Source organism: Streptomyces sp. CNX435 (assembly GCF_059570575.1).
In genome coordinates, this window is sequence record NZ_JCANTA010000031.1 from 1 (window position 1) to 57,671 (window position 57,671).

A 57,671-nucleotide genomic window follows, 5' to 3' on the forward strand; every position below is an offset into this window, starting at 1 on the left:
CTCCCGTTCGGCTCCCGGGTGGCCCCGGCGGACTGGTTCAGCGGGTCGCCGCCTCCCGAACTGCCCAGCACTATCAGCGGTATGAGGATGACGGCCGCCACCGCGACACCCGCCGCCCCCACGAACGCGGGCCGCTTGAGCAGCCCGGGCGCCCGGTACTCGTCGTCGGACTGGCTCTGCTTCCCCCGGCGGCCGAACCCCCCACCGGATCCCCGGCCGATTCCCCGGCCGATTCCCCGGCCGAATCCCCGGCCGACGTCCTCGTCGGGGTCCGGGCCGGGAGCGGGAGGGGACGCAAGTGCCGGTACGGGCTGCGGCTGCAGGCCCGGCTCGTCGCCTACGTCGTCTATGTCGCCCACGTCGGAGAGGTCGGGGAGGCCGGGGAAGTCGGGGACCTCGGCGTCGAGGCCGGGGGGAGCGGAGTACCCGCCGGATCCGGCGGACCCGGGCACCCCGTCCTCGCCCGCCTCCTGCCCGTGCTGCTCCAGCAGCCTGCTGGAACCGTCCGGCGCCACCTCGACGACCGCGACGTAACCCGCGGCCGGATCCGAGATCGTCGCGGTCACCGCGGAGTCCCGGGCATGGGCGTAGCCGTGCAGGGTGTCGAGGATCGCGACGTCGACCGGCTCCTCTCCCACCACCGGGACCGGCACCCCGTCGATCTCGACGGACCCGTCACCGGAAATGATCACAGCGATCGGAGACGACGCCTCACCCGGCTCCCCACCGGACACCGCCTTGCCCAGATCCACCGGCTCCCCGGGCCCTACCTCCCCACCCGGCTCTTCACCCACGCTCATGACCACCCCTTTTCTCGCGCCTCTCCTGGCGTTGCCGACCGCACAACCACGGTCCTCGCACACCGCAACGGGCCCCACCGGCAAACAGTTCAGCTCTTCCGGCGAGCAAGTGGCGGCGGGAGGCGGTGTCCCCTGCGGAAGCCGTACGACGGGTAAGTGCTTCAGGGGCGCTTCGCCAGCGTGGCCGCACGCAGCAGCCACTCGGCAGGGCCGTACCGGAAGCGGCGCAACAGCCATCGGCCGGCGGCGAGTTGCGCCGCGTACAGGGCGATGCAGCCCGGCAGGACGGCCACGGTGCCGTAGCGGCCGTACCAGCCCAGTCCGTATCCGGTGAAGACCAGCGCCATCACCAGGGACTGGGTGAGGTAGTGGGTCAGGGCCAGGCGGCCTGCCCCGGCCAGGACGGCGGCGAACCGACGGCAGGGCCGGGTGGACAGCAGGAGAAGCAGGGCGCTGGCGTAGGCCGCGGTCAGCGCGGGGGCGGTGAGCACGCCGACGGCCGAGCCGACGTCGTACCAGCGGGCGTCCAGCGGCCCGTTGCGGCAGAAGGCCATGAACACGCTTCCGGCCAGGCCGACCGGCAGACCGCTGACGATGATCTGCACCATCCACGCGCGGTACGGGCCGCCGGTCCCGGCGAGCAGCTCGCGGCGGCCGGCGGCGAGGCCCACCAGGAAGGCGGCCAGCATGTCGGCTCCGTAGACGATGTTCCAGCCGAGCGCGTCGCGCAGCCGGCGCGCGTTGGTGCCGACGACGGACGTAGGGTCGCCCCGGTGGGCGGCAACCGCCTCGTGCACCGCGGCCGCGGTGTTCTGCCCCCGCGGGGGTTCCGCGAGGGCGAGTGTGAGCACGCCCCAGGCCAGCAGCACTCCCGCGGTGGCGACGACGAGCCAGGCCGCCGCCCGCAGCGCGGTGCGCGGTGCGATGTCGCGGAGCGCGAACAGCACGAGGCTGAGCACCCCGTAGACCGCCAGTACGTCACCGGCGAACAGCAGGAAGCCGTGCGCGAGGCCGAGGAGGAACAGGCAGCCCGACCGGCGCAGGTGCCGTGGCGCGAAGGGAGCCCCCGCACGCGCGGCCGAGAGCCGCTGCAGCGTGAAGCTGTACCCGAACAGGAACGAGAAGAGCAGGTAGAACTTGGCGCTGACCAGCGCCGTGACCAGCCATGCGGCCACCTCGTCCGGCCGCGACACGACCGGCCCGCCCGCCGCGTCCACGTGCGGCCCGGCCATCGCCCGGGCGTTGACCAGGAGAATGCCCAGCAGCGCGAACCCGCGCAGGACGTCGACGTCCCGGATACGGCCCTCGGGCCGCGGCGCCGGCTCGGCGCCGGAGTGTGTCCGTACACGGGGTGGGAGGCGCAAGGCGGGTCTCCGGGGCCGGGGCGACGCCGACAGGCGGCTGCGGGGCACGGCGGCAGGACAAGGGGACAACGGGCAAAAGGGGGAGCCGCGACCGTCTGGCCCGCACAGCCGACGGTCGCGGCTCAGGAGGCCACTACGGGACACCGCTCCAAGCGGTTCACCCGGCGCTGGCACGCCGTCCGGTCGTACGCCGGGATGCGCCGGTCAGTTGGCCGAGTTCCGAGCACGCCGGCCAGGGGCCACCGCGCCGGTACGGAGACGTGGAAGAGGTACGGCGCCGCCCGGGCCCGCCCCGATGGCGGCATCACCGGGTGCCAGCGCAACGGCGCCACGGGCGGTTCAACACGCGATAGGAGGTCGGCAGATCGATCACGGGAGAGCACGTGTTGCCCGGCGATGCCTACTGCGGGAGCCGCGGGCCGCCCCGTCAGCCTCGCCCTGCCCGTCGCCTTGGCCCTGGCCCATGCCCCTGCGGCTGCTGGTCATGCCGGGACGACGACGAGCCGGCCGCCGGCGGCGACGGCGTGCGACGGTACGAGGGTGGACGTGGAGACGTCTCCCAGAGGGTCGCGGCGACTCGCTGCTGGTCAGGGGACACCTGCGCGTGATCCGTAACGACCGCCCGCTCCGCCTCCGGGACATAAGCCGGCTGGCTGAGGGCCACGCCATACGGTGGCGCGGGGGGAGCGGCGCGCGCCTCCGCCGCCTGGGCCATCTGCCCCATCCGCTCCGCCCGCCGCTCCTCCACCCTCCTCCACTCCGCCATCAAAGGTCGCAGCCGTTCTTCACGCTGTTCCCGCGGCAGCCCCCTCACCTCTAGCCGCTGACGGCCCCACTCGGCATCCCAGGCATCCTCCAGCTGCGACACCTGCTCGCTCGCGCTCGACTTCCTCTGCTGCCACTCTTGCGACCAACTGCGCGCCTGAAGCGCGTCCTGGCTGGGCATCTGTTCGTCCAGCACCTGATCCTGCCGAGTCCACGCCTCCTCCACTCGATCCCACATCTCCTGCAACGACATGCGCCCTCCCAGCGAGCCTGCGCCATCTTGAAGTTCGTGATCACAAGGACTATGGACCAGCCCCGAGGGTCAGGACGATCTCCGCTGCCCGTCGGGCAGGCCGCCCGGCTCATTCGCAGAACACCCGGTCGGCTTGCGGCGTGGTGCACCGGCGCCGGAGCCGGGGCGGTCAATCGCCTCGGGCAAGCCGGCCCGCGTCGGGGGTCGCGGGCCGTGCCGTTTCCGGTGCGACGGTACGGCTGCGGAGTCGCACTTCTCCGTCACTTCGCCGGGCCACCCGGCGACGCAGGACGGGCACTCCCGAAGCCGCCGTGGAGCTGCTGGCCCGGCGCTACGTACGCGGTCTGGCTGTGGTACCTGGGAGATGGCGCGGGTTCATGGGTATGCGGCGCCGGGGGGCTGTACGAACCCGCACCGCCGGGGAACTGCTGCTGGCCCGGCACGACATACCCGACGGTCGGGCCTCCGCTGCCGGAAGGTCCCGCGGGTCCGTAGGCATACGGCGTCTGGGGGTTGAACGGTCCCGCGCTGCCCGGGAGCTGCCGGCCCGGCGGCCAGGGGGTGCCTTGGCCGTGGGCCACTTGCTGGTGTCCGGGCGGGAGGGCGTCGTGCGCGCTGACGGCCGTGGGTGGCACTGGGGCTGTGATGGTCAGTTTGTCCATTGCCTGGGACATTGCGTCGTCCCAGGAAGACGGGGTGCCCTCCCCGACGCCAGGCAGGTGGCCGTACGCGGAGGACTCGAAGGGATTCATCACGGGAGGGACGGGAGGCCACTGCCCGGTGTCGAAGACTTGGTCGTGCACCTCGCCCGCGTACGGGGCGCCGAACATCCCCGGCGCCGCTTCCTGCGCGGAATCCAGACCGGCATCGAGGTGGCCGAACAGCTGCGGGGGTCCGGGAATGCCAGAACCGAACATCGCCTTCCCCAGCTCGTCCTGCCACGCTTTCGCCTCATCAAGGGCTTTCGTCGCATCGAGGCCAGTCTCATTCGTCCTCGCGGTAATGACACGCTTCACCTCAGAATCGTCCAGGTCGAGCGTCGCATCGGCGAGCACTGACGGCACGAGCGCCGCCAACCGATCTTCCGGCGGCTCCATCTGCCGCGCGTACGGCCGGACCAGCACAGCTGCCGGCGTACGCACGCTCCTCTTCTTCCGGGCCGACCCGGGATGCAACGCCACCGTCAACCCGGGGGGCGGCACCTCCGGCCACCCTGGCTCCAGCCCGCGATACTGCTTATACACCGCCGACGCCGCCAGCCGCTCCCGCCGGCTCCTGTCCCGCTCTGTTCCCCGACGTTTGTCCCGCTCAACATCCTCAAACTCCTTCCGCTCCTCCTCCGGCATCCCCGCGAGCCGCGCCTGACGCCGTTCCCGCCACCGCCGCCGGGATTGCTCCGGATTCTGCCAATAACGAGCGCGCATCGCGCCCAGAAGCCGCTCCCGGTGCTCCGGATCCTGATATTCCCTCTTCTTCTGCTCCAGAAGCCGCCGCCGGTACTCCGGATCATCCCGATACACATTCCTCGGCGGCTGCTGCTCCGGCTGGTTGTCATGATCCATCACGTGTCACGTCCCCTCAGTCTTCGCGCCTCCCCCGCTGCTACGCGCTGCACCGCCCACCGGTTCACCAGCCGCCCGTGAAGCTGTGCAGCGGGACGCGAACGCCCTCGTCCCCCCGGGTGATGACGAAGGGCACGTCAGCCGTGCACCCGACGCGCGACCCGCTTTGCCTCGGTGCTGACGCTTTCGGCTCGGGCCGGTGCCGGGATGGCGGCGTGGACGCGGTGATCACGGCGTCGAGGTCTCGCGAGTTGGTGCGCATCAGCTGTTCACGGGGATCTCGCGGCGTCATCTCACATGCCCGGTGGAGGAATTCGCGGTGCCGTGGCAAGCCGGCCCCGAGGACGGCCGTCATGCCGTGCGAGGTGAGGCCGGAGCCCGCCACCGGCTGGCGTTCGTCGACCAGAGACACATCGGGCTCTCGGCCGAGCGGGCGTGCGCGATCCCCGACCGCCCCCACCTGCGGTTACGGACTCTGGCCGACGTGTTCGCCTGTGCCCGAGCCGAAGGCGTCGAGCTGCGCTCGGACATCACCGAGATCCAGGTCCGCAGGCCACCAGCCGACCGCGGCGGACGGCACGCGTTCGTCTCCGGGAAGAAGAGACAGAACACGATGAACGCCACCGTCATCGCGGCCCGGCCGCCCGCAACGAGGGCCTCGCCATCTTCTTCCAGCACTTCCCCGACGTCGAGGCCCTCATGGACGAACGGTTAATTCATCGTCTTTTGCCTTTTCGACAGCGGCTCATTCTGCCCTGCCGCGTGGTGGTACTGGGGGCGTTGTGGATCGGAGCCAGCCGCCTGCCGGTACCCACCCGCGGCAGGCGCCAGGGACGCCGCGTCGGGCGCGAGCGGCTGAGGCTGCCCGGCGAAACCAGCAGACGGGAAGCCATGACCAGGCGGCTGCTGCCCGGCGAAACCAGCAGACGGGAAGCCATGACCAGGCGGCTGCTGCCCGGCGAAACCAGCAGACGGGAAGCCATGACCAGGCGGCTGCGGTTGCGCCACACGCGCTGCCTGAGCGACCTCCCAGGGAACCCGTTGCTTCCACCTGTTGAGGGCCTCCTCGACTAGCCCGGCCTGCTGAGGTGCAGGGGCCTGCTCGGGCCACTGGGGCATGCTGGCCATCGAGGACTGTTGCCAGCGCTCCTCGGGCTTGCTGGGCATCGAGGCCCCTTGGCGCTTGAGCCAGTTAGCCGTGGCGGGACACAGGACCGGCTGAGGTGCAGGGGCCTGCTCGGGCTGCTGAGGCGCCCCGGCCATCAAGGCCCATTGGGGCTGGCGGGCATCCTCCGCATACGGCACCTGATGCGCCAAGGTCTGCCCGACTGGCTGGACCTGCTGGATCGGGCCCGGTGCAGGGGCCTGCTCGGGCTGCTGGGGCCTCCTGGCCAGTGCCTCTTGGACTTCTCGGGCCACATCGGCTCGGGCCTCATCGGGTCGAGAGGGCATGTTGCCTCCGTGTGCGAGGGCGGGGATCGATCTGGTCACCAGCCCCAACGTCAGAAACGGAGAAACGGTTCACTTACGGCTGCACCACGCCCGCGGGGGGGGTGACGCCGAGTGGGACTCCAACGGCACAAGCGCGTACAACTGCGGCAACAGGGCCTCCTGGAACAGCTCGTGACTTCAACAACCTTGAGCCACCAAGAGGCCCTAATCCCTGCCTTCATGCACGATCCCAGCGGAATCACCCGCCCAGCCTGCCGCTTTCGATCACACCACGCTATTCGACCTGGCCTTCGACGACCAGCTCTCAGCAGCCCGCATCTGACCGACAGACCAGTTCATTCACGCCGAAAAGTTAAGAATTGACATACCCGCGAGCCAACGGTTGGTGTGGGGAGACAGTTCACTGCTGTTCGCCGTAGGCGCTGAACTGTTTGTCGGTGGGGTCCGTTGCGGTGTGCGAGGACCGTTGTGACGTCGTGCTCGTGAGCGGGCCGCTTGAGGAAGGGCTACAGGTCGTCGCATACCTGAGAAGGCGTCGCTCACGCTGATCGAGGTGCCGGGTTGATCGGCGGACGGACCGAAGCGAACACCGAGAACGCAAGGTGCATATATGCGTAAGCGACTGAAAAATGCGGCAGCCGCCGGGACCGCTCTGGTGCTGACGGCGGCCGGGTTGGCGGTAGCAATCAGGAGCAACGGCAGTGCCCCAGATGCGGAACAAGCGACCAGGGAACGGCCGAACATCGTCTACATCCAGGTCGACGACATGTCAGCCGACCTGCTCGGCTATATGACCGAGGCGGCGAAGCTGGAGCGGCAGGGCACCACAATGGCCAATTACATCTTCGCCGACTCCCTGTGCTGTTCTTCCCGGGCCTCCGGCCTGACGGGCAGGCTGCCGCACAACACCGGGGTTCTGACGAACACTTCGCAGTTCGGGGACGGTGGTCTTGGCGCTTTCCTCGACGACGAGGGCCGCACGTACGCCACCGCGCTACGCAAGTCCGGCTACCGCACCGGCAAGATGGGGAAGTACCTCAACGAGTATCGGCCCGGGGGCGCTGAACCCGCCTGGGACTACGATTACCCTGCCGACTATGTGCCGCCGGGCTGGGACGAATGGCATGTCGCCGGCATAGGTGGCTATGGCCAGATGAACTACTCCATGACGGAGTCCGTCGACGGGAACAAGAAGCGGCGGCACTACCAGAACAAATACCTCACCGATCTGCTGTCCGACAAGGCCGTGGACTTCCTGAACCGGTCGGTGAAGCACCACGCGGACCAGCCGTTCTTCCTGGAGGTCTCCCCCTTCGCACCGCACTCGGCGGTGGCGCAGAAAGCGCAGCTGCCGTACGTGCCCGCGCCCCGCGACCGGGCGAATCCGGACGCCGGCTTCGCCGGCGACTGCGGCCCTGCGGCCTGCAACGACGTCCGAGCGCCGCGCGACGGCTCCGCCGACCGCGCTGTCGCCGACGGGCCGCAATGGCTGCGCGAACGCGCGCTGACCACGGACGAGACGAGGGCGATCGACCGCAGCTATCGGCTGCGGGTGCAGATGATGCAGTCGCTCAACGACATGATCAAGCAGCTCCGGGCGCACCTGACCAAGCTGGGTGTGGCGGACGACACCTACGTCGTCTTCGGCTCCGACAACGGCTTTCACCTCGGCGAGCACCGGCTGTTGCGGGGCAAGGGCACCCCGTACGACCACGACGCCAGGGTGCCGATCCTGGTGGCCGGTCCCGGGGTGCAGGAAGGGGCGACCCGCCGCGAACTGGTGCAGAACACCGACATGTACGCCACCTTTCTATCGCTGGCAGGGGTGACACCGGGTGCGAGCGACGGCCGGTCGATGGCCGGGCTATGGCACGGCGATACGGACGGCTGGGCCCGGGACGCGGCGTTCCTTGAGCACACCTCGCACGCCACCACCGCGCCCCGTGACCCGGATGCCGCGGCCGGGACGGGCAATGCTCAGCCGGGCTCGTACAAGGCGATCCGCACGGCTGACGAGTTGTACGTGGAGTACGCGACGGGCGAAGTGGAGTACCACGACCTGGCTGCCGGTCCGCACCAGTTGACCAACACGGCGGCCGAGTTGCCCGAGGATCGGCGAGCTGTGCTGCACCGTACGCTGGCCGCCCTCTCCACGTGCGGCCAGCCGGGCAAGCCGGACTGCTGGACCGCGGGGCAGATGGATTGACCCACGGTCCACCCGTGCGGCGAAGCCGGTGAGGAGCGGTGCGGATACCACGGGCTTCGCAACCAGGCAGCCGCCGCCATCGCGGCTCGACCGCGTCGAAGAAGACCGATGAACCGAACGCAGGCAGGATCCGTGTCTGTCAGTAACGTTGCACGTTTACGACACGGGAGTGGACTCCATGCCTCCGCAGCAGATGGACTTCGAGGCCCGCCGCCAGGAGGCCCGACGCCTGGCCCGGGAAATAATCCTCGCCGAACTGGGCGCCCGTGGACAGAGGGGGACAGAGACCCGTGAACAGGGGGGTGCGGCGGCAAATACAACAAATGCAGATTGGCTGCTGGCAAAATTCGAGAAGCAGCTGCGCAAAGACCTGGGCGGGATGCAGCGCCCGGCAGCACAGCAGGACTGGAACACCCAATACGGCAACCCGAACGACTCGGTGAACGGACAGCTCGATAGTGTGGCGAAGTGGGCGGTCCGATCACTGCGCTGGTTGTTCCGGGAGCAGGAGCAGCAGGCCGGTCCGAGCGCCTTTCAGGCCGGCTCGAGCGCCTTTAATGAGTACAACAAACTCAGCAAAGAAGACAAAATGCTGGTCGCGAACGAACTGGCGAGTTTGCTCGGCCACGGCGACGGGCTTGGCGTGAGGGCCCATCTGCCCATAGCCGCGGCAGTCGCTGAGGGTAACTCGCGGAATGTCCTTCAATTCAATGGGCCTCCGCCGCCCGACCAGATCCAACTGCCAGGGGGCCGCACCGCTCCCCAGCACCCGCAGCGGCCGGCACGCCTCCGGACGACTTGGGAGGTGCCCATGACCGCCGTCGGCCCCGCCCCCACCCTCTACGCCATGGATCTCCTGCCCTCTGGCCTCAACTCCCGCAACGCCTCGTCAAGGGCGCCAGGGCCAGGGTCAGCCCCCGCCGTGGCAGGAGAAGTACGCGGGCTCCCCAAGCCCATGGCCAAGCCCAACGCGCGAAGGTGATAGCGGCGGGGTGCGTACGGAGGATGACATGGTTCAGCGGGTTCCCCTTCATGGGACCGCCTTGTGGATTGCGCGGCTGTACGGCCTGACGGACGAGCCGGACTACCCCGCCCAGGTCCCCAAGGGCCAGCTCGCCACGAGAGACGATACCGCGCCCGTGGGGGAGAATCAGGCTCGGCAGCGGCTCCATGAACTTCTCAGGCCTCTTGCGAAGGCCACCGCCGATGAGGAGATGGTGCTGAAGGCTGCGGAAATCCCCTTGAAGCCGCGGCGTCAAGGGGGTAACCATATCGACCCCGCGGTCGACCGGCACATTGGCCGCAGGGCGGATAGAAATGTCCGCAACGCTATGTTGATCTCGCGACTGTACGGCCTGACGAACGAGCCGGACTACCCCGCAGTGGTCACCCCCGGCGTTCTCGCCGGAACAAAGTATCACGCAACCGGGTGGGAGAAGCACGCCCGGGAGCGGCTCTATGATCTCTTCCGTAGTCCTGACAGGGTGATCAGTAACGCGGAGGAGGAGGTGCTGAGGAGAGCGGAAATTCCCTTGATACTACGGCCGGATGGAAAAGGTTACTATATCGACCCGAAGGTAGACCAGGAGGGGAAGTCCCGTAGGGTCGCCGCTGCGAAGCCCAGGCCCAGGCGGACCCGTGCTTCGCGTGTGCAGCCTCGGAGCGCCGCCGACATGCAGCCGATGCCGGCAGTCCCGTACGCCTCGCACGATGCGCAGAATCCGGTGGGAGAGTATCTGATGCCCACGGCCGGTTCCGGTCAGTTCTCCAGCCCTCAGGCCGGTTACGGGCCGGGCTGGCCGCACGACGCGCCGGACCCGCAGTTCCAGGGCAGCGCGAGTCCGTTCAACCCCCAGACGTATCCCTACGGACCCGCGGGACCTTCCGGCTACGGAGACCCGACCGTCGGGTATGTCGTGCCGGGCCAGCAGCAGTTCATCGGCGACGCGGGTTCGTACAGCCCTCCGGCGCCGCATGCCCATGAACCCGCGGCATCTCCCAGCTACCACAGCCATGCCTGGTATGTCGCGCCGAGCCAGCAGTTCCACGGCGGCTTCGGGAGTTCCGGGTCCTCGTCGCCGGGGCATGGCCCGGCGAAGTGACGGAGTCCGGGTGGTGCGGGTGCTGAGGGCACCGTGCTGTTCGTGACGGGCGTCGATGTTCCGGACGGGCGGCACTGCCCGCGCCGTAGTGCCGCACGAGCACTTCGTCGGCCGACTCTGCCTCGTCCAGCCCACGGCATACGGCGGCCTCAACGGAAGGGTGTTCCGCACGGAACGCGGGAGACGCCGAAGCCCCAGGGCAGCGGCCCTGGGGCTCGACGCGCGGGTGCGGCGGTGGATCAGCAGGTGAGAAGGTTGCCGTGCGTGACGCCGAGGATCTGGGTGAAGCGCTGGTAGTTGTCGATGCGGCTCTGGACCTGGGCCGGGTTGGCCCCGTTGCACTCCAGGGCGCCGTTGATCGAGCGGATGGACTCACCGAAGCCGGCGCCGGAGGTCATCGCCGTGTGCCCGGGCATGGTGCCGGGGCCGCTCTGGGTCATCCAGTACCACAGGCCGGTCTGCCAGGCCACGGCCGGCTCCCGCTCCACCCGCCAGGGGTCGTTGAGCAGGTCGAGGCCGAGCGCGTCGCCGGCGGCCTTGTAGTTGAAGTTCCAGCTGAGCTGGATGGGCCCGCGGCCGTAGTACGCGGCCTGGCCGGCCGGGCAGCCGTAGGGCTGGGTCGCGTCGCAGTAGTGGGGGTAGTTGGCCTGGTTCTGCTCCACGACGTGGACGAGGCCGCCGGTCTCGTGGCTGACGTTGGCGAGGAAGGCGGCTGCCTCCAGCCTCTTCATCCTGTCGGTACCGGTGTTGGCGAAGGCCGGGTACGACCGCATGGCCTCGGTCAGGCCCTGGTACGTATAGAGCGGGTTCCGGTTCGGGAACATCTCGTTGAACTGGGCCTCGCTCACCACGGACCCCGACGGGGCGTCGGACGCCGGGGCGTCGGACGGCGGCTCGTAGGGCGCCACGGCGTCGAACTCCTGGGCGCCTCCGCCGTCGCCGCAGGCGCCCTGGTCGGCCCAGACCCCCCACTGTCCGGTGGTGCCGGGCACCTCGCCCAGCGTCCACCACTTGGCCACCCAGTTGCGGCCCTCGTAGGAGACCACGTCGTCCCCCCAGTAGACCGCCGAGCTGTTCCACCCGGCCGCGCAGCCGGCGGCGCTGGCCGGGCCGGCCGACACCACGGGGATCGCGACGGCGAGCGTGGCCGCCGCCGCCAGGGATCCGGCCAGTGCCCTGACGCGTCCACGGCCCCTGCGGCGCGGACGCACGGGCGCGCGCTCGCGCAACACCTCGTCACGCCGCTCTGTGTGCACGCCGAGCACGCGGTTGGACGTGGTGCCGTTGGGCGTGGTGCCGTTGGACGTGGTGGCCCTGTACCACGCCGGGGGAACGGCGCCTAGATTCCCGTGCCGCACGGAGGAGTTCCCCGGTTCCCCGTCAAGCGCAACGCGGCCGGCCTCTCTTCGCGATGCCATCTGTCTGCTCCTGATCGTCGTCTGCCAACCATCTGCTGACTGCAACGGGGAGAGCGGCGCAAGGGTTCATGAAGATCCAGCCTGAACATTGCGTGACTTTGCCGCACGAAACCGGAATGAACTGACCGTCACCGCGCCCACGTAGTAGCCCACGTAGGAGAGGCGAATACAGAACGGGAAAACCCGTCCCGGACTCCGTGGACCACCGCGAGCGAATACCGTCCGGCGTCGGGATCATTCGATGCGCTCACCGACGCATCCGGCCTCGGCCGGGTGGCCGGGGTCTCCCGCGCACCCACGGTGTGTGTGCGCGGGGCGGACAGTTCACCGTGGGCTGTCCCCGACGGTGCCTCCGCACGCACCGGATTGAACCGTTCCGCAGCGGCTGCCGTGGTGGAGGCCGTCACGGGTCGGCCCACCACACCCTGCTCCGCAGGTCCGGGCCGGCTCGCCAGTCCGGGGCCGCCCCGCCCACCGGCCGGTGCCGGACTGACACCCAGGACCCGCCCTTCCCTGTCGCGTGGGGGCGGTACGGCGGCCCGCCCCGATGCGGGCGCCGAGCGCCGTCTCAGGTCGGCAGCCGAGTCCCTGCTGCCCGGCCCGGGGCGACGCGGTCAGCCTCGTACGCCGCCGGTGGATGCAGACCCCCGCGCTGAGCCTCCCGCCGACCAGAAGGCCCACGATGACCGACGCACCCAGCCCTATCCACACCGCACTTGACGACCCCGAGGCCCACGTCCGCCGGTGCCTGGCGCGGCTGCCGTTCGCCGATGTGGACGTGGAGCTGACCGCCGCCGCCTGCGCGCTGCCCGGCCGGACCGCGGGCGCGGCGCTGGCGGCGCTGGCCGACGCCGGGCTGCTGGAGCGGCACGGCAGGCACCCGGTCCGCGGCCCGGTCTACGGACTCCGCGACGCGATTCGTGCCCGTCCCCGTACACATGCCGGCCAACTCGACCGGCTCGACCGACTCGACCGACTCGATGACGAGGGGTCCGACCCCGCCGCCGGGGAGCCGCTGCGCCGGGCGCTGGACTGGCTCCTGGCCGCCACCACGGCCGCCGCGCACCTCCTGGACCGCGGCTACCGTGACCTGGACCGCGACTACCGCTATCCGCCCGCCGACGCACCGGCCTTCGCCACCGTCTCCGAGGCCCTGGCCTGGCTGGATGCCCAGCACACCAATCTCATGGCCGCGGTCCACGCCGCCCACGTCGCCGGGCTGCCCGGAAGTACCTGGCAGCTGGTGCACGCCATGAGGCCCTGCTGGACGACCTTCCACCACCGGCCCGGATGGCTCGGAGCACACGAGCTGGCGTACGACGCCGCCCAGGTGTGCGGCCACGCGCCGGCGGAGCGCGAGATCCTCGCCACCTGGGGCGTCGCCCTGCGCAACGCCGGCCGCCATGCGCAGGCCGTCGTCGCCTTCACCCGGGTCTTCGCCGCGGCCAGGACCGTCGGTGACGAACTCGGCGCCGCCCGGGCCCTGTACGAACTCGGCAGCACCCACCTGGACGCGAACCACCCCCGCCAGTCGGTGCCGTTCCTGCGCCGCGCCCGGCGGCTGCTCCGCACGCTCGGCGACGCACACGGAGCCGCGCTCTGCGGCATCTGCCTGGGGCGGGTGGCCCTCGTCCGCGGCCGGCCCACTGAGGCGATCACGCTCCTGGGCGAGGCCCGCGCCGCCCTCGCCGGGGAGCGCCACGCCTTCGACGCCGCCCGTGCCCTGGCCTGGCTCGGCCGGGCCCAAGCGCTCGACGGCGACTACGCGACCGCCCAGTACGATCTGCGCCTGGCCCACGACGAGTTCGCCGCCGTCGGCTCGTCGCGCTGGATCGCCCGCGTACGGGAGATGCTCGGCGACGTCGCCCGGGAGCAGCACCGCCTCGAAGACGCCGCCCGGTTCCACGCCCAGGCCCTGGAGATGTACGGCAGGAGCAGCCCGCACGATGCAGAGCGCCTGCGCCGGCACCTGGACGGCCTCACGGCGCCCACCGGCAGCCCGGACCGTGACCGTGACCGAGTCTGACAACGGCGAGGTGACCGGACGAACATCAAAGAGGCAATGGGACGACAGCGGAATGCATCACCATGATTCAGTTGATTCGGCACGCTCGATGGACGCTTGGCGCGACGCTTTCGTCGGTCTCCACGGCGCGAACGACATCACGGTGGCAGACGCCGCGCCGTGGACGGGACGCCTGGAGTGGCGGCAGTCGCAGGCGTACGGCATCGCGCTGTGCGATGGCGTACGAGTAGATCTGCGGCGGGAGAGACGGCACATCCGCTCCGACCCCCGGGGTACCTGCGAACTGCTGGTGCCGCTCGCCGGAGCGGCCCGGGTGGCACAGGGACCGTCCTCAGGGGAAATCAAGCCCGGATTCATGGCGTTGTGCGATATGGACCGTCCGGTGGCGTTCGCGCAGACGACGACTTCGTATCCATTGCGTTGATCGTTCCTCGGCAGGAAGTCGACCGCCGCAACATGGCCGCAGCCCGCACGCCACAGGTCTTCAGCGGTGTCAGCGGCTTGGGCCGGGTGATACGGCAGATGGCGACCACGCTGCAGGAAGAGTCCGGGCGACTCTCGGAAACGGCTTTCGACCTCGCCTGCGAGCAGCTGCTCGACCTTGTCTGTCTGGCGGAGGAAGGCGCCACGGACTCGGCACCGGCCGAGCAGCGGGCAACGGTCGAGGCGGAGATCCGGCGCCACGTCCGCCGGCATGCCAGCGACCCCGACCTCAACGTCGCTGGCATCGCGCGGGCTCTTGGCTGGTCGACCCGCTACATCCAAGAGGTGCTGAAGGCTGCCAACACCACGTCGCGGGATCTCATACGCCGGGAACGGCTGCATCTCGCCCGCACCCGGCTGGCCAGTGCGAGCTGGGCCGGGCATTCCATCTCCCAGATAACCTATTCCTGCGGTTTTGGCAGTCATGCGTCGTTCAGTACCGCGTTCCGGCAGGAGTTCGGCATGACGCCTCGTGACGCCAGGAGAGCTGTTCCACCGTTCTCAGTAAACCGAGACTGAGAGCTTGTCCCCTGTGGGGAGTTGGTCTGTCGCCGGGTCAGCAGCCGCCCTCTGTGACCGTGAAGCTAGGCGTACTCATGCAGAAGACGGCATCCACCTGGTAATCGCTGATCTCGTATTCGCTGTACGTGGGCGGAGTGGGCGGGTCGGCTTCGAAGTCCCAGGAGTCGTCGCCGATGGCCTCGACGTCGGGCCTGGCGGCCTCCTCCACGTCGGTAACAGCTCCGCTTATCACCGTGGAGTAGTCATGCAGGGATACGGGGTCGGGATCGTCGCGCAGCCGCTCCGCCGCCTGGTGGACGGCATCCCGGAACTCGTCTTCGGTCAGGGAGCCGCGATCCCGCTGTTTCGCGAACATGACCAGGAAGAACACCGACACACCCACCAGGATGATTACGATGAGCGCCAAGCCGACCGGATTCTGGGGATTGATAACGTATTGTCCCGGCTGCAGCCTCCGCCGAACGAAGAGGGGTTGCTCGTCATTTGCCACCGGTACAACGTACCGATTCCGTCAACTGCCGCTCTCTACCGGCTCCACGGGCGTCACCCCGTGGCCCGCGCCGGTGAAGGCGCGGGCGCAGGCGGCGTCCCAGGGACCCGGCAGGACGAGCGGGTGTCGCGGCGTTCCTATTCCGGGGTGATGTTGTGGTTGTTCACGCGGAAGAGGTTGCGCGGGTCGTACTGCCGCTTCAGCCGTCGCAGCCGGTCGAGGTCCGCGGTGGTGAACACCTTCTCGGCCCTGTCATCACGCCCGGCGAAGTTGGTGAGGGCGTATCCCGTGGCCCAGGGATCCAGGCGTTCGGCCATCTCACGCAGGGCGGCGATCCCGGCGTTGACCGCCTCCGGCGGTCCGGCGCTGAGTCCCCACACGTTGAACACGGCGTCCTGAGCGGCCATGGGGCTCGCCCCGGACGGCCGCTTCGCCAGCTCCCCGCCCAGGTGGCGGATCTCCAGGGCCATGACCGGGCTGCCCACCATCAGCTGGGCGTTCTCCACAAGCCGGTCGACGGCCTCGGCCGGCAGCTCGGTCAGGGCGGTGCCGTGCTCCTCGTACGGCATCGGCTCGGCCGGGTCGGCGTGCACGGCGGCGAACTCGCTGTAGGGGTGGCGGCCGACCGTGTCGGCAACCGCGGTGCCTATGGCCCGGAAGGGCGCGATCAGCTTCTCGGCCTCCTCGTCGGAACCGAGGTGGACCACTCGAACGTGCGCAAGGAACCGACCGCGCAGCAGTTCGGGGATGTCCGGGAGGGGCGGGAAGTTCAGCAGCATCACCGAGCAGGTGAACCCGTCGGGAGCGTCGCGGACGACTTCGGGGAAGGCTCGCAGTACGGCCTCTACGTTCTCGGCGGGATAGTAGATCCCACCGCCGTAGAAGGAGGTGACCGGGAAGAGCTTGACCTCCACCTCGGTCACGACACCGAAGTTGCTGCGCCCGCCGCGCAGGCCCCAGAACAGTTCCGGTTCCGTCTCTGCTGAGACGCGGCGCAGCACGCCGTCCGGGGTGACCACTTCGATGGACTGGACGTGATCGGCGGCCCAGCCGTGAGTCCGGCCCAGGAACGGACTGTGACCGCCGCCGAGGGTGAAGCCCACGGCTCCCACATTCGGGCACGACCCGTGCAGGGGCGCCAGCCCGGCCGTCTGGGCGGCCTCCACGACTTCCGATACGAGCGCGCCGGCTCCCACCCGGGCCACGGAACGGTCGGTGTCGATCTCGACCGCGTTCATTTCGCCGGTGGTGATGAGCAGGAAACCGTCCGCCAGCGGGAATGGCTGATGCCCGGTGGCCATGACGCCGACGGGCAGGTCATGCGCGGCGGCGAAAGCGATCGCTGCCTGGACATCGTGAGCCGTAGAAGCGGCGACAACGAGACTCGGTCGATGCTGCGAAAGCAGGTTGAACCCGACTGCCGCCGCCGGGTAGTCCGCGTCATCCGGAGTGAACACCGATCCGGTGATCCGGTCATCCAGTTCGGTGACGTCAGCCGCTGCGGGGACGGTCCGCCCCTGGTTCTCGGTCATCTTGCCATGCCTTTCGTTATGTACCAGTTGATGCCGCCGGCTTCCGGCTGGGGCCGGGACCCGGGTGATCAGGTTTCAGCGGCGGCCCGGGACGCGGACACCGCGGCGAGAGCCTTCAGAGCCGGCCAGTCCACACGCGGCGGCTGGAGACCACGCCCGCGCAGGTATGCCTTCGACGAGCGGCGAACGGTACGCAGCGTGCGTACCTGGCCGCGTGGGGTGCCGTCGCCGTTCGGCTCGATCACCCGGTGTGGCACCAGCAGCCAGTCGCCGTCATCGGACCGCCGCAGCTCACCCCGCACCAGTGCGTTGTAGATGCCGGCGAGGCGGTCATCGTGGCGGTGCACGAGGAGAGTGGCCGGGCCGGGTACGACGTCGCAGTCGGCGGCCGGTTCGACCAGGTACCCGTCGGGCCTCGCCACGGTCCGCGTCCGCATGAGCAGCGGGGCACCGTACGCGTCCCGGGCGCCGAGCACGGCGGTGGGGAAGCCGGCGAGAATACCTGCGCCGGGCAGGGAACTCGTCCGGCCTGCCGCGTCGCCCGGGTCACCGGGCGACGCGGTCAGAGGCGCGCGGGTGCGTACCTCGGTCGGGCTGATGGTGATCCTCAGCCGCAGGAAGTACCAGTCCATGAGCCAGCGAGCGAGCCGGTCCGCATAGCGTCGGCTGTCGGGCTGACGATCGAAGATCATCGACCAGTACGCCTCGTCGCCCGAGGGTGCGGCCACGATCTGCTCTGGACACACCGCCGTACCCGTGACGAACACCTCTTGAGGGGCATCCAGCCCACTGCCGGTGGGATCGGAGAAGAGCAGGGCCACCCGGCCGTCACGACGAACGTTCAGTGCCTTCTGGGCGAAGCCGAGCGACGTGGAGACAAGAAACGTGCCGTCGTCGTGGCGAAGGGTTGCCGTCGGCCAGGCGATCGGTGTGCCGTCCCGGGCAAGAGTGGCGAACTCACAGGTCCGGTGGGCGTCGACGGTCTCGCCCACCGCCGGTTCGAGAGATATCACGTGCGCAACCTCACTAGATTTCAGGTGTGCTGGGGACGAGAGCAGGCTCGGTGTGGTGTTTCCGCACCGCGAGACGATCACCACGGGCGATCGGCGCGATCCAGCGGCTCGGCTCGTGCTCGCGTCCGATCTCGGGAAGCTTGAAGGTGGCCAGAGCGCCGAGCACGCTCATGGCGGCCAGAGCGATGAAAAGCGCCTGATAGCCGCCCAGCAGGAGGAATGCGGGCGCGGCGAACGGCACGAACGACTGCGGCAGGGAGCTGGCGATGTTGATGATCGCAAGGTCCTTGGCCGCGTCGTCCTTGCTGGGCAGCAGCCTTACGCACACCGCCAGATCGACGGCGAGAAAGGTTCCCAGGGCGACTCCGATGGCAGCCACCCCCGCGTAGATGAACGCCATGTCCCGGGCCCCCGACATCAAGATGAGAGCTGCGGCGGCCACTATCCCGGCGAAGACCACAAACGGCTTCTGCCGCCGAAGCTTGTCGGAGAGATAGCCGGCGACCACACTGGCGACGGCAACGCATCCGATGGAGAGCGCGGCGAGTTTCAGCACGACGCCTCCGACCTCCTTCTCGCTTACGTCGAAGCGCTCCATGAGGAAGAAGGTGCTGAAGGTGCTGGATGCAAAAGCGCACATGATCAGGAAGCGGACGAGCCATGCCCATCCGAACGCCGGGTGGGTCCGCGGGTTGAACCAGAACGTCGAAGCAACGCCCCGCGGATTCATCGGCGGCTTCGGCGTGCTGCTTCGCGGATCACGCAGCAGGAGGACGGCAACGGTGCTCGCCCCGATGGCGAAAAGCGCGATGGCCCACCACTGACCGGCGCTTCCCTCCGGGAACGCGTTGGCAAGTGACAGGCCGATAAGCGGCCCCATGGCCGTGGCCAGGCCGACGAACCCGGATACGCCTCCTCTGCGGTGCTCGGCGACCTGGTCCGCGACGAGGGCGCTGTTCGCGGCCTCCTGGAAGCTCGCGACCGCCTGCACTCCGCACCACAGCAGCACGACCTGCCAGACCTGAGTCGTGAAAGTCACCCCGATCAAAGCGAGCGCGGCCAGCAGGGAGCCGGTGAAGATCCAGGGGCGGCGCCGGCCGAACCGGACGCGGGTACGGTCCGAAACCCGACCGGCGACGGGGTTGAACACGAGCGAGACAAACGCGCCGAAGCCCGTGACGATCCCGAACGCGGTGGTCGCCTCGCCACCCGTGATGTCCTTGAGGTGCAACGCGAGCAGCAGTTGGAGCGGTGTGGTGAGCGCGACGTGGAAGCCGAACTGGGACAGCATGATCGCGGGCACGAACCGGCGCAGCGGAGTGACACCGTCGCTTGGCCTGACGACCGGCGTCGTGATGAGCTGCTCCGTCGCCATGGCGCGCTTCCTTACTGCGGAGGTTTCCAGTGGGGGGACTTACGCCGGCCGTCATGGCCGGGTGAGGCCGCATCCGCCGGTCGCCGGGCACGCCGCAGCGGACAGCACGCTCCACTGCGGCGGCACTTCATCGACATCCGCACCACGTGTCGCGGCTCAGAGTGGTTCACCGCCGGCGTTCTGGTTGCGTGCGGTCGTTGCCCGGCCGCAGGCGTGATAGGTCATCAGGCCGGCTCGATCGAGCACGAGGTCGTACTCGACCCGCAGACGGCTGTCCCCGTCAGACCTGCACGGTGCCGCCGTCCACGAAGAGTTCGGTACCGGTGACGAAGCGGCTCTGGTCGGAAGCGAGGAAGAGGGCCACGTCCGCGACGTCCTCCGGGGTGCCGACCCGGCCGAGCGGGATCCGGGAGACCAGGAACTCCTTCACCTGTCGGCCCTGCTCCGTGTGGGCGCCGCCGATGGCCTCGTCGAGTCCGGGCGTGTCGATCGTCCCGGGGCTGATGGCGTTGACCCTGATACCCCGGTCCTTGAGCTCGTTGGCCCAGGTGCGGGCGAAGGACCGGGTCGCCGCTTTCGTGGCCGAGTACACGCCGAAGCCCTCGGGTCCCTCGACCGTCCAGATCGAGGCCGAGAGGATGACGGACGCGTGGTCGTTCAACAGCGGCAGCGCCTTCTGCACGGTGAAGACGGCGCCCCGCACGTTCACACCGAGAAGCAGGTCGAGGTGTTCCTCCGTGACCTGCGCGAGCGGGGCCGCCTCCCCCACTCCGGCGTTCGCGTACAGCACGTCCACCCGGCGGCCGTCCGCGGCGATCCGCTCGTACAGGCGGTCCAGGTCGGCCGGGTCGGCCACGTCGCCGCGGACACCGGTCGCCCCCCGCCCGATGGACGCGACCGCGGCGTCGAGCACCTCCTGCCGCCGGCCGGTGACGTAGACGTGGGCCCCCTCCGCGGCGAAACGACGGGCGCTGGCGAGCCCCATTCCCGTCGAGCCACCGGTCACCACGGCCGTCTTGCCGTCGAGCTGTCCCATCACGTTCTCCTCGTGTTCCGATCCCGCAGGCGCCCGTACACAACGCCGGGAACGGCACGCCTCACCCAGGCGAACGACATGCCGCACACCGTCGTGCAGGCAGACGTCGCTGGCGCTACTCTCACCGCCCCGTGCCCGGACGATCTTTCGCTCCGGCGCACAGTCCTTGCGCGCAGACGCACGCCTTCGGGTACTGGTGAGGGGCGGCCGGCCCCTTCCCGTACGTTCACCGACATGGGTACGGAACCGAAGAACGACGTCACCGCAGCGGCCAACGTGGAGGATTTCCCGAGCAATTGGGGCCGATGGGGTGCGGACGACGAGCTGGGCACGCTCAACCTGATAACCGCGACCGCGCGGGCCAGGGGCGCCGCGGAGGCCCGTACCGGACGAGCGGTCTCGCTGGCCCAGCCGATCCAGCCCGCGCCGCTCGTCAGCGGGCCCTTCGCGCCCACCACCCGTGATGTCTCGCCGGTGCAGCAGTTGATGCAGTACACCGGAGGTGCACCCGCGACGGCGGACATGATACTGGTGACCAACCATCACGTGCGCTCGACGCACCTCGACGCCCTGGGGCACCAGATCTGGGACGGCCAGGTCTACCCGGGGCGTCCTCTCGCGGAGAGCGTGACACCGGCCGGCGTACGGCACGGTTCCACGGCGGCGTTCGCCGCCGGGATCGCCACCCGGGGTGTGCTGCTCGACCTGGCCTACGACGGCCCGCTGCCCGCGGGGCACCCGATCACCTCGGAGGACCTGGAGGCGGCCGAGGCCCGCCAGGGCGTACGGCTGGAGTCCGGGGACGCGTTGGTGGTGCGCTGCGGGTGGGTCTACGCCATCGACCCGGAGAGGCCGATGCCAGGCATCAGCCTGGACGCGGTGCGGTGGATGCACCGGCGCGGCGTGTCCCTGTACGCCGGCGACCTCGGCGACGCCCACCCGCCGCTGGACCCCGCCGTTCCCGGGCCGCTGCACCGCGTCGCGCTGCCGCTGCTGGGCATGCCCCTGATCGACGTCGCGGAGCTGGAGGAACTGGCCGCCGTCTGCACGGAGTCGCACCGCTACGCCTTCCTGCTCACGGTGGCGCCCCCGCGCATCCACGGCCTGACCGGCGTCCCGGTCAATCCGCTGGCGATCTTCTGACCGCCACGCAGAGTGCCCGTCCCGGCCCCGCCGGCCCCGGCACCGTCGGGGCCGGGGCCGGGGACGTCGCTCACCCCGGTCCCGCGGGACGGGCCACGTGCTCGATGGCCATGTCCAGGGCGCGGGCGAGCGGACGGCTCGTGCGGTGGGTCTTGGTCAGCAGCAGCCCGCCCTGCAGGGCGGCCATCACGGCTTCGGCGAGGGCCTCCGGGTCGGCACCCGGCCGCAGCTCTCCGCGGTCCCGCATGGCGGTGAGACCGGCGCGCAGCGGGGCCTCCCAGGCGGCGAAGCACTCCTGCAGGACGCCGCGCGTCCGCGCGTCGCCGTCGGCCAGCTCGTTGGCGAGGGAGCCGAGCGGGCATCCGCCGACGTGACCCAGCTCGTCCTGGATGGCGACGATCTTGTCGCGCCAGCCCCGCAGGGCGGCCAGGGTGTCCAGCGCGTCCAGCTCCGGGCGCTGGGCACCCATGACCTGCTCCACCTGGTGCCGGGCGACCGCCCGGAGCAGGTCGCTCTTGTCGGCGAAGTAGTGGTAGAGCTGCGACTTGCTGGTGCCGCTGGCCGCCATCACGTCGTCCAGGCTCGTTCCGGCCGCCCCGCGCTCGCGCACCAGCTCGGCGGTGGCCGCCACGATGCGGCCCTTGGTCGCCGCACCCCGACGAGTCAGCCTCGGCTCCTGCCGCACACCTTTCATGATTCTTACGGTAGCGAAACTGGACTTGATAGTCCAGTTTGCTGCTGCCTACGGTCGAACGACCCAGTCCGGCAAGAGACATGAGAGCAGGGACACCATGACGCGGCTCCACAACGGCCAGCACTTCCCCGACCTCCAGGTTCCGGCGATCGGGGGCAGAGGGACCCTGTCCCTCCCGGACGACCTCGCCGGGCACTTCGGAGTCGTTCTCATCTACCGCGGGTCCTGGTGCCCGTACTGCAACGCCCAACTTGCCGCCTTCCGGCGCGCCGCCGACACCCTGCAATTCCTCAACGTGCGCGTCGCCGCGCTCTCCGTCGACGATGAGGAGACCACTCGCGAACTCGTCGAGAAGCACCGCCTGGGCTTCCCCGTGGGGTACGGCGCCGACGCCGACGAGGTGGCCAAGGCCACGGGTGCGTACGTCAACGACGCGCCCGGCGAGCAGCGGTTCCTGCAGTCCACCGGGTTCGTGCTGGCCCCGGACGGCACGGTGGTCACGGCGGTCTACTCCAGCGGCGCCATCGGACGCCTGGTCCCCGACGACGTCGCCGGCCTGGTCCGCTACCTCCGCGACCACGGCTGACACGGCGGACCCGGGCGCGAAGCGGCCCGCGGCGAGCGGGGGCGCCAGGGCGGCCAGCGGCAGAACCACGGCCGGCGGTTGCCCGGGCGTCGACGACAGCCACCGGTGAACCGCTCGTAGCGACCGCGCGTGGTGCCTGGAGAGGCGGACGCCTCGACAGGCGCACGATGAGGAGACACCGGATGCCCTCACCTCAGTCCGGCAGCGGCGGTGGCGACAACTCCCACACCAGCCAGCGGGGAGGCTACGCACCACCGGCCCATGACTACGGCGCGTACCGGGAGGTTCCCCTCACCGACGACCAACTGCTCGGCCACCAGTCACAGGGATCCACGACGGGGCCACCCACCTGCGCTTCAGGGGACGCCGGACAGGGATACACGGCGGGCCACCCGCCTACGCTACGCGGGACGCCGCCGGCCAGAGTTCCGCTCCCAAGGACTCCGCCCCGGCACGCCGGGGGTCCGCTCCCGACGGTCCGCCCCCCGGGTATCCCGCCCAGGTTCGCCACTGGACCCAGGGGGACAGCGCAGACCGCACTCGGCCGACCATCGCCACCACGCACGGCACGCTTGGCCGAGGATTCGTCGGCAGCCCTGAGTCGATGAGTCCCACCGAAGGCCAGGCACACAGCATCATCGGCGGACGCGCCGCGGAAACCCTGCCCAGCACCAGCTGCCATTCCGCCCGGAGTGGTAATAGCAGCAGCACCTATTACTCCGCAGTCTCCCGGTTCGATGCCCCCAGGACGAATTCCGCGCCGGGGCGAGGAAGCGGGAGTTCCCGATAAACCGCCGACGCCGCGGGCACCCGCCCGTACGGCACAATCGGATGCCACGCTGAGTCGTGGAACTCATCCCGACCTTCCCGCACCACCCGAGGAACCCACATGGCCACAATCGACCGAGACGAGCACCAGCCCCGCTTCGCCGACCTGCGCGCGCTGTTCGTCAATTGCACGCTCAAGCGCTCACCCGAGATCAGCAACACCGAAGGACTCATCGACAAGAGCCGCACCGTGATGGAGAAAAACGGCGTCACCACCGAGCTGATCCGCGCCGTCGACCACGACATCGCCTTCGGTGTCTGGCCCGACATGACCGAACACGGCTGGGAGACCGACGCCTGGCCGGCGCTGTACGAAAAGGTGATGGCCGCCGACATTCTCGTCCTCTGCGGACCGATCTGGCTCGGTGACAACAGCTCCGTGATGAAGCAGGTGATCGAGCGGCTCTACGCATGCTCCGGAATCCTCAACGAGCGGGGCCAGTATGCGTATTACGGCCGGGCCGGGGGTGCTCTGATCACCGGGAACGAGGATGGTGTGAAGCACTGCGCCATGAACATCCTCTACAGCCTGCAGCACCTCGGTTACACCATCCCGCCGCAGGCCGACGCCGGGTGGATCGGCGAGGCAGGCCCCGGCCCCTCGTATCTGGACCCCGGCTCCACCGCCCAGGAGAACGACTTCACCAACCGCAACACCACCTTCATGACCTGGAACCTCATGCACATGGCCGCGATGCTCAAGCGCGCGGGGGGCATCCCGGCGTACGGAAACCAGCGCACCGGCTGGGACGCGGGTGAACGCTTCGACTTCCCCAATCCCGAGTACCGCTGACCGTGTTCACCGGGCCGGACGTGCCCGGACCTCGAATCACACACGCACCAAAGGAAGGTTGCCCGCGATGGGAACGAGCGCCGAGATCGAGCCGAAATCGGTGATGGAAACGCGGCTCACGCATGAGACCCACCGGGTGGTCACCACGCTGCTGACGGAGGCCGCCGACCGCCCCTCGGTCCCCCCGGAGGCGCTTGCGCAGTTGAGGGACTTCGTCGTGGCGAACCTGCGACACCACCACGAGGTCGAAGACGACTTGCTCTGGCCGCTGATCGCGGCGACCGCGCCGGAAGCGGGGCACGCGCTCGACGGGCTCGGCGACGAACACAAGCGTCTGGACGCCGCGCTCGACCGGCTTGCCGCCGTCGACATGACCGGGCTGGACGCGGCCGGCCTCGACGCGGCCGGGCCGGACGCGGCCGGCATCGATGCGCGACCGGCCGCCGAGGTACGCCGCGCTCTGCGCGAGGCGGCCGTCGCGGTGCGTGACACCGTGCACGAGCACCTGGCCCACGAGGACCCGGTCCTGTTGCCCGCTCTGCGGGACCACGTCACGTCCGCGCAATGGGACGAGTTCGCCCAGCGGGTGATCGCCTCGGCGCCTTCCGTGGCCGGGCATCTGATGATCGGACTCCTCGACGAGGTGGGCACCGCCGCCGAAGTGGAGGCGATAATGATGAATCTGCCGCCATCGGCACGGGCCGTCCTTCCCGCCCTTCGCGACCAGGCGATCGCCGACCTTCGGGTCCTGCGAGGAGACACGCCGCCGAACGCTTCCCCGGAGCAGGGCGTTTCGTAGCGGAGGCCGTCCGCTCTTTCGAAGTCCCGCATGACGCGGCCTGAGTCCGGCCGCCGGTGACCCCTGCCGACGGCCGGTGAACCGTCTCGTGGGCGCGGCCGTGGAGCGGCCCCACCGCGCGAGAAACGCGCGATGGGGCCGCTCAGCCGTATCCTCCTCAGTTCCCGATCTCCGAAGCGCCCGGCGGCCTGGCACGACGCCGCTGTGCGGAGGCGCCGTGCCGGGCGGGGGCGGCGGTCCGCGTCGGCCACCGCCGTTCACGCGATCGAGACCGCCCTGTCCTCTACGACGGGATGCGTTCAGCGGCTCGCCTTCTTCGCGCCCGGAGCGGGTCGTCGAGTCGGCACCTGCCTCGCACGACTGACCATCTCGTTCGGTGAGAAACCGCCTCGTGCGGAACGGCTTTGTGCGTCACGGCTTGGTGCGGGCTGCCGGTTGAGCGCGCCCTGAGCCGCCACCGGGTCCCTGAATATCGAACCCGGCTGCCCGTGGGCCGACATCCCCCCCGAGCTGGTCGACATGGGGGAAACGGAACCCGGTCGGCCGGTCGGCACGCTGTGCAGAGTGGACGGAGTCTGTAGCTGTTCAGACGCCTGATTCGTCGACGAAAGGTCCGTCTGCAGCCTTGGCGCCACCGGCCGCTGGCTGAACGCCTGCTCAAACGCCGCTGCGTCCGGCATCGAATCCGGCCGCCAGCGGGCCGACACCGCCGAGGACGGAGTCTGTTCCGGGTTATACGCCCGATACGATGAGTCCGTCTGCACAGGAGGCGCTGCAGCGTATCGGGCCCCTCGCTGTTCGGTAGCGTAGAGCGCGCTGTTGTAGTCCGGGGACGCCACGGAATCCGCGATGGTCCTCGCTGTCGGTGCGATGGTTCGGCGGGCCTCGGTTCGTATCCTGCTCGCCGTTTCCGCATCCCGGAGGTGTGCGTCTCGCTCGGCGATGAAACCCAGCCTTACCGTTAGCGATTCCCTGAGCGCTGCGCTCTGAGTCGCCAGCCATTCTTCGAATTGCTGCTGCTGACTCCCGTTCCCCGTGCTGGACGCGCCCCCACGACCCCCACCTTGATTGCTCATCATCGTTCTCCGTTCGCTGCTGAGCCACGGTGATCTTCAATGCCACCGGCCTGGTTGTCTGAGCGACAGATCTATGCCTCCCTTTCGGCCGGGGAGCACACACGAGACACAACGTGCGCGACGGAGGAACGGTTCAACCGCCCGGTGAAGGAGTTGCCGTGCCGTACCCCGGCCGGGCCATGAACCCTTCCGGCTCGAATGCCGTGGTCCTTGACGACTCTTCACGCGAAGCCCGTCGACGACAGCAGAGCCGACCCCGGGCGCGGCGGTCGTGGTGTTCGTGACGGCGCCTCCTGCTGAACGGGCATCATCGGCCTGCCGCTCACGGTCAGCTGAGCGCGCCTGGTGAGCCGGGGCCGCATCTGAGACCAGGACTGAGACCACGGACACCCGCGCCGTCCGCGCGCGGCGCGGCCGACGCATCCGCTCACGGAAAACCCCAGCTCAGAGCACTTCTGAGCTGGGGCGTCGGAGCCTCCTGTCGGATTCGAACCGACGACCTACGCTTTACAAGAGCGTTGCTCTGGCCAGCTGAGCTAAGGAGGCGCGTCCTGCAGTGTAACCGGGGCGCCGGGTGGCGCGGTGATGCGTTTTCGGGACCTTCGGGGTGATGACAAGCGGGCTGACCGGCGGGTACGGTCAGCGCCAAGGTCCACAGCAGTGGACTACACCACCTTTACTCGGATCGTCCGGCACGTTCCTGCCGGTGAAGGGAAACACCATGGCAACCGTTTCGTTCGACAAGGCCACCCGGACCTACCCGGGCTCCGAGAAGCCCGCGGTCGACGGGCTGGAGATCTCCATCGAGGACGGCGAGTTCCTCGTCCTGGTCGGCCCGTCCGGCTGTGGCAAGTCGACCTCCCTGCGCATGCTCGCCGGGCTGGAGGACGTCAACTCCGGCACCATCCACATCGGTGACCGCGACGTCACCCACCTGCCGCCGAAGGACCGGGACATCGCCATGGTGTTCCAGAACTACGCGCTTTACCCGCACATGACCGTCGCCGACAACATGGGCTTCGCGCTCAAGATCGCTGGCGTGCCGAAGGCCGAGATCCGGCAGAAGGTCGAGGACGCCGCCAAGATCCTCGACCTCACCGAGTACCTGGGCCGCAAGCCGAAGGCGCTCTCCGGCGGTCAGCGGCAGCGTGTCGCGATGGGCCGCGCGATCGTCCGGGAGCCGCAGGTGTTCCTCATGGACGAGCCGCTGTCGAACCTCGACGCCAAGCTCCGCGTCCAGACCCGTACGCAGATCGCCGGCCTGCAGCGGCGCCTCGGCGTCACCACCGTGTACGTCACCCACGACCAGGTCGAGGCCATGACCATGGGTGACCGCGTCGCCGTCCTGAAGGACGGCCTGCTGCAGCAGGTCGCCACGCCGCGCGAGATGTACGACAAGCCCGAGAACCTGTTCGTCGCGGGCTTCATCGGCTCCCCGGCGATGAACCTCGTCGAGGTGCCCATCACCGACGGCGGCGTGAAGTTCGGCAACAGCGTCGTGCCCGTCAGCCGCGAGGCGCTGGCCGCCGCGTCCGACAAGGGCGACCGCACGGTCACGGTCGGCGTCCGCCCCGAGCACTTCGACCTGGCCAACGGCGACGCGCCCGCGGACAAGAAGCTGTCGAAAGAGGCGAGCGACGCCCCGGCCGGTCTGCCAGTCACCGTCAACGTCGTCGAGGAACTGGGCGCCGACGCCTACGTCTACGGTTCCGCGACCGTCGGCGGCGAGGACAAGGACCTGGTCGTCCGCGTCTCCGGCCGCTCCGTGCCGGACAAGGGCGCCACGCTGCACATCGTCCCGCGCTCCGGCGAGACGCACGTGTTCTCCACCTCCTCGGGCGCCCGGCTCAGCGACTGACGCGACCGACGCGACCGACCGGCGCCGTGCCCCTCCGGAGGTACGGCGCCGTCGCGCGTTTCCGGGCCGTACGGAAGACGACGCACGCGGCACGTAACGGCACGCGCGTCGGAAAGTCCGCCTCTTCGTTCGACGTGGACGTCAGCAACGTCAACACGGAATTCGAATTTCCCGGCCAACCGCGCTCGTTCGAGTGACTCAATGTCGCCAAGTCACTACCGCTCGCTACCATCGCCCTCGTGAAACAGGCAGCCCGCCGTATCGGCAGAACCATCGCATTCGTCCTCCCCGTCGTACTCGTTCTGGCGGGTACGCTCGCGGTCGCCACCGTCCCCTGGGCGTCGCCCTCGACCGACTCCCGGATGCTCAGCACCTCCGCGGAGAGCGCCGCGACCAAGGCCGGCGCCCGCGCCCCGCACGAGATGCTGCGGGACCGCCTCATCGCCGAGTTGCAGGAGAGCGACCCGGGCACCGCGCTCACGCAGCTGCAGCGCGAGGTGCACGCCCGGCCGTCGCTCGCGCGGCACTGCGTCGGCATCGCCCGCGCGCTCGGCGAGGTCGCGGTGGCCAAGTACGGGATCACGCGCGCGCAGTCGTACGCGCGCCCGGTGTGCGACACCGCCTTCGCCTCGGGAGTCGTCTCGGCCCAGTAGGCGCGTCAGGGGCGTCCGGTACCCCGTACCCGCGGCCGTGTGCTACCGGCCGGTTAGGGTGCGGGGTATGACGGGACCCGCAGCAGCACAACCCACTCAAGCCGTGGTCCTTGCCGGTGGGCAGGGGTCACGGCTTCGTCCGTACACGGACGACCGCCCCAAGCCGATGGTCGAGATCCCCGGCACCGGCGTGCCCATCATCGGGCACCAGCTGGCCTGGCTGGCGGCCGAGGGCGTCACGGACGCCGTGGTGTCCTGCGGGCACCTCGCCGAGGTGCTGCAGGAGTGGCTGGACGCCACGGAGCTGCCGCTGAAGGTGAGCTGCGTGATCGAGAAGGAGCCGCTGGGGCGGGGCGGCGGGCTGAAGTTCGCGGCGGCGTCGCTGCCGCGGCCCGACGAGCCGTGGTACGCGACGAATGGTGACATCTGGACGAGGTTCTCGCTGCGCGCGATGGCCGCATTCCACCAGGAGCGGGGCGCGGACGCCACGTTGGCGCTGGCGCGGCCGAACATGCCGTGGGGCGCGGTGGAGACGGACCAGTTCGGGCACGTCGTCGACTTCATCGAGGCGCCGCCGTCGCCGTATCTGATCAACGCGGGCGTCTACGTCTTCTCCGCCGCCTTCCGCGACCTGCTGCCGGAGCGCGGCGACCACGAGCGGGCGACGTTCCCGCGGCTGGCGCGGCAGCGGCGGCTGGCGGGCTTCCCGCTGCCGCAGGGGGCGTACTGGCGGGCCATCGACACGGCGAAGGACCTGACGGAGGCGGCGAAGGAGCTGCGCCGGGGGTGAGGGCCTGGGGGGCGGTTCGTACGGTACGGGCTGAGCCCTGCGGATACGGGCGGCCGAGGCGGTGCGGGCCGGGCCCTGCGGATGCGGCGGCCCGGCGGGTGCGGCGGCCGGGCCCCGCGCGTACGGCGGCACCGCGCGTACGGCCGGGCCCCGCGGGCACGGGGCCGAACCCCGCCCCCGCTGCCGCTACGCCTAACCCAGCAGCCCGCCCACCAGACCCGGCGGCTTCTCCTCGCCGCCCCCGCCCGTCGAGCCACCGCCCCCCGTGCTCCCCGCACCGCCCCCACCCGGCTCCGCCCCGCCCGTGCCCGGGTCCGTGCCGGACCCGGCGTCGGAGGGCGGCGGCGCCGGGTTCTCGGCGGACGGGGGCGGCGCCTGGGAGGCCGGGGGCGCGGCCGGCTGCTGCTCCGGGGCGACGCTGCCGGACTCCGTCGCCGGACCCGCGTCCGCCGCGCCCGGCTCGGGGCCGGCGCCGGGGGAGGGCGGCGCGCCACCGGGCAACCCGGAGCCGTCCCGCGACGGGGTCGCCGAGCCCGCGTCGCCGCCCCGGGCCTCGCCGCCGGGCGGGGTGGGCAGCGGGGTGCCCGGCAGGTGGTTGACGGGCGGCTCGTCGGGGCCGGGTACCCGTACCGTGCTCGACGACCGCACCGCCGCGCCCAGCGTCGACCCCACCAGCAGCGCCAGCCCCACGATCACCGTGGCCAGCACCGTCCCGCGGCGCAGCACCCGGCGGCGCAGCTCCCACAGCTCCGACCGCGGCCCCAGCGTCCGCCACGCCTCGCCGGCGAGCCGGGCGTCGAGGGAGTAGACGGGGGCGCCGGCGATCACGAGCGGGGACCAGGCGGCGAGGAACAGGGCGTCCGTCGCGTCGTACGCGGACGACGTCTGCCACGCCACCGTCACCAGCAGCCCGAGCGCGAGCAGCCCGCCCACGGCCGCCGCGAGCCGCTGCCACAGCCCGCAGATCGTCAGCACGCCGACGATGATCTGCAGGAACGCCACCGTCAGCCCGGCGCCCACGGGGTGCGCGAGCGCGATGTCGTACAGCGGCCGTGCGACCAGCCACGGGTCCATCCGGTCCAGCCAGCCGCGCATCGAGCCGTGCTCGCCGCCGTCGAAGAACAGCGGGTCGCTGAGCTTGCCCATGCCGGTGTAGAGCGAGACGAGGCCGAGGACGATGCGCAGGGGGAGCAGGACGACGCCGAGGTTCATCCGGCGGCCGGGGTAGTAGGCGTGCCGTACGGGGTCGGCGCCGTGGCGCTGGGTACGGCCGCGGGGGCGGTCGGCGTCGGCGTCCTCGTCGGCGTCCGCGTACGGGCCGGCGTAGGGCTCGGCATACGGGCCGGCGTAGGGGCCGCCGGGCTCGGCGTACGGGTCGTACGGCCCGTCGTAGCCGCCGTGCGCCCGCTCCCTCCCGTACGGACCGGCGGGCGCCGGGATCCGGGGGAGCATCTGCGTGGCGTCCCCGGCGCCGGGGGCGTCGATGCGCGGCAGCACGTACGTGGCGTCGTCGTCGACGTGCGGCAGCACCTGGGTTGCGTCGTCGAAGCGGGGGAGCAGCTGCGTCGAGGTGGCGTCGGCGCCGCCCGCGGGGTGCCGGTCCGCGGGGTGCCGGTCCGCGGCGTAGCCGCGGGGGATGGCCTGCAGCAGTCGGCCGGCGGCGGTGTCGTCGACGCGGCCGGTCCACACCACGGGCGCCCGCCGCCGCGCCGCCCTCGGGCCCACGGAACCTCCGGCGCCACCCACGGCCCCGGCCCCCACCAGGGCCGGCGCAAGCCCCCCGACTCCGGCTCCGTCCCCGTACAGCGGCGCAGGCGCCGCGGCGAGCGTCCGGTGGGACGAGGGCCCCAGCCGCACCCGGAAGCTCGGGCTGTCGACGTTGATCCGGGTGGGGTCGCTGGGGACCCGCACCATCGTCAGCCGGCCGGTGTCCTCGGGCTCCTGGGCGCGACCACCCGTGGGGGTGGGCGGTGTTCTGGTGTCCACACTCCACTAACCGAGTGACGCAGCATTAAGACACTGCCAGACAGTGCCAGACACCGCCTGACACAGCCCTTTTGTGTCGGAGGTCCGTCAAACACACCATTCGCTGGGGCTCGTTCCGATTCGCCGCGCGCCGTCCCGCACGGCGCTCACGCCCGCCTGCGCGCCGCCTCGTACAGCACCACCCCGGCCGCGACCCCCGCGTTCAGCGACTCCGAGCCGCCCGGCATCGGGATCCGTACGCGCACGTCACACGTCTCCCCCACCAGCCGCGACAGGCCCTTGCCCTCGCTGCCGACCACGATGCACACGGGCCCGTCCAGCAGGTCCAGCTCCGGCAGCTCGACCTCCCCGTCGGCCGCGAGCCCGACGACCATCACGCCGGCCTTCTGGTACGCCTCCAGCGCCCGCGTCAGGTTCGTAGCCCGGGCGACCGGCGTACGCGCCGCCGTACCCGCCGACGACTTCCACGCCCCCGCCGTCATCCCCGCCGCCCGCCGCTCCGGGATGACGACGCCGTGCCCGCCGAAGGCGGAGACGGAGCGGACGACGGCGCCCAGGTTCCGCGGGTCCGTGACCCCGTCGAGCGCGACGGCCAGCAGATCCGCGGCGTCCCCGGCGGCGGCGTCGAGCAGGTCGTCGGGGTGGGCGTACTCGTACGGCGGGACCTGCAGCACCAGCCCCTGGTGGTTCAGGCCGTCCGTCATCCGGTCCAGCTCGGGGCGCGGCGCCTCCATCAGGTGGATGTCGCCGCGGTCCGCGACGAGCTGCAGGGCGCCGCGCACCCGGTCGTCGCTGTCGAGGTACTGCTGGACGTACAGCGTCGTGGCCGGCACGCCGTCGCGCAGCGCCTCGTACACCGAGTTGCGGCCGACGACCAGCTCGCTGCTGCCCCGGCCGCCGCGGCGCGCGGCGGGGCGGGCCGCGGCGGCCTTCTTGGACCGCGCCTTGGCGGCGCGCTGCCTGGCGTGCCCGGGCCGCAGCTCGGCGGGCGGCGTGGGGCCCTTGCCCTGGAGCGAGCGGCGGCCCTTGCCGCCGGTGCCCTTGGTCGCGCCCTTCTTGCTCGCCGTTCTGCGGCCCCGGCGCTGACTGTTCCCGGCCATGGGGGTTCCACCTGCTTCTGCGATCGGTGTTTCGCTGCGTCATTCGCTACTTCATGAGTGTGCCGCCCGGTCGCCCGGGCGGCACACTCAGGTTCGGTTCCGTCGGTCAGCTCAGCGACCAGCGCGGCCCGTCGGGGGTGTCCTCGATGGCGAGGCCCGACTGCTGCAACTGGTCACGGATGGCGTCGGCCGCGGCGTAGTCTTTGCGCGCCCGCGCCGCCTCGCGCTGCTCCAGCACCAGCCGTACGAGCGTGTCGACGGCCCCGTGCAGGTCCGCCCCGCGGTCGGCGCCGCCCGCCCCCGTCCAGTGCGCGTCGAGCGGGTCGAGGCCGAGCACGCCGAGCATGGCCCGTACCTCGGCGAGGCGGGCGACGGCGGCTTCCTTGTCGTCGGCGGACAGGGCGGCGTTGCCCTGCCGGACGGTGGTGTGCACGACGGCGAGCGCCTGCGGCACCCCGAGGTCGTCGTCCATCGCCTCGGCGAACGCGGGCGGCACGTCCGCGGCCGGGGCAATGCCGGCTTTTCCTGCTTTTTCAACTACACGCTGCACGAAGCCCTCGATGCGCGCGAAGGCCGACACGGCCTCGCGCAGCGCCTCCTCGCTGTACTCGATGGTGGAGCGGTAGTGCGGGGTGCCCAGGTAGTAGCGCAGGACGATGGGGCGCCAGCGCTTGACCATCTCGGAGACGAGCACCGAGTTGCCCAGGGACTTGCTCATCTTCTCGCCGCTCATGGTCACCCAGGCGTTGTGCAGCCAGAAGTCCGCGAAGTCGTCGCCGAACGTCTTGGACTGCGCGATCTCGTTCTCGTGGTGCGGGAAGACGAGGTCGATGCCGCCACCGTGGATGTCGAAGCGGGAGCCCAGGTACTTGTGGGCCATCGCCGAGCACTCCAGATGCCAGCCGGGCCGGCCGCGGCCCCACGGGGTCTCCCAGGACGGCTCGCCGGGCTTGGCGGCCTTCCACATGGCGAAGTCCCGCTGGTCGCGCTTGCCGGTCTCGCCCTCGCCCTCGGGCTGGCGGAGGTTGTCCAGCTCCTGGTTGGACAGGGCGAGGTAGCCGGGGTACGAGCGGACGTCGAAGTAGACGTTGCCGTCGGCGGCGTAGGCGTGGCCGGAGTCGATGAGCGCGCGCATCATCTCGATCATCTCGGGCACGTGGCCGGTGGCGCGCGGCTCGTACGTCGGCGGGAGGCAGCCGAGCGCATCGTAACCGGCGGTGAAGGCCCGCTCGTTCTCGTTCCCGATGGCCCACCAAGGGCGGCCCTGTTCGGCGGACTTGGCGATGATCTTGTCGTCGATGTCGGTGACGTTGCGGATGAACGTCACGTCGTAGCCGCGGTGGAGCAGCCAGCGGCGCAGTATGTCGAAGTTGAGGCCCGAGCGGATGTGCCCGATGTGCGGGGGGGCCTGCACGGTGGCGCCGCACAGGTAGATCGAGACACAACCCGGGGCGATCGGGGTGAAGTCACGGATCTGCCGGGTGCTGGTGTCGTACAGGCGAATGGTCACGCCTCAAGGGTAGTAGGCCCCGGACCCCCCGCGGGCCCCGGTCCGCGTACGCCCGGACGAGGTCCCGCACGCACAGCCGCAGCCGGTCCCCCGCACACCCGCCCCAGGGTAGGCCGACCCACTGACGCCCAAGCACGGCCGCCCCCGGCTTACCGGCTCACCCCGCCACGTCACCTTCCCCGCACACCCGCCCCAGGGTAGGCCGGCCCGCTGACATCGAGCCCGGGCGCTCCGCGCTCCGGCACTGGGCACCCGGCACCCGGCCCCCCGACGAGCCAGAGCGCCCGGTGCCGGCGCAGTCGCTCAGACCAGGTCGCCCATGCCCGAGACCTTCTCCGGCGTCACGCGGACGACGACCCGGGTGCCGTCGCCCCTGCGGCCCCCGCTGAAGGTGTCGTAGTCCTTGCCGGTGTACTTCATCGACAGCTCGTCGATCAGCTCCAGGCCGCCCTCGGTGGTGATGCTCGCGGTGCCGTGCACCTGGGCGTAGCTGTACGGGGCCGCGGGGTTGATCACGACGACGCTGATCCGCGGGTCGCGCTTCAGGTTACGGATCTTGACGCGCTCGGCCGTGGTGGAGAACAGCAGGTCGTCGCCGTCCCGCTTCACCCAGACGGGCGAGACCTGCGGTGCGCCGTCGGGCTGGATGGTGGCGACGGTGATGAAGACCTGGCCGTCGAGGACCTTCTTGAGGTTGTCGGAGAGGGCGACAGACACGATGGAGACTCCTCGGGTTCACACACTGGGATCTTCCTGGGTACCCAACAACGAACGCGCCACGGACCTTCCGCGCGGTGGCGGAAGGTCCACGTCACCCGGGCGGCGGCAGGACGAGCGCGGTGGCGATCGCCGCCAGGCCCTCGCCGCGGCCGGTGAGGCCGAGGCCGTCGGTCGTCGTGCCGGAGACCGACACCGGCGCCCCGGCGGCGGCCGAGAGCGCCGCCTGCGCCTCCGCGCGCCGCTTGCCGATCTTCGGCCGGACGCCGATCACCTGGATCGCGACGTTGCCGATGTGGAAGCCGGACGCCCGGACGATACGGGCCGCCTCACCGAGCAGCGCGACGCCCGCGGCGCCGGACCACTCGGGGCGGTCGGTGCCGAAGTGCGCGCCGAGGTCGCCGAGGCCGGCGGCGGAGAAGAGCGCGTCGCAGGCGGCGTGGGCGGCGACGTCGCCGTCGGAGTGCCCGTCGAGGCCGTGGCTCTCGCCCTCCCAGAGCAGGCCGGCGCACCAGAGTTCGCGCCCCTCGGCGAAGGCGTGCACGTCGGTGCCGACGCCGACGCGCGGCAGCACGGCGTACGGACCGGGCGCGCCGGCCGGCGACGTCGGGCCGCCCGGCGAAGTCGCGGCGCCCGGCGAACTCGCGCCGCCAGGCGAACTCGCGTCAGAAGGCGACGTTCCGTCAGAAGGCATCGGTCGCCCTCCTGCGCGCCAGCACGGCCTCGGCCAGCACCATGTCCAGCGGCCTCGTCACCTTGAACGCCTCCTCGTGCCCGGGTACGAGCACGACCTCGACGCCCAGCCGCTCGACCATGCCGGCGTCGTCCGTGGCGCCCTCGCCGGCCGCGGGCACCTTCTCGTGGGCCTCGGTCAGCACCCGGCGGTCGAAGCCCTGCGGGGTCTGCACGGCGCGCAGCGCGGCCCGCTCGGGCGTGGCGACGACCGGTTCCGGGTGGCCCGGCTCGCCGCCGGGCACGACCTGCTTGACGGTGTCGGTGACGGGCAGCGCGGGCACGACGGCGGGCGCCCCGGCCCGTACCGCGGCGGCGACGGCCTCCACGGTGTCCACCGGGACCAGCGGGCGGGCGGCGTCGTGCACGAGCACGACGCCGACGTCGTCGGGGAGCGCGGCGAGGCCGAGGCGTACGGAGTCCTGGCGGGTGTCGCCGCCGGGGACGACGACGACCTCGGTCGAGTCGAGGTGTTCGAGGTGGTCGTCGAGCAGGGTGCGCACCTGCGCAGTCTCACCGGGCGGGCCGACGACGACGACCAGGGACACCGCGCGGGCGCGGGCGAGGGCACGTACGGCGTGCACGAGCATCGGCGTGCCGCCGAGGGCGCGCAGAGCCTTGGGCGCGCCGGGGCCGAGCCGCACTCCGCGGCCGGCGGCGGGGATCACCGCGGCGCATCTGTGCGGACCGACCGGGTCCGAGTGGCCGGGCCGGGTCTCCACGGACGCGGCGGGCGAGTCGGACGAGCCTGACGGAGACATTGCGGTGTTCAGGTTTGTGTCCTTGGACGACATGGGTATGGCCAAAAGCGTGCCGGGCACGACGCTTCGTGCCCCCACCGCGGAGTTCGCTGTCGACCCCCTTCCGTGACGCAGATGGTCGAAGCAGCTGCCCGGGCCCGGCACGGCGTTGTCCACATGAAAGCGGGACAGCCGTCGGCCCGGCGCACCGCACGCGAGCATACGCACGCGCGGCACGGGAGCCTACGGCTGCCCCCCGGAAACCGGCACACTTTCAGGCCGTCGGAACGGACGTGAAAGGACGAGCGGGGACAAACGGACGGACGGACCACGAAGGACCTGACCGGGCGGCACCCCGGGCGGCGTCAAGGCCGACACGGGGACGAGCAGACACGGAACGACCAGACGCGGAACGACCGCGGCAGCCCGGACAAACGGCACCGGCCACGGGCGGCTTGGCACTACGGAACCGCAGCGCTGTGAAACCGCAGCACTACAAAACCAGCGCCACAGAACCAGCCACAAAGCCCTCGGCGCCACAAAACGAAGCGCCGCCGAGCACTGCTGCTCAGCCGTGCGACCGTTCAGCCCTTCAGGACGCCAGCACCTCGTCGAGCAGCGCCTCCGCCTTGTCCTCGTTCGTGCTCTCACAGAGCGCCAGCTCGCTCACCAGGATCTGGCGAGCCTTGGCGAGCATGCGCTTCTCCCCTGCGGAGAGACCGCGCTCACGCTCCCGGCGCCACAGGTCCCGGACGACCTCCGCGACCTTGATCACGTCACCCGACGCGAGCTTCTCCAGGTTCGCCTTGTACCGCCGCGACCAGTTGGTGGGCTCTTCGGCATACGGCGCACGCAGCACCTCGAAGACCCGCTCCAGCCCTTCCTGGCCTACCACATCGCGTACCCCGACGAACTCGGCATTGTCCGCCGGCACGCGCACCGTCAAGTCGCCCTGCGCGACTTTCAGCACCAAGTAGGTCTTGTCCACACCTTTGATCTGGCGAGTTTCGATGGCCTCAATCAGCGCGGCCCCGTGATGGGGATAGACCACGGTGTCGCCAACCTTGAACGTCATGTGACAGGTACCCCTTCCGTGGCTATCCAGGGTAACACGGGACAGGCCGCTTCTGAATGGCGTTTGCGCAGGTCAGGGCCCGTCTCGGGGCTTGACAACCGACCCTCGAACGTGCTGCGCCCCGCGCCGGAATCATGGTTTCCGCAGGTGAGATGGCGTCTGCCGGAAACCCGAAACATGAAGGTCACCTGCCGCCGGAAGGATCGACAGGGCGGCGAACGTCCCGATTTGTCGGAGTCTGCCGGTGAAGTCGTGCTGCTCCGTTCGGCCGATCACGATCAAATCCGGCCGGATTCCCTGAATTGATCACGCGGGTGTGATCGATATCTGCGTTCTCCCTCCGCCGGTGTTCCCCCGCGTCTTCCAACACCGCTTCCCGCGCAGATATTGCCGGGGATTAGCACGACCGTACGCGCGGGCGTGAGCGAGGCGCGCGCGGGCGGGCGGGAGAGGGCGGGTCGGGTCCGTGCGCTCAGAGGGGGGTCGGTACTGTTCCTCCAGCACCGCCACCCACCGCAAGCAAGCCGAACCGGCCCTCACGTCCAAGGAGATGCCGCCGCCGTGAGCAGCAGCAGCATTCGACGCGGCACGCTCGCCGCGACCGCCCTCGCTCTCTCGCTCGCCGTCCTCACCGCGTGCGGTGCGGGCAACAACGCCGAGACCCTGAAGATCAACCCCGACAACGCGCGTGTCACCGCCGGCGACATCCGGGTCCAGAACGCCGTGGTGATCACGCCGCCGGAGGACACGGTGGGGCCGGCCGCGGTCTCCGCCCGCATCTTCAACAACGGCGACCGGGACCAGACGCTGGACCGGCTGACGCTCGCGGACAGCGGTGAGGAGCTGGTGCTGGCCGGTGAGAACGGCCGGGGCGGCGTGGTCGTGCCGGCGGGCGGCGCGGTGATGCTGGGCGGCGAGGGCAACGCCTCCGCGGTGCTGCCCGACGGGCACGACGCCGGCCACGGCGCGACGAAGAAGCTCTCCTTCGAGTTCAGCGAGGAGGGCGAGGTGCGGCTCGCCGCGTTCGTCGTCGGGGACGACGACCAGTACGCGGAATTCGCCGCGACCGAGTCCCCGAGCCCGCTGGAGACCGGGACGTCCTCCCCGGACGCCGAGCCCGGCGAGGACGCGGGCACGGACGCCGCGGACGCCTCAACGTCCCCGGACGCGGAGGCGTCCCCGGACGCCGCTACGTCCCCGGACGCCGACGCCGCCGAAGGCGCCCCGGGCACCGATGAGGCGTCGCCCTCGGACAGCCCGGTCGCCGAGCAGTAAGCGGGTACGCACCGGTGCCCCGGCGCGGATGCGCGCCGGGGCCGGGGCGTTCCTTCGTACGACGGGACCCGCACCCCGCCGCACCGGCCGGGCTTACGGGGCCAAGGGGGCTTACGGCTCGAACTTGTAGCCCAGCCCCCGGACCGTCACCAGAAACCGCGGCGCGCCCGGGTCCGGCTCGATCTTCGCGCGCAGCCGCTTCACGTGGACGTCGAGCGTCTTGGTGTCGCCGACGTAGTCCGCGCCCCAGACCCGGTCGATGAGCTGCATCCGGGTCAGCACCCGGCCGGCGTTGCGCAACAGCATCTCCAGCAGGTCGAACTCCTTCAGCGGCAGGTCGACCTTGTCGCCGGCGACCGTCACCACGTGCCGGTCGACGTCCATCCGTACCGGGCCCACCTCCAGGGCCGCCGGCTCCGCCTCCTCCGGCTCGCCGCGGCGGCGCAGGACCGCGCGGATCCGGGCGACCAGCTCCCGGGAGGAGAAGGGCTTCGTCACGTAGTCGTCGGCTCCTATTTCCAGCCCGACGACCTTGTCGATCTCACTGTCCTTGGCGGTCACCATGATGACCGGAACGTTGGACCGACCGCGCAGCTGGCGGCACACCTCCGTGCCGGGCAGCCCCGGCAGCATGAGGTCCAGCAGCACCAGGTCGGCGCCGTTGCGGTCGAAGTCGTCGAGCGCCTCGGGGCCCGTGGTGGCCACGGCCACCTCGAAGCCCTCCTTGCGGAGCATGTACGACAGTGCGTCGCTGAACGATTCTTCGTCCTCGACGACGAGAACCCGGGTCACGCTCTGACCTCCGAGGTGGACGGACAGGACACGGTTGAAGGGGACGAGGGGGCCGCGCGGCGAGGGGTGGGGCCGCGCCGGGCGGTGGGCACGCGGGTCACGGGATGACCTCCGGAGCTGTGTCTGACGCGTCGGTCCCGCCGAACCGGAGCCGGTCCTCGCCGTCGAGGTCCTCCGGGCCGATGAGAGCTCCGCTGCGGCCGGTGTCGTGCCGGCCGCTCTTCGGACGTGCGGCCTCGGGTAGCCGCAGAGTGAAGGTGGAGCCCTGGCCCTCAGCGCTCCACACCGTGACCTCCCCGCCGTGCGAGGCGGCCACGTGCTTGACGATGGCGAGACCGAGCCCGGTCCCGCCGGTGGCCCGCGAGCGCGCCGGGTCGACCCGGTAGAAGCGCTCGAAGATCCGTTCGCGGTCTTTCTCGGAGATGCCGATCCCCTGGTCGGTGACCGTGATCTCGATGAGGTCCCCGCCCGTGGCGGGCATCCGGCGGGCCGCGATGCCGACCCGGGTACGGGCGGGGCTGTAGTTCACGGCGTTCTCCACCAGGTTGCCCAGCGCCGCCGCGAGCTGGCCGCGGTTGCCCCAGACGTGGAGCCCGGCCGTGCCGCCCGTGGCGATGGTGATCTGCTTCGCGCCGGCCTGCTGCCGGCAGCGTTCTATGGCCTCCGCGACCAGCTCGTCGACCCGTACCGGCTCGGCGTCCTCCAGCGGGTCGTCGTTCTGCACCCGGGAGAGGTCGATCAGCTCCTGCACGAGGCTGGTCAGCCGGGTCGCCTCGCCCTGCATGCGGCCGGCGAAGCGCTCCACCGCCTCGGGGTCGTCGGCGGCGTCCATGACCGCCTCGGAGAGCAGGGACAGCGCGCCGACCGGGGTCTTCAGCTCGTGGCTGACGTTCGCGACGAAGTCGCGGCGTACGGCCTCGATGCGGCGGGCCTCGGTCATGTCCTCGACCAGCAGCAGGACGAGCCGGGAGCCGAGCGGTGCGACGCGGGCGGAGACCGCCAGCGCGCCTCCTCCGGAAGCGATACGGCCGCTGCGCCGGGGCAGGTCCAGCTCGACCTGCCGTATCTCGCCGTCGCGCCGGGTGTCGCGGGCCATGGCGAGCATCGGCTCCACGGCCAGCCGGCCGCCGCGCACCAGCCCCAGGGCGTACGCCGCGGAGCTGGCCTTGACCACGGCGTCGGCCTCATCGAGCACGACGGCGGAGGAGCGCAGGACGGAGAGCACGGTGTCCACGCCGGGCGGCAGGACCGCGTCGGTGTGCAGCGAGGTGCGCGTGGGCCTGGTCTGCTCACGCTCGCTCCACCGGAACGCGAGCACGGCGATCACACCGGTGCACAACCCGGCGAGCGCTGCCGCCGCGGCGACCGCCGCGTTCACGTCCATGACTCCAGGTTAGGCACCATGTGGGTTCCTTCCACAGCCATCCGGGTGCCGTCTCGAACACTGGTCGCCAAGAGTTCACTCTCAGGTCGGTCTCGATTCACTAAGTGGCGCATCGTCCCCTGCATGGTGGATGCTGCATAAATCGGCAAAGAGGATGGACGGGACTGGGATGCGCGACTCTTACCACGAGGAGCTCGACTCGATCGGCGAGGGCCTGGTCGACATGGCCCGGCTGGTCGGCTCCGCCATGGGCCGTGCCACGGCAGCGCTGCTCGACGCCGACCTGCAGCTCGCCGAGAGCGTGATCGCGGGCGACGAGAAGGTGGACGACCTGCAGCGCGAGCTGGAGACGCGGGCCATCCAGCTGCTCGCCCGGCAGCAGCCCGTGGCCACCGACCTGCGCATCGTGGTGACCTCGCTGCGGATGAGCGCCGACCTGGAGCGCGCCGGCGACCTCGCGAAGCACGTCGCCAAGCTGGCCCGGCTGCGCTACCCCGGCCGCTGCATCCCGGACGACCTGCACGCCACCGTCCTGGAGATGGGGCAGCTCGCGCAGCGGCTGATGGCCAAGACCGCGGAGGTCATCACCACCAAGAACGTCGACCTGGCGCTGGAGCTGGAGCAGGACGACGACCGGATGGACTACCTGCACCGCAAGATCTTCCAGCGCCTGATGGACGACCGCTGGAAGCACGGCATCGAGACCGCCGTGGACGTGACGCTGATCGGCCGCTACTACGAGCGCTTCGCCGACCACGCCGTCTCCTGCGCGGGCCGGGTGGTGTACCTGGTGACCGGGGAGCACGCCGACGAGCTGAGCGCGACGGCTCCCGTCGAAGGCGCGTAGGGGCGTCGTGCGTAGGGCGTAGGCGCGTAGGGGCGTAGCCGAGGGGGCGCGGGCGCACGCAGCCCGCGCGCGCCGGGCGCGTCCGGGGGCGGCTCACGCGCCGGGCGCGACGCTCGGGGCGTACGGGCTCGCGACGGCCGACGATGCATCCGCGCGCCCGCATGTGCGCCCCGGCGACCGGGGCAGCCTCCCGGTGGAAGGGAACACCCCTGCTAGGAGGTCCCCGTGCCGGAAGAGTTCACCTCCCGCACCCGTCCCGAACCGCGCACCACGGCACCGCCGCCGCGGCTGCGCCCCAAGATGACCCCCCTGCCGCGCCTGAGTTCCTGCGGGTGCGGCTCCGGCTGCTCCTGCGGGTGCCAGTCCGGAGGCGGGTGCAGCTGCGGCGGCAGCTGCGGCTGAGCCCGCGGCCTGCGCCTGCGCCTGCGCCTGCGCCTGCGGCGAAAGACTCCCGCAGCCCCTGCCCTGACGATGCCGGGCAGGGGCTGCGGTGTACGTACGAGGTGTCCCGCTACTTTTTGCCCTGGTTCGCCACGGCCTTGATCGCCGAGGCGGCGGCCTCCGGGTCGAGGTACGTGCCGCCCCTGGCGACCGGGCGCAGGTCGCCGTCCAGCTCGTACGCCAGCGGGATGCCGGTGGGGATGTTCAGCCCCGGGATCTCCTCGTCGGAGATGCCGTCGAGGTGCTTGACCAGCGCCCGCAGGCTGTTGCCGTGCGCGGCGACCAGCACCGTCCGGCCGGTCTGCAGGTCCGGCACGATGCTGTCGTACCAGTACGGCAGGGCCCGCACCAGCACGTCCTTCAGGCACTCGGTCCGCGGTCGCAGCTCGCCGGGGATGTGCGCGTAGCGCGCGTCGTGCGCCTGCGAGAACTCGCTGTCGTCGGCGATCGGCGGCGGGGGCGTGTCGTACGAGCGGCGCCAGGTCATGAACTGCTCCTCGCCGAACTCGGCGAGCGTCTGCGCCTTGTCCTTGCCCTGCAGCGCGCCGTAGTGCCGCTCGTTGAGCCGCCAGGAGCGCCGGACGTCGATCCAGTGCCGGTCGCAGGCGGCCAGCGACAGGTTGGCGGTACGGATGGCGCGCTTGAGCAGCGAGGTGTGGACGACGTCCGGCAGCAGCCCCGCCTCGCGCAGCAGCTCGCCGCCGCGTACCGCCTCCTTCTCGCCCTTGTCGGTGAGGTTCACGTCCACCCAGCCGGTGAACAGGTTCTTGGCGTTCCAGTCGCTCTCTCCGTGGCGGAGGAGGATCAGCTTGTACGGTGCGTCGGCCATGGCTCCGAGCCTAATCGAGCGGGTATCTCCCCACCCCCCGGGCCCGGATTGACGGCAGCCGTCAATTCGGTGGCGTATCGGTGACCCCGCTTCGTAACATCCCCTTGTCGTCAGCACCACTTACATCGCCACTTACATCCAGGGGGGTCCCGCCGTGCCCGTCACCCGCGTCGGACGCGCCGTGCGCGAGACCGTCACCGGGCTGCCCCGCGCGTTCTGGTGGCTGTGGACATCCACGCTGATCAACCGGCTCGGCGGCTTCGTCGCCACCTTCATGGCCCTGTACCTGACGCAGGAGCGCGGCCACTCCGCCTCCTACGCCGGGCTGGTCGCCGCCCTCTACGGGCTCGGCGGCGTGCTCGCCTCGCTCGGCGGCGGCGTGCTCACCGACCGCCTCGGGCGCCGCCCCACGCTGATGCTCGCGCAGTCCGCCACCGCCGTGACCGTCACCGCGCTCGGCTTCACGACCCACCCCGCGGCCATCCCCGCCGTCGCCTTCGCCGTCGGCGTGGCGTCCAACGCCTCCCGGCCCGCGGTGCAGGCGATGATGGCGGACATCGTCCCGCCCGAGCACCGGGTACGGGCCTTCTCGCTCAACTACTGGGCGATCAACCTGGGCTTCGCCATCTCAGCCACCGGCGCCGGCTTCATCGCCGAGTACAGCTACCGGGCCGGCTTCCTCATCGAGGGTGCCCTGACCCTCACCTGCGCGATCGTCGTCTTCGTCAAGCTCCCCGAGTCCCGCCCCGAACGCCCCGCAGGCGCCGAGGACGGCGCCGCGGACTCCGTGGGCATCGGCACAGTGGTGCGCGACGGGCGGTTCATGGGGGTCGTCGGGCTGTCGTTCCTGATCTCGGTCATCTTCACGCAGTCGTACGTCTCGCTGCCCGTGGCGATGGGCGACCAGGGCTTCTCCAGCGCGGACTTCGGGCTCGCCATCGCCATGAACGGCGTCCTGATAGTCGTCCTGCAGATACCCGTGACCCGGCTCATCGAGCACCGCGACCCGGGGAGGCTGCTCGTCTTCTCCTCACTGCTGGCCGGCTACGGGTTCGGGCTCCACGCCTTCGCCGGGTCGGTCGCCGCGCACGCGCTCGTCATCTGCGTCTGGACCCTCGCCGAGATCGTCAACGCACCGACGCAGACCAGCATCGTCGTCCGCCTCTCCCCCGTCCACGCCCGCGGGCGGTACCAGGGCATGTACACCATGTCCTGGGCCGTCGCCGCGCTCGGCGCCCCGCTGCTCGGCGGGTGGGTCATCGACGCCTTCGGGGCGGGGTGGCTGTGGGCGGGGTGCGCGGCGGTGGGCACGGTGACGGCGGCGGGGTACGCGCTGCTGATGCGCGGGCTGCCGACGGAGGACCCGGTGGTGGAGGTAGTGGCGGGCCCGGTGGCGGAGGTGGCGGATTCGGCCACGGAGCCGGCCGCGGAGTCGGCCGAAAACGCCGTTGAAGAATCTCCCGACGACCCAACTGGCAAGCGCATGCGTCACACAGGTAGCGTCAGCCCCTCGTAGATCCCGTCGTTCCCGTCCGAGGGGGGACGCAGTGTCCGACCTGTACATCGACAACGCGATGCTCAAGCGCGTACGCGACAACCTAGCCCATATCGGCGATGTCCTGGACAAGCCGGCCAAGGCGATGGCCGACGTGGACGCCAAGGCCATGGGCGCGAGTGCGCTGGAGCGGCGCATGGACGAGTTCGGCGACGAGTGGTCGTACGGGTTCGGGCAGTTGCGTAAATTCGCCAAGGGTGCGGTGGAGGCGCTCGACCAGATCGAGAAGGGCTTCGCCGACCTCGACAAGGACCTGGCGGCCGCACTGTCCGAGGCGGCGAAGAAGTGAGCGCGCCCACGACCACGGACTTCCCGACGCTGGGCTTCGTGCCCTGCCCCGGCGACTACGACATAGCCAAGGACACCGCCGCCACCGTCCGCCGCACCTCCGACGCGCTGGGCGAGATATGCCGGGTCCTGGAGGGCGCCGACGAGGGCGACTGGCGCGGCAAGGCCGCCGACGCCTTCCGGGCGCTGCTGGCCGACGACTTCCGGCCCAAGGTCAAGGACGCGTACAGCGCCTTCTCCACGGCCCGTACGGTCCTCACCGACTGGGCCGAGAACATCGACCGCCAGCAGCGGGCGGCGCTGCGGCTGGAGGACGAGGCCGCGGAGCTGAAGCGGACGGCGGACGCGGAGGCGAAGAAGGAAGAGGAGAAGAAGGACGAGGAGGGTGAGCGGGGCTCGGGGTCGGGGTCCGGCTCCGGGTCCGGGTCCGACGAGGACCCGCTCGCCGACGTCCGCCGCCGCGCGCGCAGCCTGCAGGACGACTACGAGCAGGAGGGCCGCGAAGCCGCCACCCGGCTGCAGAGGGCCCTCGACATCGCCCCCAACGAGCCCGGCTTCTGGGACAAGGTCGGCGACGCGGTCGGCGGCGCGCTGGAGGCCATCGGACAGGCCGTCATGGACCCGATGGGCACGCTCAAGGAGCTGGCCCCGCTCTTCAAGACGCTCGGCGACATCGCCGGCCTGCTCAGCACCATCACCGGCCTCCTCGCGCTCGTCCCCGGGCTGCAGTTCCTCGGCGCCGCCTCGCTCGCGCTCGCGGGCGTCGCGCTCGTGGCGCACTACCTCTCCGCGGTCGGCACCACCGGCAGCTTCCTCAAGGCGCTGGCCACCAAGGACGTCATCCTCGACGCCGTCGGCTTCGGCCTCGGCAAGCTCGGCGCCCGCTTCGGCGACGAGATCCTCGCCGCCGCGAAGGCCAGCAACCAGCCGACGCGGATGGTCTCCCAGCTCGGCGGCCGGCTGCCGGCCATGGAGCTGCCGATGGGCTACTTCCAGCTCGCGCGCAGTTCCTCGTACAGCATGAGCATGCGCGAGTTCGGCATGCGCACCGGGCAGTACTTCACCACCTGGACCGGCAACGCCTTCACCGCCGAGGGCTCACACGACACCATCGACACCGCCGGGAAGCTCCTCACCTGGGACTTCGGCGGGCTGACGAACACGGACACGGTGGCGCCATGGGCACGCTGACCCCCGGCCGGATCCAGCTGTACGCGCCGGACGACTGGTTCGACCTGATGGCCGACGGCGGCGACCGCGAGGCCACCCGCGCCCGCTGCGCGGAGCTGGTGCGGCTGACGTACCCGCGGACGGCGCCGGAGCGGCGGGAGCAGTTCACCGACGCGCTGGTGGCGTGGCACGACGTGCTGTACGCGGACGGGGTGCTGATGAACGGCATCATCACGGCGCCGCTGCCGAGCAGCGGGGAGCAGGCGGCGTGGCTGGTGTTCGCGGGCGTGGTGGAGGTGCCGGAGAGCCCGTCGGACCTGGACCTGGGCAAGCTGATGACGTCGGTGTTCGCGGAGCACTACAGCGTGGCGCCGGCCTACACGGAGGCGTACGCGACGGACATGGGGATGGGGTTCGGCTTCGTGGCGCAGCCGGCGCTGCCGACGGCGGCGGTGGCGGAGGCGGGGGCGGGGGCCGAGGGCGTCGGTGAGGACCCCGTGCAGGTGGGTCTCGCGGGTGCGTTGGCCACGCCGGTGGGGGGCGGCCTGGGGCTGCTGGTCGTCGGTACGAGCCTGAACCCGCTGCAGGCGGGGGAGTTGGCGGGGCTGGTCGCGGTGATCGCGGGCCGGTCGGTGTTCGTGGACGAGGCGGACGACGAGGGTGCGTACGGGGCGGCGGGCTAGCGCTCGGTGTGCTGTTGCCGGTTGCGAGGGCCGCGCGGGTGGTGGCGGCGTTCACGGTCGCGCTGGTCGTGAGCCCGCGGGTCGCCGCGGGCGCCGCGGGTGTCGGAGCGAGGGCCGGGAGGCGGCAGGGACGCGGCCGGGCACTGCCGGGGTCGCGGTCGAGCGCGGCGCCCGCGGCGGGCAGCGGCAGCCCCGGCGGGCGTACGGGGACGGTGCCGGGCGGGCACGCCGCCAGGACCTCCGCGGCGTGCCGGGCGCGGCGGTGGCGCCGGTGCCCGTGCCGGCGCGGCCGGGGGCGGCGAGCCCGCGGGCGAGGGCGGCGGCGTTGCACGGGCGGTACGGGCCCTCGGGTCTCCGGTGCCCGGCTCGTACGCTGGACCCATGGCGTCCCAGCAGCGGCCCGGGCGGCCCGCGCCCGCCGCGCGCCCCGCGCGGCCAGTCGGGTCGCCGACCCGCGGGACGACCAACCCCAACCGGCTGCGCCGCATGGACCGCTGGATCGCCGCCGCCCACGGCCCCGCCCTACGCCGCACCGCCCGCGCCGAAGGCCGGGCCCTCGCCGTCGACCTCGGCTACGGCGCCGCCCCGTGGACCGCCGTCGAGCTGCTGGAACGGCTCCGTACGGCATGCCCCCGGACCGAGGTCGCGGGCGTGGAGATCGACGCGGAGCGGGTTGCGGCGGCGCGCCCGTACGAGCGCGAAGGGCTGACGTTCCGGCGCGGCGGCTTCGAGGTCCCGCTCCCCGGCGGCGCCCGCCCGGCGCTGATCCGGGCGGCCAACGTGCTGCGGCAGTACGGCGAGGAGGAGGTCCCGGCGGCGTGGGACCGGCTCACGGGGCGGCTCGGCCCGGACGGGCTGCTGGTGGAGGGCACGTGCGACGAGGCCGGGCGGCGGCACGTGTGGGTGGCGCTGGGCCCGGAGGGCCCGCGCACCGTCACCTTCGCCGCCCGCCTCGCGACCCTCGACGCGCCCTCCGGCCTGGCGGAGCGGCTACCGAAGGCGCTGATCCACCGCAACGTCCCGGGGGAGCCGGTGTACGCGTTCCTGCGCGACTTCGACCGCGCGTGGGCGACGGCGGCCCCGTACGCGGCGCTGGGGGCGCGGCAGCGCTGGATCCGCACGGCGAGCGCGCTGTCGGGCGACTGGCCGCTGACGGACGGCCCGGGGCGCTGGCGCCAGGGCGAGCTGACGGTGGCCTGGCCGGCGGTGGCGCCGCGCGGGTGGGCGGCGTAGCGCCCGCGGCAGGCGCGGCTTCGCGGACGCGGCGGTCACCCGGCACCCGGCACCGGGCAGGCCCCGCGAGCACTCCGGGGCCGGTGGCGCCCCGCCCGCACCCGACGGCGGCAGACAACGGCCCCGCGCAACCCGCACGCCGAACTCCGGCTCCCGGCGACAACAACCCCTCGCCCCCACCGCCCGGCACCCCCGCACAACCCGGAACCCAGCCGCGTAACGGACCCCGCCCCGCCCCGCCGCAGCCTTCGCCGGGAATGAACCCGCCACCCCCGGTGTTCACCCCCTCACGGAGGGGATGACGGCGATGTGTGAGGAGGACCAGCGGCCGTGAATCACCACCTGTCCCGGCTGCGCGCCCGCGCGCGCCACCGCCGGCCACGTCGCGTCGCGATGCTCTCCGTGCACACCTCCCCCCTCCACCAGCCCGGCACCGGCGACGCCGGCGGCATGAACGTCTACATCGTCGAGCTGGCCCGCCGGCTCGCCGAGATCGGCGTCGAGGTCGAGGTCTTCACCCGCGCCACCAGCGCCGCCCTCCCCCCGGCCGTGGAGCTGGCGCCCGGGGTGCTCGTACGGCACGTGGCCGCCGGGCCGTACGAAGGGCTGGCCAAGGAGGATCTGCCCGCGCAGCTGTGCGCGTTCACGCACGGCGTCATGCAGGCCGAGGCGAGCCACCGCCCCGGCTACTACGACCTCGTCCACTCCCACTACTGGCTCTCCGGCCACGTCGGCTGGCTCGCCGCCGAGCGCTGGGGCGTGCCGCTGGTGCACGCCATGCACACCATGGCCAAGGTCAAGAACGCCGCCCTCGCCGCCGGCGACAGCGCCGAGCCGCCCGCCCGCGTGATCGGCGAGAGCCAGATCGTACGGGCCGCGGACCGGCTCGTCGCCAACACCGACGACGAGGCCCACGACCTGATCCACCACTACGACGCCGACCCCGGCCGGGTGGCCATCGTCCGCCCCGGGGTGAACCTCGACGTCTTCCACCCCGGCGGCGCCCCGGCCACGGCCAGGGCCGACGCCCGCGCCACCGCCCGTGCCGCGCTCGGGCTGCCGCAGGACGCCTTCGTGCCGCTGTTCGCCGGCCGCATACAGCCGCTCAAGGCCCCGGACGTGCTGCTGCGCGCCGTCGCGCTGCTCCTCGACCGGGAGCCGGCGCTGCGCGAGCGGCTTGTGGTGCCGGTGGTGGGCGGGCCGAGCGGCAGCGGGCTGGCCAAGCCGGAGGCGCTGCAGAAGCTGGCGGCGCGGCTGGGGATTTCCGACGTCGTACGGTTTGAGCGGCCGGTGGCACAGGAGTCGCTCGCGCGCTGGTTCCGGGCGGCGTCGGTGCTGGTGATGCCGTCGTACAGCGAGTCGTTCGGGCTGGTCGCGCTGGAGGCGCAGGCGTGCGGGACGCCGGTGGTGGCGGCGGCGGTCGGCGGGCTGCCGGTCGCGGTGCGCGACGGCGTCACGGGGTATCTGGTCGAGGGCCACGACCCGGCGGACTTCGCCGCCGCGCTGGGGCGGCTCGCCGCCGACCCGGGACTGGGCGCCCGGCTGGGCGCGGCGGCGGTGGGGCACGCGGCGGGCTTCGGCTGGGACGCCTCCGCCCGCGCGACGGCCGACGTGTACGCCGCCGCGGTCGCCGAGCGCCCCCGCGGCGTACGGCCTCGCCTACGATCGCCGCATGGCTGAGGCAGCGAACGTGCACACCGTGGGCAAGGTCGTCGAGGACACCCTCCGGGAGGCGGGGATCGAATACGAGTCGCCCGCGGAGGGCACGTACGTCGCCTCCCTCCCGGGCACGCGGAAGCTGTCGACGACCTGCCAGCTGATCGTCGGCCGGCACTCGCTGTCGGTCAACGCCTTCGTGATCCGCCACCCCGACGAGAACGAGGCCGGCGTCCACCGCTGGCTGCTGGAGCGCAACACCCGGATGTACGGGGTGAGCTTCGCCGTCGACCGGCTCGGCGACATCTACCTCGTCGGCCGGCTGCCGCTGGCCGCGGTGACGCCGGAGGAGCTGGACCGGGTGCTGGGCACGGTGCTGGAGAACGCGGACGGCAGCTTCAACACGCTGCTGGAGCTGGGTTTCGCGACGGCTATCCGTAAGGAGTACGCGTGGCGTACGTCGCGCGGGGAGTCGACGCGCAACCTGGAGGCGTTCACGCACCTGACGCGCGAACGCGATCAGTAGTAGTAGGAGGAGGAGTAGGAGTACGGAGCGAGTTCAGCATCCGCTCCAACGCCGCCCAGGTGTCGGCCAGATCGTCCGGGGCGGCGTCGGCCGCCAGCCACAGCGCCGCCTCGTTCATCGCGCCGGACAGCAGATGCGCCAGCGGCGCCACCGGCTGCCGCACCACGACCCCCGCCGCCACCAGCTCCGTCAGCGCTTCCGTCAGATGACGCGCCGACGCCGCCTCGTCCATCGCCCGCCACTCGCTCCACCCCAGCACCGCCGGCCCGTCGACCAGCATGATCCGCTGCAGCTCGGGGGTGGTGCTGGCGGTCAGGAACTCGTGGCAGCCGGCGGTCAGTCGCCCCCACGGGTCCGCATGCCGCTCCGCGGCCTCCGCCACCCGCCGGCCGACCTCCTGCTGCACCTCCTCCAGCACCGCGCGGAAGAGGTCTGCCTTGCCGTCGAAGTGGTGGTACAGCGCGCCCTTCGTCACGCCGGACGCGCGCACGATCTCGGCCAGCCCCACGGCCCCGTAGCCGCGGCTCGCGAACAGCCGCCGGCTCTCGCGCAGCAGCGCCCGCCTGGTCTGCTCCCGCTGCTCCGCCCTGACTCCGCTTCCGCCGCGCGCGGCCATGCGCACCTCGTTCCCATTTGACGTACCAATGGTACGCGAACTACTGTTCTTGACATACCGATGGTACGTGAAGGGAGTCGGCCATGCAGCTGACCAGTTTCTATCCCGTGATCGGCACGAGCCGGCTGACCGAGTCCCGGGACTTCTACGTCCGGCTGATGGGCTTCGAGGTGACCTTCGAGGCCGACTGGTACGTGAGCCTGCGCCGGCCGGGTGACCCGCCGTACGAACTGGCCCTGCTCGACCCCGACCACCCGACCGTCCCCGAGGGCCACCGCGCGCCCGCGCGGGGGCTGCTGCTCAACTTCGAGGTCGCGGACGTGGACGCGGAGTGGGAGCGGCTCGTCGTCCGCGAAGGGCTCAAGCCCGAGCTGGAGCTGCGCAGCGAGGACTTCGGGCAGCGGCACTTCATCGTCGCGGACCCGAACGGGATCCTCGTCGACGTGATCACGCCGATCGCGGCGGCGGGCGAGTTCGCCGGGCAGTACGCGGCGTCCTGACCCCGGGGGTCTCCTCAGGCCGCCTCGGAGGGCAGCGCCGCCAGCAGCGCGTCGACGAGGGCGCGGTCGTGGCCGTGGGTCAGCGTGCGACGGGCCGCGGCCGGCGGCAGCCAGACCAGACGGTCCACCTCGTCGTTGGGTACGAACGCGCCGCCGCGTACCCGCGCGGCCCAGTAGCGGACCTCCTTCGGCCGGCCGTCGGCCACGCGGTAGCGGGTCGTGGGCAGCGGGGCGCCGGGCTCGCAGGCGAGGCCGGTCTCCTCGGCGACCTCGCGGAGCGCGGCGGCCAGCGGTTCCTCGCCGGACTTGAGCTTGCCCTTGGGATGGGACCAGTCATCGTACCTGGGCCTGTGGACGAGGGCGATCTCCAGCCCGCCGGCGGCGGTCGGTGCGGAGCGCCACAGCACGCAGCCGGCCGCGCGGATCTCGGTCGGGTGCTCCTTCATTCCTGCTCCCCTCTCGTCTGCCAGAGCCTGCCGAAGGTGAAGCGCGCGGCTTCCACCTCGTGGCGCTGGTCGGCGTGCAGGACGCCGAGGGCGTAGGCGGTGGCGGGGGCGATGCGCGGGGTCGCGGCGGCGGAGGCGGCAGCGGCGGCGGCCTCCGCGGCCTCGCGGTCGCGGTCGAGCGCGGCGCCCGCGGCGGGCAGCGGTGGGCCTGGTTGGCGTACGGGGACGGTGCCGGGCGGGCACGCCGCCAGGATCTCCGCGGCGTGCCGGGCGCGGCGGACGAGGGCGTGCACGTGCCGCCAGGGGGCGTCGTCGCGGTCGTCGGCGGTGGCGCCGGTGCCGGTGCCCGTGCCGGCGCGGCCGGGGGCGGCGAGGCCGCGGGCGAGGGCGGCGGCGTTGTACGGGCGGCCGGCGCGGGCCAGCGGCAGCGCGGCGACGGCGGAGGTCAGCACGCGGCGCAGCTCGTCGTGGTGCTCCGGCAGCGCGGCGGCGGGCCGCCGGGCGGCGCCGGTCAGCGGCGCGTCGGAGACGAGCAGCGCGACGGCGTCGGCGAGCGCGTGGAACCGCGCGGACGTCAGCGCGTCCAGCGCCTCGGAGTGCGCCCGGCTCCGCGCCAGCCCGAGCCGCCGCTCCAGCAACGCCCCGGCCCGCGCCACGCCTGCCGCGGGCCCGGCGGGCACGGCGGCGACCCCGGCACGCCCCGCACCGGCGGCGGCCACCCGCCCGGGCGCGGGCCGGACCCGGTCCGCATCGCCGACCGCGAGGCCCTCCGCACCACCGACCGCGAGATCGTCACCCGTACCGCAGTCCACCGCGCCGCCCGCGAGGGAACCCGCGCCGTCGCCGACCGCGAGGTCGCGCGCCTCCTCCTCCCCCGACAGCCTCCGCAGCGCGCCCACCAGCCGGTCCCGCCGCGCCGCGTACACGTGCTCGCGGATCACCGTGTGGCCCAGCCAGTACAGCTCGGTCTCCAGCCGCTCCGCCCACTCCGCGTCCAGTAAAGGCCGGAAGCTCCCCAGCGCGTCCGCGATGCGGAACGCCGCGTCGTGGATCGCGCCCGCGATCCCCGCGGCCGCCGCCGGGCCCGCCTCGCCGCCCACGTCCTGCGCCCGCAGGTCCCGCAGGCCGCGCAGCAGCTCCGTCGCCTGCGTGCTCAGGTACTGCGCCAGCACCTCGCCCGCGGCGAGGGCACCGCCGCCGGGCGCGCCGGGCGGGGCTGCGGTTGACACAAGGGGTGTCACGGATGCCTCATGCCGCGATGACACGTCGGCGCCTCCGGGCGTCGATGAGCATTTCCTGGAGGTTCGCCAGCCGGGCGCCCTCGTCGTCCACCACGTTGCGCGTCCAGTCCCCGTTCGAGTCCAGGTGCCAGGAGTCGACGCCGCCGGACATCCCCGTCTCCAGCAGCCGGTTCAGCGCCTCCCGGTGCGCCGGGTCCGCGACCCGCACCAGCGCCTCGATGCGCCGGTCGAGGTTGCGGTGCATCATGTCCGCGCTGCCGATCCACACCTCCGGCTCGCCCCCGTTGCCGAAGGCGAAGACCCGGGAGTGCTCCAGGAACCGGCCGAGGACGCTGCGTACCCGGATGTTCTCCGACAGCCCCGCCACCCCCGGCCGCACCGCGCAGATGCCGCGCACCCAGATGTCGACCGGCACGCCCGCCATCGACGCCCGGTAGCAGGCGTCGATGACGGCCTCGTCCACGATCGAGTTGACCTTGATGCGTACGTACCCGGGCTGGCCGGCCCGGTGGTGGGTGATCTCGCGGTGGATCCGCTGGACCAGGCCGTCGCGCACGGACGTCGGCGCGACCAGCAGCCGGCGGTAGTTCTCCCGCCGCGAGTACCCGGAGAGCCGGTTGAAGAGGTCGGAGAGGTCGGCGCCGACCTTCGCGTCGGCGGTCAGCAGGCCCAGGTCCTCGTAGAGCCGGGCGGTCTTGGGGTGGTAGTTGCCGGTGCCGACGTGGCTGTAGCGGCGCAGGGTCTCGCCCTCCTGCCGGACGACCAGCGACAGCTTGCAGTGCGTCTTCAGCCCGACGAGCCCGTACACCACATGGCAGCCCGCCTCCTCCAGCTTCCGCGCCCACTTGATGTTCGCCTGCTCGTCGAAACGCGCCTTCAGCTCCACCAGCACCAGCACCTGCTTGCCGCTCTCCGCCGCGTCGATCAGGGCGTCGACGATCGGCGAGTCGCCGGAGGTGCGGTACAGCGTCTGCTTGATGGCCAGCACGTCCGGGTCGGCCGCGGCCTGCTCCAGGAACGCCTGGACGGAGGTGGAGAAGGAGTCGTACGGGTGGTGCAGCAGCACGTCGCGCTCCCGCAGCGCCGCGAAGATGTCGGGCGCGGACGCCGACTCGACCTCGGCGAGGTCGCGGTGCGTGCCCGCGACGAACTTCGGGTACTTCAGCTCCGGCCGGTCCTGCGTCGCGATCCCGAAGAGCCCGGTGAGGTCGAGCGGGCCGGGCAGCGGGTAGACCTCGGCCTCGGAGATCTTCAGCTCGCGCACCAGCAGGTCCAGCACGTACGGGTCGATGGACTCCTCCACCTCCAGCCGCACCGGCGGCCCGAAGCGGCGCCGCATCAGCTCCTTCTCCAGGGCCTTCAGCAGGTTCTCCGTGTCGTCCTCCTCGACCTCCAGGTCCTCGTTGCGGGTGACCCGGAAGGTGTGGTGGGCGAGGATCTCCATGCCCGGGAAGAGGTCTTCGAGGTGGGCGGCGATGACGTCCTCCAGCGGTACGAACCGCTGGGCGCCGCCGACCGTGGCGGTCTCCAGGAACCGCGGCAGCAGCGGCGGCACCTTCACGCGGGCGAAGTGCCGGTGGCCGCTGACGGGGTTGCGGACGACGACCGCGAGGTTGAGGGAGAGTCCCGATATGTACGGGAACGGGTGCGCCGGGTCGACGGCCAGCGGCGTGAGCACCGGGTAGATCTGCTGCCGGAAGAGGGTGAAGAGCCGGGCCTGCTCCTTCTCGCCCAGGTCGGCCCAGCGGATCAGCTGGATCCCCTGGTCGGCCAGCGCCGGCTGCACGTCCTGCTGGAAGCAGGCGGCGTGCCGCGCCATCAGCTCGCGCGAGCGGTTCCAGATCAGGTCCAGCACCTCGCGGGGCTGCAGCCCGGAGGCGGAGCGGGTGGCGACGCCGGTGGCGATACGGCGCTTGAGGCCGGCGACGCGCACCATGAAGAACTCGTCCAGGTTGCTGGCGAAGATCGCCAGGAAGTTCGCGCGCTCCAGCAGCGGGGTGGCCGGGTCCTCGGCCAGCTCCAGCACCCGTTCGTTGAACGCCAGCCAGCTGCGCTCGCGGTCGAGGAAGCGGCCCTGGGGCAGCTCTTCGTCCGCCTCCTGCCCGTCGTAGTCGTCGGCGTCGGCATCTATGTCCGGGTCGATCTGCTGGGCGGTGCGCTGCATGGCGGGGGCCACCGGGTGCGGGCGGCGGGCGGCGATCGATCCCACCGACGGCTGAGCCGGCTGCGCGGGCTGGGCGGCGGTGACGAGGGGCGGGCTGTCGTCCATGCCCCTATTCTCCCGCGTCCGGGACTGACCGGGCACGGTGGAGAGGTTCGCGGCAGAGCGCTGCATCCGTCGATGCTCGCAACCGAGGTTGAACCGACGGTAACGGCCCGACTAACCCTCGGTGCGGGAACGGCTCCGCCGGGCGGCGTCCTCCGGGGGCACCGCCCCCGGAGGACCCCCGGGCACCGGGCGGCGGTCGGTCGCCGCGCTGCCGGAGGACCACGGGGATCGCCCGGCCGGGTCAGCCCTCCGTGCGGTACATCAGGTCCGTCTCGTGGGTCCGGAAGCCCATCCCCTCGTACACGGCGACCGCCGGGGTGTTGTCGGCGTCCACGTAGAGCATGGCCGCCGGCATGCTCCGCTCGTACGCCAGATAGCGCAGCCCGATCGTCGTCAGCGCCTTGCCGAGCCCGATGCCCTGCACGTCGGGGTGCACCCCCAGCACGTACACCTCGCCGAGCTGCTCCGCGCTGTGCACCTTCGTCCAGTGGAAGCCGACGACCTTCCCGGCGCGCTCGGCGAGGAAGAAGCCGCGCGGGTCGAACCACGGCTCCGCCTTGCGGTCGTCGAGGTCGGTCTGGGTGAGGGAGCCCTGCTCGGGGTGGTGGGCGAAGGCGGCGGCGTTGACGGCCAGCCACTCGGCGTCGTCGTCCCCCGGCAGGAACGTACGCACCGTGACCCCCGCCGGCAGCCGCGGCGCGGGCGCGCCGTCCGCCGCGAACCCGGCGAGCGGCATGCGCAGCTGGCGCAGCTCGCGGAAGAGGGTGAGGCCGAGGAGCTGGGCCAGGTGCCGGGCGGCGGGGTGGCCGCCGTGCGCCCACAGCCGCATCCGCTGGCCGGACTCGGTGAGCAGCGCGCGGCCCAGCGCCCGGCCGTGGCCGCGGCGCCGGTACCCGGGGTGGACGACCAGCTCGGCGGCGGGCGGCTCGACGGGGTCGGTCTCCTCCAGCTGGGCGTAGCCGGCGGGTTCGGTGCCGTCGTAGAGGAGCAGGTGCTTGACGCCCTCGCGGTGGCCTCTGCGCAGGGTGAGCCGGCCCTGCTCGGAGACGGCCTGCCGGCCGTCGGCGTCGGCGGCGGCGTCGATGATGCCGAGCACCGCGTGCGACTGGGACGGCGTGAGCTCGTCGAGCACGTCGATGCGTCTGCCGCGCGGCTTCCCCGTGTCGGTCGAACCGGACTCCCTCATGGAGGAGAGCCTAACGACCCGGTCAGCGATAGTCAGTGGGCTCCCGACGCCCGGCACGCACTCCCCCACTGCGCGCTGCGCGCGCGTGGGCGGTACCCCCAGCTGCGTTGTCACATCGTCCGAATACGACCCGGTATGCGAACGATGCTCCGCCTTGCAGCTGCACGCACCGAAGGCCGGTCGCTGATCCACTGCCCATCGCCGACCGGGTCGTAGCCAGTGATACGCCAGGAGAGCTTTGGGAATCGTTCGGCGTTTGTTGGAGACGAGCTACGCGCGTCGACCGTAAGCTGCCGACCGGTGTTTCCGCGTCGCGCCGAGGGGGCGTTCATGCTGAGGTCTCGAAGAACACAGCGGGCAGGCAGGGTTCGTACGACGCGGAGGGGGCGCCGGGCCGCGGCGACGGCCGCCGCGGTGGCGGTGGCCGGGAGCCTCTTCGCCGCCGCGCAGCCGGCGGGCGCGGACAGCGGCACGGACGGCGGCACGGGCAGCGGCGCGGACCGCAGCCGCACCGTGGACGTCCAACTGCTGTCCTTCAACGACTTCCACGGCAACCTCGAACCTCCGCAGGGCTCCTCCGGCCAGGTCACCGAACTCCAGCCGGACGGCACCACGAAGAACATCGCCGCCGGCGGCGTCGAATACCTCGCCACCTCGCTGCGCGACGCCCGCGAGGGCCACCGCTACTCCGTCACCGCCGCCGCCGGCGACCTCGTCGGCGCCAGCCCGCTGATCTCCGGCCTCTTCCACGACGAGCCCACCGTCGAGGCCATGAACGGCCTCGGCCTCGACGTCGCGGGCGTCGGCAACCACGAGTTCGACGAGGGCCGCGCCGAGTTGCAGCGCCTCCAGGACGGCGGCTGCCACCCCGAGGACGGCTGCTACGCCGACGGCCGCACCTACGCGGGCGCCGCGTTCCCGTACCTCGCCGCCAACGTCACCGACGAGCAGACCGGCAAGCCCATCCTCGACCCGGTGCACGTGTGGCAGAAGAACGGCGTGAAGATCGGCTTCATCGGCGTGACGCTGGAGGGCACCCCCGACATCGTCTCCGCCGAGGGCGTCAAGGGCCTTGAGTTCCACGACGAGATCGAGACCCTGGACACGTACGCGAAGCAACTGCGCCGGCAGGGCGTGGAGTCCATCGTCGCGCTCGTCCACGAGGGCGGCTTCCCCGCGGACTCGTCCGGCGGCGCGTACAACTACGACTGCGACAGCCCCGGCCCGGGCGCCGGGATCTCCGGCCCGGTCGCCG

General features: G+C 71.6%; 48 protein-coding genes, 1 tRNA gene and 2 pseudogenes (1 of these 51 running past the window's edge). 25 read left to right on the forward strand and 26 right to left on the reverse strand.

Translation table 11 applies throughout. The features are described from left to right. From T328_RS32500 to T328_RS32510, 3 genes and pseudogenes are all read right to left on the reverse strand, one after another. Window positions 1-800 (reverse strand): annotated as a pseudogene (locus T328_RS32500) (hypothetical protein); the annotation flags it as partial. A gap of 161 nt (window positions 801-961) precedes the next feature. Continuing rightward, window positions 962-2,164, reverse strand: coding sequence for a DUF418 domain-containing protein (locus T328_RS32505; RefSeq protein WP_496499832.1), 1,203 nt, complete (start codon window positions 2,162-2,164; stop codon window positions 962-964). Window positions 2,165-3,442: 1,278 nt separating this feature from the next. Beyond that, entirely contained in the window at window positions 3,443-4,744 is a 1,302-nt protein-coding gene (locus tag T328_RS32510) for a hypothetical protein (RefSeq protein ID WP_496499833.1), read from the reverse strand. A 199-nt stretch (window positions 4,745-4,943) separates the two neighbouring features. On the opposite strand from T328_RS32510, the pseudogene T328_RS32515 reads away from it, so the two are divergent. The 4 genes and pseudogenes from T328_RS32515 to T328_RS32530 all read left to right on the forward strand — a co-directional run bounded on the left by T328_RS32515 (window position 4,944) and on the right by T328_RS32530 (window position 10,504). Further along, a pseudogene (locus tag T328_RS32515) lies at window positions 4,944-5,818 on the forward strand (transposase family protein). Window positions 5,819-6,851: 1,033 nt separating this feature from the next. Next, window positions 6,852-8,402 (forward strand): sulfatase family protein, encoded by a 1,551-nt coding sequence (locus T328_RS32520; RefSeq protein ID WP_496499834.1) that lies wholly within the window; start codon window positions 6,852-6,854, stop codon window positions 8,400-8,402. A 178-nt stretch (window positions 8,403-8,580) separates the two neighbouring features. Further along, entirely contained in the window at window positions 8,581-9,384 is an 804-nt protein-coding gene (locus T328_RS32525; protein ID WP_496499835.1) for a hypothetical protein, read from the forward strand. A gap of 28 nt (window positions 9,385-9,412) precedes the next feature. Then, complete coding sequence (locus tag T328_RS32530) at window positions 9,413-10,504, forward strand: hypothetical protein (RefSeq protein WP_496499836.1); 1,092 nt, start codon at window positions 9,413-9,415, stop codon at window positions 10,502-10,504. Between the two features lie 239 nt (window positions 10,505-10,743). Here T328_RS32530 and T328_RS32535 read toward each other — a convergent pair whose 3' ends face one another. Continuing rightward, a complete protein-coding gene (locus tag T328_RS32535; RefSeq protein WP_496499891.1) occupies window positions 10,744-11,715 on the reverse strand; it encodes a glycoside hydrolase family 19 protein in 972 nt (323 codons plus the stop codon). Between the two features lie 889 nt (window positions 11,716-12,604). Between T328_RS32535 and T328_RS32540 the strand changes: the two genes are divergently transcribed. The 3 genes from T328_RS32540 (at window position 12,605) to T328_RS32550 (ending at window position 14,950) form a co-directional block, all read left to right on the forward strand. Further along, the gene (locus tag T328_RS32540; protein ID WP_496499837.1) at window positions 12,605-13,948 is read left to right on the forward strand and encodes a hypothetical protein; all 1,344 of its coding nucleotides are present in this window, start codon (window positions 12,605-12,607) and stop codon (window positions 13,946-13,948) included. Beyond that, a complete protein-coding gene (locus tag T328_RS32545; RefSeq protein WP_496499838.1) occupies window positions 13,935-14,372 on the forward strand; it encodes an AraC-like ligand-binding domain-containing protein in 438 nt (145 codons plus the stop codon). The genes T328_RS32540 and T328_RS32545 overlap by 14 nt, the downstream gene beginning before the upstream one ends. 98 nt (window positions 14,373-14,470) lie before the next feature. Beyond that, the gene (locus T328_RS32550; RefSeq protein WP_496499839.1) at window positions 14,471-14,950 is read left to right on the forward strand and encodes a helix-turn-helix transcriptional regulator; all 480 of its coding nucleotides are present in this window, start codon (window positions 14,471-14,473) and stop codon (window positions 14,948-14,950) included. A gap of 37 nt (window positions 14,951-14,987) precedes the next feature. Here the strand turns inward: T328_RS32550 and T328_RS32555 are convergent, their stop codons facing one another. The 5 genes from T328_RS32555 to T328_RS32575 form a co-directional block, all read right to left on the reverse strand. Beyond that, on the reverse strand, window positions 14,988-15,443 hold the full coding sequence (locus T328_RS32555) for a hypothetical protein (RefSeq protein WP_496499840.1): 456 nt from the start codon (window positions 15,441-15,443) through the stop codon (window positions 14,988-14,990). A 137-nt stretch (window positions 15,444-15,580) separates the two neighbouring features. Beyond that, entirely contained in the window at window positions 15,581-16,975 is a 1,395-nt protein-coding gene (locus tag T328_RS32560) for an FAD-binding oxidoreductase (RefSeq protein WP_496499841.1), read from the reverse strand. Window positions 16,976-17,043: 68 nt separating this feature from the next. Continuing rightward, on the reverse strand, window positions 17,044-17,967 hold the full coding sequence (locus T328_RS32565; RefSeq protein ID WP_496499842.1) for a pyridoxamine 5'-phosphate oxidase family protein: 924 nt from the start codon (window positions 17,965-17,967) through the stop codon (window positions 17,044-17,046). A 34-nt stretch (window positions 17,968-18,001) separates the two neighbouring features. After that, window positions 18,002-19,363, reverse strand: coding sequence for an MFS transporter (locus tag T328_RS32570; protein WP_496499843.1), 1,362 nt, complete (start codon window positions 19,361-19,363; stop codon window positions 18,002-18,004). A gap of 280 nt (window positions 19,364-19,643) precedes the next feature. After that, complete coding sequence (locus T328_RS32575) at window positions 19,644-20,399, reverse strand: SDR family NAD(P)-dependent oxidoreductase (protein ID WP_496499844.1); 756 nt, start codon at window positions 20,397-20,399, stop codon at window positions 19,644-19,646. A 234-nt stretch (window positions 20,400-20,633) separates the two neighbouring features. On the opposite strand from T328_RS32575, the gene T328_RS32580 reads away from it, so the two are divergent. Further along, window positions 20,634-21,542, forward strand: a complete 909-nt coding sequence (locus T328_RS32580) for a cyclase family protein (RefSeq protein WP_496499845.1) — start codon at window positions 20,634-20,636, stop codon at window positions 21,540-21,542. A 70-nt stretch (window positions 21,543-21,612) separates the two neighbouring features. Here T328_RS32580 and T328_RS32585 read toward each other — a convergent pair whose 3' ends face one another. Then, the gene (locus tag T328_RS32585) at window positions 21,613-22,236 is read right to left on the reverse strand and encodes a TetR/AcrR family transcriptional regulator (RefSeq protein WP_496499846.1); all 624 of its coding nucleotides are present in this window, start codon (window positions 22,234-22,236) and stop codon (window positions 21,613-21,615) included. Window positions 22,237-22,333: 97 nt separating this feature from the next. Between T328_RS32585 and T328_RS32590 the strand changes: the two genes are divergently transcribed. The 3 genes from T328_RS32590 to T328_RS32600 all read left to right on the forward strand — a co-directional run bounded on the left by T328_RS32590 (window position 22,334) and on the right by T328_RS32600 (window position 25,242). Next, on the forward strand, window positions 22,334-22,822 hold the full coding sequence (locus T328_RS32590; protein ID WP_496499847.1) for a peroxiredoxin family protein: 489 nt from the start codon (window positions 22,334-22,336) through the stop codon (window positions 22,820-22,822). 889 nt (window positions 22,823-23,711) lie between these two features. Then, window positions 23,712-24,443, forward strand: a complete 732-nt coding sequence (locus T328_RS32595; RefSeq protein WP_496499848.1) for a flavodoxin family protein — start codon at window positions 23,712-23,714, stop codon at window positions 24,441-24,443. A 67-nt stretch (window positions 24,444-24,510) separates the two neighbouring features. Continuing rightward, the gene (locus T328_RS32600; RefSeq protein WP_496499849.1) at window positions 24,511-25,242 is read left to right on the forward strand and encodes a hemerythrin domain-containing protein; all 732 of its coding nucleotides are present in this window, start codon (window positions 24,511-24,513) and stop codon (window positions 25,240-25,242) included. A 1,548-nt stretch (window positions 25,243-26,790) separates the two neighbouring features. On the opposite strand, the gene T328_RS32605 is transcribed toward T328_RS32600, so the two are convergent. Then, a tRNA-Thr gene (locus tag T328_RS32605) sits at window positions 26,791-26,864 on the reverse strand. Window positions 26,865-27,039: 175 nt separating this feature from the next. On the opposite strand from T328_RS32605, the gene T328_RS32610 reads away from it, so the two are divergent. The 3 genes from T328_RS32610 (at window position 27,040) to T328_RS32620 (ending at window position 29,619) form a co-directional block, all read left to right on the forward strand. Next, window positions 27,040-28,176 (forward strand): ABC transporter ATP-binding protein, encoded by a 1,137-nt coding sequence (locus T328_RS32610; protein ID WP_496499850.1) that lies wholly within the window; start codon window positions 27,040-27,042, stop codon window positions 28,174-28,176. A 239-nt stretch (window positions 28,177-28,415) separates the two neighbouring features. Beyond that, the gene (locus T328_RS32615; RefSeq protein ID WP_496499851.1) at window positions 28,416-28,829 is read left to right on the forward strand and encodes a hypothetical protein; all 414 of its coding nucleotides are present in this window, start codon (window positions 28,416-28,418) and stop codon (window positions 28,827-28,829) included. A gap of 67 nt (window positions 28,830-28,896) precedes the next feature. Next, entirely contained in the window at window positions 28,897-29,619 is a 723-nt protein-coding gene (locus T328_RS32620; RefSeq protein WP_496499852.1) for a nucleotidyltransferase family protein, read from the forward strand. A gap of 192 nt (window positions 29,620-29,811) precedes the next feature. Here T328_RS32620 and T328_RS32625 read toward each other — a convergent pair whose 3' ends face one another. From T328_RS32625 to T328_RS32655, 7 genes are all read right to left on the reverse strand, one after another. Next, a complete protein-coding gene (locus T328_RS32625) occupies window positions 29,812-31,533 on the reverse strand; it encodes a DoxX family membrane protein (RefSeq protein WP_496499892.1) in 1,722 nt (573 codons plus the stop codon). Between the two features lie 218 nt (window positions 31,534-31,751). After that, on the reverse strand, window positions 31,752-32,705 hold the full coding sequence (rlmB, locus tag T328_RS32630; protein ID WP_496499853.1) for a 23S rRNA (guanosine(2251)-2'-O)-methyltransferase RlmB: 954 nt from the start codon (window positions 32,703-32,705) through the stop codon (window positions 31,752-31,754). A 106-nt stretch (window positions 32,706-32,811) separates the two neighbouring features. Further along, window positions 32,812-34,215, reverse strand: coding sequence for a cysteine--tRNA ligase (gene cysS, locus T328_RS32635; RefSeq protein ID WP_496499854.1), 1,404 nt, complete (start codon window positions 34,213-34,215; stop codon window positions 32,812-32,814). A gap of 303 nt (window positions 34,216-34,518) precedes the next feature. Continuing rightward, window positions 34,519-34,932, reverse strand: coding sequence for a PPOX class F420-dependent oxidoreductase (locus T328_RS32640; protein WP_496499855.1), 414 nt, complete (start codon window positions 34,930-34,932; stop codon window positions 34,519-34,521). Window positions 34,933-35,026: 94 nt separating this feature from the next. Further along, window positions 35,027-35,626 carry a 2-C-methyl-D-erythritol 2,4-cyclodiphosphate synthase gene (gene ispF / locus T328_RS32645; RefSeq protein WP_496499856.1) on the reverse strand — a complete coding sequence of 200 codons (600 nt, stop codon included), beginning with the start codon at window positions 35,624-35,626 and terminating at the stop codon, window positions 35,027-35,029. Further along, window positions 35,616-36,425, reverse strand: a complete 810-nt coding sequence (ispD, locus tag T328_RS32650) for a 2-C-methyl-D-erythritol 4-phosphate cytidylyltransferase (protein ID WP_496499857.1) — start codon at window positions 36,423-36,425, stop codon at window positions 35,616-35,618. Before ispD ends, ispF begins: the two co-directional genes overlap by 11 nt. 571 nt (window positions 36,426-36,996) lie before the next feature. Then, window positions 36,997-37,479 carry a CarD family transcriptional regulator gene (locus T328_RS32655; protein WP_018836077.1) on the reverse strand — a complete coding sequence of 161 codons (483 nt, stop codon included), beginning with the start codon at window positions 37,477-37,479 and terminating at the stop codon, window positions 36,997-36,999. Between the two features lie 561 nt (window positions 37,480-38,040). Between T328_RS32655 and T328_RS32660 the strand changes: the two genes are divergently transcribed. Beyond that, window positions 38,041-38,754 (forward strand): hypothetical protein, encoded by a 714-nt coding sequence (locus T328_RS32660; protein ID WP_496499858.1) that lies wholly within the window; start codon window positions 38,041-38,043, stop codon window positions 38,752-38,754. Window positions 38,755-38,865: 111 nt separating this feature from the next. Here the strand turns inward: T328_RS32660 and phoP are convergent, their stop codons facing one another. After that, complete coding sequence (phoP, locus tag T328_RS32665) at window positions 38,866-39,546, reverse strand: two-component system response regulator PhoP (RefSeq protein ID WP_496499859.1); 681 nt, start codon at window positions 39,544-39,546, stop codon at window positions 38,866-38,868. A gap of 97 nt (window positions 39,547-39,643) precedes the next feature. Further along, a complete protein-coding gene (gene phoR, locus T328_RS32670) occupies window positions 39,644-40,930 on the reverse strand; it encodes a two-component system sensor histidine kinase PhoR (RefSeq protein WP_496499860.1) in 1,287 nt (428 codons plus the stop codon). Between the two features lie 169 nt (window positions 40,931-41,099). On the opposite strand from phoR, the gene phoU reads away from it, so the two are divergent. After that, complete coding sequence (gene phoU, locus T328_RS32675) at window positions 41,100-41,777, forward strand: phosphate signaling complex protein PhoU (protein ID WP_496499861.1); 678 nt, start codon at window positions 41,100-41,102, stop codon at window positions 41,775-41,777. A gap of 511 nt (window positions 41,778-42,288) precedes the next feature. Here phoU and T328_RS32680 read toward each other — a convergent pair. Next, window positions 42,289-43,047, reverse strand: coding sequence for a phosphoglyceromutase (locus T328_RS32680; protein ID WP_496499862.1), 759 nt, complete (start codon window positions 43,045-43,047; stop codon window positions 42,289-42,291). A 154-nt stretch (window positions 43,048-43,201) separates the two neighbouring features. Between T328_RS32680 and T328_RS32685 the strand changes: the two genes are divergently transcribed. From T328_RS32685 to T328_RS32715, 7 genes are all read left to right on the forward strand, one after another. Next, entirely contained in the window at window positions 43,202-44,563 is a 1,362-nt protein-coding gene (locus T328_RS32685; protein ID WP_496499863.1) for an MDR family MFS transporter, read from the forward strand. Between the two features lie 31 nt (window positions 44,564-44,594). Then, entirely contained in the window at window positions 44,595-44,891 is a 297-nt protein-coding gene (locus T328_RS32690; RefSeq protein WP_496499864.1) for a hypothetical protein, read from the forward strand. Next, window positions 44,888-46,081, forward strand: a complete 1,194-nt coding sequence (locus tag T328_RS32695) for a putative T7SS-secreted protein (RefSeq protein ID WP_496499865.1) — start codon at window positions 44,888-44,890, stop codon at window positions 46,079-46,081. Before T328_RS32690 ends, T328_RS32695 begins: the two co-directional genes overlap by 4 nt. Then, entirely contained in the window at window positions 46,069-46,743 is a 675-nt protein-coding gene (locus tag T328_RS32700; protein ID WP_496499866.1) for a hypothetical protein, read from the forward strand. The genes T328_RS32695 and T328_RS32700 overlap by 13 nt, the downstream gene beginning before the upstream one ends. A 381-nt stretch (window positions 46,744-47,124) precedes the next feature. After that, window positions 47,125-47,976, forward strand: coding sequence for a class I SAM-dependent methyltransferase (locus T328_RS32705; RefSeq protein ID WP_496499867.1), 852 nt, complete (start codon window positions 47,125-47,127; stop codon window positions 47,974-47,976). A gap of 330 nt (window positions 47,977-48,306) precedes the next feature. Continuing rightward, entirely contained in the window at window positions 48,307-49,656 is a 1,350-nt protein-coding gene (gene mshA, locus T328_RS32710; protein ID WP_496499868.1) for a D-inositol-3-phosphate glycosyltransferase, read from the forward strand. Next, window positions 49,649-50,158, forward strand: a complete 510-nt coding sequence (locus T328_RS32715) for a type III secretion system chaperone family protein (RefSeq protein WP_496499869.1) — start codon at window positions 49,649-49,651, stop codon at window positions 50,156-50,158. Before mshA ends, T328_RS32715 begins: the two co-directional genes overlap by 8 nt. Here T328_RS32715 and T328_RS32720 read toward each other — a convergent pair. Continuing rightward, window positions 50,127-50,774, reverse strand: a complete 648-nt coding sequence (locus T328_RS32720) for a TetR/AcrR family transcriptional regulator (protein WP_496499870.1) — start codon at window positions 50,772-50,774, stop codon at window positions 50,127-50,129. The two genes, T328_RS32715 and T328_RS32720, sit on opposite strands and share 32 nt — an antisense overlap. Window positions 50,775-50,857: 83 nt before the next feature. On the opposite strand from T328_RS32720, the gene T328_RS32725 reads away from it, so the two are divergent. Beyond that, entirely contained in the window at window positions 50,858-51,274 is a 417-nt protein-coding gene (locus T328_RS32725; RefSeq protein ID WP_496499871.1) for a VOC family protein, read from the forward strand. A 14-nt stretch (window positions 51,275-51,288) separates the two neighbouring features. Here the strand turns inward: T328_RS32725 and T328_RS32730 are convergent, their stop codons facing one another. From T328_RS32730 to mshD, 4 genes are all read right to left on the reverse strand, one after another. Beyond that, the gene (locus tag T328_RS32730) at window positions 51,289-51,720 is read right to left on the reverse strand and encodes an NUDIX hydrolase (protein ID WP_496499872.1); all 432 of its coding nucleotides are present in this window, start codon (window positions 51,718-51,720) and stop codon (window positions 51,289-51,291) included. Continuing rightward, complete coding sequence (locus tag T328_RS32735; protein ID WP_496499873.1) at window positions 51,717-52,949, reverse strand: hypothetical protein; 1,233 nt, start codon at window positions 52,947-52,949, stop codon at window positions 51,717-51,719. Before T328_RS32735 ends, T328_RS32730 begins: the two co-directional genes overlap by 4 nt. Before the next feature lie 19 nt (window positions 52,950-52,968). Further along, window positions 52,969-55,230 (reverse strand): RNA degradosome polyphosphate kinase, encoded by a 2,262-nt coding sequence (locus T328_RS32740; RefSeq protein ID WP_496499874.1) that lies wholly within the window; start codon window positions 55,228-55,230, stop codon window positions 52,969-52,971. Window positions 55,231-55,471: 241 nt separating this feature from the next. Next, window positions 55,472-56,416 (reverse strand): mycothiol synthase, encoded by a 945-nt coding sequence (gene mshD, locus T328_RS32745; RefSeq protein ID WP_496499875.1) that lies wholly within the window; start codon window positions 56,414-56,416, stop codon window positions 55,472-55,474. A 330-nt stretch (window positions 56,417-56,746) separates the two neighbouring features. Between mshD and T328_RS32750 the strand changes: the two genes are divergently transcribed. Continuing rightward, window positions 56,747-57,671, forward strand: partial view of a bifunctional metallophosphatase/5'-nucleotidase gene (locus T328_RS32750; protein ID WP_496499876.1) — the start only. 929 nt of this gene lie beyond the right edge of the window; the window shows 925 of its 1,854 coding nt (coding positions 1-925); its start codon is at window positions 56,747-56,749; its stop codon lies off the right edge, out of view.

Coding starts and splice junctions, on each gene's coding strand:
- T328_RS32510 (WP_496499833.1), bottom strand. CDS start 4,744: ATGGATCATGACAACCAGCCGGAGCAGCAGCCGCCGAGGAATGTGTAT.
- T328_RS32525 (WP_496499835.1), top strand. CDS start 8,581: ATGCCTCCGCAGCAGATGGACTTCGAGGCCCGCCGCCAGGAGGCCCGA.
- T328_RS32530 (WP_496499836.1), top strand. CDS start 9,413: ATGGTTCAGCGGGTTCCCCTTCATGGGACCGCCTTGTGGATTGCGCGG.
- T328_RS32540 (WP_496499837.1), top strand. CDS start 12,605: ATGACCGACGCACCCAGCCCTATCCACACCGCACTTGACGACCCCGAG.
- T328_RS32550 (WP_496499839.1), top strand. CDS start 14,471: ATGGCGACCACGCTGCAGGAAGAGTCCGGGCGACTCTCGGAAACGGCT.
- T328_RS32560 (WP_496499841.1), bottom strand. CDS start 16,975: ATGACCGAGAACCAGGGGCGGACCGTCCCCGCAGCGGCTGACGTCACC.
- T328_RS32570 (WP_496499843.1), bottom strand. CDS start 19,363: ATGGCGACGGAGCAGCTCATCACGACGCCGGTCGTCAGGCCAAGCGAC.
- T328_RS32575 (WP_496499844.1), bottom strand. CDS start 20,399: ATGGGACAGCTCGACGGCAAGACGGCCGTGGTGACCGGTGGCTCGACG.
- T328_RS32580 (WP_496499845.1), top strand. CDS start 20,634: ATGGGTACGGAACCGAAGAACGACGTCACCGCAGCGGCCAACGTGGAG.
- T328_RS32585 (WP_496499846.1), bottom strand. CDS start 22,236: ATGAAAGGTGTGCGGCAGGAGCCGAGGCTGACTCGTCGGGGTGCGGCG.
- T328_RS32590 (WP_496499847.1), top strand. CDS start 22,334: ATGACGCGGCTCCACAACGGCCAGCACTTCCCCGACCTCCAGGTTCCG.
- T328_RS32595 (WP_496499848.1), top strand. CDS start 23,712: ATGGCCACAATCGACCGAGACGAGCACCAGCCCCGCTTCGCCGACCTG.
- T328_RS32600 (WP_496499849.1), top strand. CDS start 24,511: ATGGGAACGAGCGCCGAGATCGAGCCGAAATCGGTGATGGAAACGCGG.
- T328_RS32610 (WP_496499850.1), top strand. CDS start 27,040: ATGGCAACCGTTTCGTTCGACAAGGCCACCCGGACCTACCCGGGCTCC.
- T328_RS32620 (WP_496499852.1), top strand. CDS start 28,897: ATGACGGGACCCGCAGCAGCACAACCCACTCAAGCCGTGGTCCTTGCC.
- T328_RS32625 (WP_496499892.1), bottom strand. CDS start 31,533: ATGGTGCGGGTCCCCAGCGACCCCACCCGGATCAACGTCGACAGCCCG.
- rlmB (WP_496499853.1), bottom strand. CDS start 32,705: ATGGCCGGGAACAGTCAGCGCCGGGGCCGCAGAACGGCGAGCAAGAAG.
- ispF (WP_496499856.1), bottom strand. CDS start 35,626: ATGCCTTCTGACGGAACGTCGCCTTCTGACGCGAGTTCGCCTGGCGGC.
- ispD (WP_496499857.1), bottom strand. CDS start 36,425: ATGTCTCCGTCAGGCTCGTCCGACTCGCCCGCCGCGTCCGTGGAGACC.
- T328_RS32655 (WP_018836077.1), bottom strand. CDS start 37,479: ATGACGTTCAAGGTTGGCGACACCGTGGTCTATCCCCATCACGGGGCC.
- phoR (WP_496499860.1), bottom strand. CDS start 40,930: ATGGACGTGAACGCGGCGGTCGCCGCGGCGGCAGCGCTCGCCGGGTTG.
- phoU (WP_496499861.1), top strand. CDS start 41,100: ATGCGCGACTCTTACCACGAGGAGCTCGACTCGATCGGCGAGGGCCTG.
- T328_RS32680 (WP_496499862.1), bottom strand. CDS start 43,047: ATGGCCGACGCACCGTACAAGCTGATCCTCCTCCGCCACGGAGAGAGC.
- T328_RS32700 (WP_496499866.1), top strand. CDS start 46,069: ATGGGCACGCTGACCCCCGGCCGGATCCAGCTGTACGCGCCGGACGAC.
- T328_RS32705 (WP_496499867.1), top strand. CDS start 47,125: ATGGCGTCCCAGCAGCGGCCCGGGCGGCCCGCGCCCGCCGCGCGCCCC.
- T328_RS32715 (WP_496499869.1), top strand. CDS start 49,649: ATGGCTGAGGCAGCGAACGTGCACACCGTGGGCAAGGTCGTCGAGGAC.
- T328_RS32720 (WP_496499870.1), bottom strand. CDS start 50,774: ATGGCCGCGCGCGGCGGAAGCGGAGTCAGGGCGGAGCAGCGGGAGCAG.
- T328_RS32725 (WP_496499871.1), top strand. CDS start 50,858: ATGCAGCTGACCAGTTTCTATCCCGTGATCGGCACGAGCCGGCTGACC.
- T328_RS32730 (WP_496499872.1), bottom strand. CDS start 51,720: ATGAAGGAGCACCCGACCGAGATCCGCGCGGCCGGCTGCGTGCTGTGG.
- T328_RS32740 (WP_496499874.1), bottom strand. CDS start 55,230: ATGGACGACAGCCCGCCCCTCGTCACCGCCGCCCAGCCCGCGCAGCCG.
- mshD (WP_496499875.1), bottom strand. CDS start 56,416: ATGAGGGAGTCCGGTTCGACCGACACGGGGAAGCCGCGCGGCAGACGC.